Annotated in this window: 57 protein-coding genes, 1 rRNA gene and 1 other annotated feature (1 of these 59 running past the window's edge); of the genes, 14 read left to right on the top strand and 44 right to left on the bottom strand. The window is 35.2% G+C overall.

Features of this window, described 5'->3' with window-relative positions:
- From ald to H7K77_RS13465, 9 genes are all read right to left on the bottom strand, one after another.
- On the bottom strand, positions 1-547 hold the beginning of the coding sequence (ald, locus tag H7K77_RS13500; RefSeq protein WP_186578379.1) for an alanine dehydrogenase. 569 nt of this gene lie to the left of the window's left edge; the window shows 547 of its 1,116 coding nt (coding positions 1-547); the start codon lies at positions 545-547; its stop codon lies beyond the left edge, outside the window.
- Positions 548-602: 55 nt separating this feature from the next.
- Positions 603-1,409: an SDR family oxidoreductase gene (locus tag H7K77_RS13495; protein ID WP_407926437.1), complete on the bottom strand. Its 807-nt coding sequence runs from the start codon at positions 1,407-1,409 to the stop codon at positions 603-605.
- Between the two features lie 56 nt (positions 1,410-1,465).
- The gene (locus H7K77_RS21540; RefSeq protein WP_268911916.1) at positions 1,466-1,600 is read right to left on the bottom strand and encodes a hypothetical protein; all 135 of its coding nucleotides are present in this window, start codon (positions 1,598-1,600) and stop codon (positions 1,466-1,468) included.
- 308 nt (positions 1,601-1,908) lie between these two features.
- Positions 1,909-2,739 carry an EcsC family protein gene (locus H7K77_RS13490; protein WP_222599364.1) on the bottom strand — a complete coding sequence of 277 codons (831 nt, stop codon included), beginning with the start codon at positions 2,737-2,739 and terminating at the stop codon, positions 1,909-1,911.
- A gap of 343 nt (positions 2,740-3,082) precedes the next feature.
- The gene (locus H7K77_RS13485; RefSeq protein ID WP_186578377.1) at positions 3,083-3,388 is read right to left on the bottom strand and encodes a hypothetical protein; all 306 of its coding nucleotides are present in this window, start codon (positions 3,386-3,388) and stop codon (positions 3,083-3,085) included.
- Between the two features lie 288 nt (positions 3,389-3,676).
- Complete coding sequence (locus H7K77_RS13480) at positions 3,677-4,876, bottom strand: acetate kinase (protein WP_186578376.1); 1,200 nt, start codon at positions 4,874-4,876, stop codon at positions 3,677-3,679.
- A gap of 132 nt (positions 4,877-5,008) precedes the next feature.
- Positions 5,009-5,992, bottom strand: a complete 984-nt coding sequence (locus tag H7K77_RS13475) for a class I SAM-dependent methyltransferase (RefSeq protein WP_186578375.1) — start codon at positions 5,990-5,992, stop codon at positions 5,009-5,011.
- A gap of 218 nt (positions 5,993-6,210) precedes the next feature.
- Positions 6,211-6,690 (bottom strand): GerW family sporulation protein, encoded by a 480-nt coding sequence (gene ytfJ, locus H7K77_RS13470; RefSeq protein WP_186578374.1) that lies wholly within the window; start codon positions 6,688-6,690, stop codon positions 6,211-6,213.
- Positions 6,691-6,707: 17 nt separating this feature from the next.
- Positions 6,708-7,322, bottom strand: coding sequence for a DUF2953 domain-containing protein (locus H7K77_RS13465; protein ID WP_186578373.1), 615 nt, complete (start codon positions 7,320-7,322; stop codon positions 6,708-6,710).
- A gap of 346 nt (positions 7,323-7,668) precedes the next feature.
- Between H7K77_RS13465 and H7K77_RS13460 the strand changes: the two genes are divergently transcribed.
- Entirely contained in the window at positions 7,669-8,472 is an 804-nt protein-coding gene (locus H7K77_RS13460) for an NAD kinase (RefSeq protein WP_186578372.1), read from the top strand.
- Positions 8,473-8,844: 372 nt separating this feature from the next.
- On the opposite strand, the gene H7K77_RS13455 is transcribed toward H7K77_RS13460, so the two are convergent.
- The 7 genes from H7K77_RS13455 to refZ all read right to left on the bottom strand — a co-directional run bounded on the left by H7K77_RS13455 (position 8,845) and on the right by refZ (position 16,222).
- Positions 8,845-10,434, bottom strand: coding sequence for an amidohydrolase (locus H7K77_RS13455; RefSeq protein ID WP_186578371.1), 1,590 nt, complete (start codon positions 10,432-10,434; stop codon positions 8,845-8,847).
- Positions 10,435-10,540: 106 nt separating this feature from the next.
- A complete protein-coding gene (locus tag H7K77_RS13450) occupies positions 10,541-10,747 on the bottom strand; it encodes an alpha/beta-type small acid-soluble spore protein (protein WP_186578370.1) in 207 nt (68 codons plus the stop codon).
- A gap of 120 nt (positions 10,748-10,867) precedes the next feature.
- A complete protein-coding gene (gene thiI, locus H7K77_RS13445; RefSeq protein WP_186578369.1) occupies positions 10,868-12,067 on the bottom strand; it encodes a tRNA uracil 4-sulfurtransferase ThiI in 1,200 nt (399 codons plus the stop codon).
- A 7-nt stretch (positions 12,068-12,074) separates the two neighbouring features.
- Positions 12,075-13,214, bottom strand: a complete 1,140-nt coding sequence (locus H7K77_RS13440; protein WP_186578368.1) for a cysteine desulfurase family protein — start codon at positions 13,212-13,214, stop codon at positions 12,075-12,077.
- Positions 13,215-13,336: 122 nt separating this feature from the next.
- Positions 13,337-13,636 (bottom strand): hypothetical protein, encoded by a 300-nt coding sequence (locus tag H7K77_RS13435; RefSeq protein WP_186578367.1) that lies wholly within the window; start codon positions 13,634-13,636, stop codon positions 13,337-13,339.
- A gap of 18 nt (positions 13,637-13,654) precedes the next feature.
- Entirely contained in the window at positions 13,655-15,346 is a 1,692-nt protein-coding gene (ezrA, locus tag H7K77_RS13430) for a septation ring formation regulator EzrA (RefSeq protein WP_186578366.1), read from the bottom strand.
- Between the two features lie 249 nt (positions 15,347-15,595).
- Positions 15,596-16,222 carry a forespore capture DNA-binding protein RefZ gene (refZ, locus tag H7K77_RS13425; RefSeq protein ID WP_186578365.1) on the bottom strand — a complete coding sequence of 209 codons (627 nt, stop codon included), beginning with the start codon at positions 16,220-16,222 and terminating at the stop codon, positions 15,596-15,598.
- Between the two features lie 132 nt (positions 16,223-16,354).
- Between refZ and H7K77_RS13420 the strand changes: the two genes are divergently transcribed.
- A complete protein-coding gene (locus tag H7K77_RS13420) occupies positions 16,355-16,840 on the top strand; it encodes a GAF domain-containing protein (protein ID WP_186578364.1) in 486 nt (161 codons plus the stop codon).
- A 73-nt stretch (positions 16,841-16,913) separates the two neighbouring features.
- On the opposite strand, the gene H7K77_RS13415 is transcribed toward H7K77_RS13420, so the two are convergent.
- Entirely contained in the window at positions 16,914-18,800 is a 1,887-nt protein-coding gene (locus H7K77_RS13415) for a sensor domain-containing diguanylate cyclase (protein WP_186578363.1), read from the bottom strand.
- A 390-nt stretch (positions 18,801-19,190) separates the two neighbouring features.
- On the opposite strand from H7K77_RS13415, the gene rpsD reads away from it, so the two are divergent.
- Together rpsD and H7K77_RS13405 are read left to right on the top strand one after the other, a co-directional pair.
- Positions 19,191-19,793 carry a 30S ribosomal protein S4 gene (gene rpsD / locus H7K77_RS13410; protein WP_186578362.1) on the top strand — a complete coding sequence of 201 codons (603 nt, stop codon included), beginning with the start codon at positions 19,191-19,193 and terminating at the stop codon, positions 19,791-19,793.
- Positions 19,794-19,954: 161 nt separating this feature from the next.
- Positions 19,955-20,191 carry a hypothetical protein gene (locus tag H7K77_RS13405; RefSeq protein WP_186578361.1) on the top strand — a complete coding sequence of 79 codons (237 nt, stop codon included), beginning with the start codon at positions 19,955-19,957 and terminating at the stop codon, positions 20,189-20,191.
- A gap of 13 nt (positions 20,192-20,204) precedes the next feature.
- Here H7K77_RS13405 and H7K77_RS13400 read toward each other — a convergent pair whose 3' ends face one another.
- Entirely contained in the window at positions 20,205-20,669 is a 465-nt protein-coding gene (locus tag H7K77_RS13400; protein ID WP_186578360.1) for a GNAT family N-acetyltransferase, read from the bottom strand.
- Between the two features lie 89 nt (positions 20,670-20,758).
- Positions 20,759-22,030, bottom strand: a complete 1,272-nt coding sequence (gene tyrS, locus H7K77_RS13395; RefSeq protein ID WP_186578426.1) for a tyrosine--tRNA ligase — start codon at positions 22,028-22,030, stop codon at positions 20,759-20,761.
- Positions 22,031-22,089: 59 nt separating this feature from the next.
- Positions 22,090-22,295 (bottom strand) — a binding site (T-box leader).
- 122 nt (positions 22,296-22,417) lie between these two features.
- On the opposite strand from tyrS, the gene H7K77_RS13390 reads away from it, so the two are divergent.
- The 4 genes from H7K77_RS13390 (at position 22,418) to H7K77_RS13375 (ending at position 28,032) form a co-directional block, all read left to right on the top strand.
- Positions 22,418-25,366, top strand: a complete 2,949-nt coding sequence (locus tag H7K77_RS13390; protein WP_186578359.1) for a transglycosylase domain-containing protein — start codon at positions 22,418-22,420, stop codon at positions 25,364-25,366.
- A gap of 145 nt (positions 25,367-25,511) precedes the next feature.
- Positions 25,512-26,156, top strand: a complete 645-nt coding sequence (locus tag H7K77_RS13385) for a GNAT family N-acetyltransferase (protein ID WP_186578358.1) — start codon at positions 25,512-25,514, stop codon at positions 26,154-26,156.
- 66 nt (positions 26,157-26,222) lie between these two features.
- Positions 26,223-26,876 (top strand): acetoin utilization AcuB family protein, encoded by a 654-nt coding sequence (locus H7K77_RS13380; RefSeq protein ID WP_186578357.1) that lies wholly within the window; start codon positions 26,223-26,225, stop codon positions 26,874-26,876.
- On the top strand, positions 26,866-28,032 hold the full coding sequence (locus H7K77_RS13375; protein WP_186578356.1) for an acetoin utilization protein AcuC: 1,167 nt from the start codon (positions 26,866-26,868) through the stop codon (positions 28,030-28,032). The genes H7K77_RS13380 and H7K77_RS13375 overlap by 11 nt, the downstream gene beginning before the upstream one ends.
- 39 nt (positions 28,033-28,071) lie before the next feature.
- Here H7K77_RS13375 and motS read toward each other — a convergent pair whose 3' ends face one another.
- The 4 genes from motS to H7K77_RS13355 form a co-directional block, all read right to left on the bottom strand.
- Complete coding sequence (gene motS / locus H7K77_RS13370; RefSeq protein WP_186578355.1) at positions 28,072-28,875, bottom strand: flagellar motor protein MotS; 804 nt, start codon at positions 28,873-28,875, stop codon at positions 28,072-28,074.
- The gene (motP, locus tag H7K77_RS13365) at positions 28,865-29,692 is read right to left on the bottom strand and encodes a flagellar motor protein MotP (RefSeq protein WP_186578354.1); all 828 of its coding nucleotides are present in this window, start codon (positions 29,690-29,692) and stop codon (positions 28,865-28,867) included. Before motP ends, motS begins: the two co-directional genes overlap by 11 nt.
- Positions 29,693-29,780: 88 nt before the next feature.
- Complete coding sequence (ccpA, locus tag H7K77_RS13360; protein WP_186578353.1) at positions 29,781-30,785, bottom strand: catabolite control protein A; 1,005 nt, start codon at positions 30,783-30,785, stop codon at positions 29,781-29,783.
- Between the two features lie 369 nt (positions 30,786-31,154).
- Positions 31,155-32,219: a bifunctional 3-deoxy-7-phosphoheptulonate synthase/chorismate mutase gene (locus H7K77_RS13355; RefSeq protein WP_186578352.1), complete on the bottom strand. Its 1,065-nt coding sequence runs from the start codon at positions 32,217-32,219 to the stop codon at positions 31,155-31,157.
- A gap of 155 nt (positions 32,220-32,374) precedes the next feature.
- Between H7K77_RS13355 and pilM the strand changes: the two genes are divergently transcribed.
- Positions 32,375-34,522, top strand: a complete 2,148-nt coding sequence (gene pilM / locus H7K77_RS13350; protein ID WP_186578351.1) for a cell division protein FtsA — start codon at positions 32,375-32,377, stop codon at positions 34,520-34,522.
- 41 nt (positions 34,523-34,563) lie between these two features.
- Here the strand turns inward: pilM and ytxJ are convergent, their stop codons facing one another.
- The 11 genes from ytxJ to H7K77_RS13295 all read right to left on the bottom strand — a co-directional run bounded on the left by ytxJ (position 34,564) and on the right by H7K77_RS13295 (position 44,826).
- Positions 34,564-34,887: a bacillithiol system redox-active protein YtxJ gene (ytxJ, locus tag H7K77_RS13345; RefSeq protein WP_186578350.1), complete on the bottom strand. Its 324-nt coding sequence runs from the start codon at positions 34,885-34,887 to the stop codon at positions 34,564-34,566.
- Positions 34,888-34,990: 103 nt separating this feature from the next.
- Positions 34,991-35,410: a YtxH domain-containing protein gene (locus H7K77_RS13340; RefSeq protein WP_186578349.1), complete on the bottom strand. Its 420-nt coding sequence runs from the start codon at positions 35,408-35,410 to the stop codon at positions 34,991-34,993.
- A 29-nt stretch (positions 35,411-35,439) separates the two neighbouring features.
- Entirely contained in the window at positions 35,440-35,856 is a 417-nt protein-coding gene (locus tag H7K77_RS13335) for a DUF948 domain-containing protein (protein WP_186578348.1), read from the bottom strand.
- 254 nt (positions 35,857-36,110) lie between these two features.
- Positions 36,111-37,409 (bottom strand): UDP-N-acetylmuramate--L-alanine ligase, encoded by a 1,299-nt coding sequence (gene murC / locus H7K77_RS13330; RefSeq protein ID WP_186578347.1) that lies wholly within the window; start codon positions 37,407-37,409, stop codon positions 36,111-36,113.
- 130 nt (positions 37,410-37,539) lie between these two features.
- Positions 37,540-38,646, bottom strand: a complete 1,107-nt coding sequence (locus H7K77_RS13325) for a nicotinate phosphoribosyltransferase (protein ID WP_186578346.1) — start codon at positions 38,644-38,646, stop codon at positions 37,540-37,542.
- 177 nt (positions 38,647-38,823) lie between these two features.
- On the bottom strand, positions 38,824-41,046 hold the full coding sequence (locus H7K77_RS13320) for a DNA translocase FtsK (protein ID WP_328701121.1): 2,223 nt from the start codon (positions 41,044-41,046) through the stop codon (positions 38,824-38,826).
- 222 nt (positions 41,047-41,268) lie between these two features.
- Positions 41,269-41,874, bottom strand: coding sequence for a YtpR family tRNA-binding protein (gene ytpR, locus H7K77_RS13315; RefSeq protein ID WP_186578344.1), 606 nt, complete (start codon positions 41,872-41,874; stop codon positions 41,269-41,271).
- Between the two features lie 15 nt (positions 41,875-41,889).
- Entirely contained in the window at positions 41,890-42,702 is an 813-nt protein-coding gene (locus tag H7K77_RS13310) for a DUF1444 domain-containing protein (RefSeq protein ID WP_186578343.1), read from the bottom strand.
- A 181-nt stretch (positions 42,703-42,883) separates the two neighbouring features.
- The gene (locus tag H7K77_RS13305; protein ID WP_186578342.1) at positions 42,884-43,201 is read right to left on the bottom strand and encodes a thioredoxin family protein; all 318 of its coding nucleotides are present in this window, start codon (positions 43,199-43,201) and stop codon (positions 42,884-42,886) included.
- 22 nt (positions 43,202-43,223) lie between these two features.
- A complete protein-coding gene (locus tag H7K77_RS13300) occupies positions 43,224-44,264 on the bottom strand; it encodes a PTS transporter subunit IIC (protein ID WP_186578341.1) in 1,041 nt (346 codons plus the stop codon).
- 40 nt (positions 44,265-44,304) lie between these two features.
- Positions 44,305-44,826: a hypothetical protein gene (locus H7K77_RS13295; RefSeq protein ID WP_186578340.1), complete on the bottom strand. Its 522-nt coding sequence runs from the start codon at positions 44,824-44,826 to the stop codon at positions 44,305-44,307.
- Between the two features lie 346 nt (positions 44,827-45,172).
- Between H7K77_RS13295 and H7K77_RS13290 the strand changes: the two genes are divergently transcribed.
- Positions 45,173-45,613, top strand: coding sequence for a YtoQ family protein (locus H7K77_RS13290; RefSeq protein ID WP_186578339.1), 441 nt, complete (start codon positions 45,173-45,175; stop codon positions 45,611-45,613).
- A 126-nt stretch (positions 45,614-45,739) separates the two neighbouring features.
- Here H7K77_RS13290 and H7K77_RS13285 read toward each other — a convergent pair whose 3' ends face one another.
- Both H7K77_RS13285 and H7K77_RS13280 read right to left on the bottom strand, forming a co-directional pair.
- Positions 45,740-46,252: a DUF84 family protein gene (locus H7K77_RS13285; protein WP_186578338.1), complete on the bottom strand. Its 513-nt coding sequence runs from the start codon at positions 46,250-46,252 to the stop codon at positions 45,740-45,742.
- A gap of 108 nt (positions 46,253-46,360) precedes the next feature.
- The gene (locus H7K77_RS13280; protein WP_186578337.1) at positions 46,361-47,428 is read right to left on the bottom strand and encodes a M42 family metallopeptidase; all 1,068 of its coding nucleotides are present in this window, start codon (positions 47,426-47,428) and stop codon (positions 46,361-46,363) included.
- A gap of 240 nt (positions 47,429-47,668) precedes the next feature.
- On the opposite strand from H7K77_RS13280, the gene H7K77_RS13275 reads away from it, so the two are divergent.
- Entirely contained in the window at positions 47,669-47,983 is a 315-nt protein-coding gene (locus H7K77_RS13275; protein WP_186578336.1) for a PepSY domain-containing protein, read from the top strand.
- A gap of 55 nt (positions 47,984-48,038) precedes the next feature.
- Here H7K77_RS13275 and trmB read toward each other — a convergent pair whose 3' ends face one another.
- On the bottom strand, positions 48,039-48,674 hold the full coding sequence (gene trmB, locus H7K77_RS13270; RefSeq protein WP_186578335.1) for a tRNA (guanosine(46)-N7)-methyltransferase TrmB: 636 nt from the start codon (positions 48,672-48,674) through the stop codon (positions 48,039-48,041).
- 193 nt (positions 48,675-48,867) lie between these two features.
- Between trmB and H7K77_RS13265 the strand changes: the two genes are divergently transcribed.
- Entirely contained in the window at positions 48,868-49,146 is a 279-nt protein-coding gene (locus tag H7K77_RS13265) for a YtzH-like family protein (protein ID WP_186578334.1), read from the top strand.
- Here H7K77_RS13265 and H7K77_RS13260 read toward each other — a convergent pair.
- From H7K77_RS13260 to H7K77_RS13245, 4 genes are all read right to left on the bottom strand, one after another.
- A complete protein-coding gene (locus tag H7K77_RS13260) occupies positions 49,140-49,937 on the bottom strand; it encodes a phosphotransferase (RefSeq protein WP_407926436.1) in 798 nt (265 codons plus the stop codon). The two genes, H7K77_RS13265 and H7K77_RS13260, sit on opposite strands and share 7 nt — an antisense overlap.
- A 242-nt stretch (positions 49,938-50,179) precedes the next feature.
- Positions 50,180-51,112: a nuclease-related domain-containing protein gene (locus H7K77_RS13255; protein WP_186578332.1), complete on the bottom strand. Its 933-nt coding sequence runs from the start codon at positions 51,110-51,112 to the stop codon at positions 50,180-50,182.
- 9 nt (positions 51,113-51,121) lie between these two features.
- Positions 51,122-51,688 carry an RNA 2',3'-cyclic phosphodiesterase gene (thpR, locus tag H7K77_RS13250; RefSeq protein ID WP_186578331.1) on the bottom strand — a complete coding sequence of 189 codons (567 nt, stop codon included), beginning with the start codon at positions 51,686-51,688 and terminating at the stop codon, positions 51,122-51,124.
- A 59-nt stretch (positions 51,689-51,747) separates the two neighbouring features.
- Entirely contained in the window at positions 51,748-52,806 is a 1,059-nt protein-coding gene (locus tag H7K77_RS13245; RefSeq protein ID WP_328701125.1) for a potassium channel family protein, read from the bottom strand.
- Between the two features lie 115 nt (positions 52,807-52,921).
- Here H7K77_RS13245 and H7K77_RS13240 point away from each other — a divergent pair, with 115 nt between their 5' ends.
- A complete protein-coding gene (locus H7K77_RS13240) occupies positions 52,922-53,140 on the top strand; it encodes a DeoR family transcriptional regulator (protein WP_186578329.1) in 219 nt (72 codons plus the stop codon).
- Positions 53,141-53,204: 64 nt separating this feature from the next.
- Here the strand turns inward: H7K77_RS13240 and H7K77_RS13235 are convergent, their stop codons facing one another.
- Both H7K77_RS13235 and H7K77_RS13230 read right to left on the bottom strand, forming a co-directional pair.
- Entirely contained in the window at positions 53,205-53,927 is a 723-nt protein-coding gene (locus H7K77_RS13235) for a pseudouridine synthase (protein WP_186578328.1), read from the bottom strand.
- 15 nt (positions 53,928-53,942) lie between these two features.
- Positions 53,943-55,571, bottom strand: a complete 1,629-nt coding sequence (locus H7K77_RS13230; RefSeq protein WP_328701119.1) for a putative polysaccharide biosynthesis protein — start codon at positions 55,569-55,571, stop codon at positions 53,943-53,945.
- 292 nt (positions 55,572-55,863) lie between these two features.
- Here H7K77_RS13230 and H7K77_RS13225 point away from each other — a divergent pair, with 292 nt between their 5' ends.
- A complete protein-coding gene (locus H7K77_RS13225) occupies positions 55,864-57,120 on the top strand; it encodes a BaiN/RdsA family NAD(P)/FAD-dependent oxidoreductase (RefSeq protein WP_186578326.1) in 1,257 nt (418 codons plus the stop codon).
- Between the two features lie 435 nt (positions 57,121-57,555).
- On the opposite strand, the gene rrf is transcribed toward H7K77_RS13225, so the two are convergent.
- A 5S ribosomal RNA gene (gene rrf / locus H7K77_RS13220) occupies positions 57,556-57,671 on the bottom strand.

The raw sequence follows: 57,671 nt of genomic DNA, 5'->3' as shown, positions 1-57,671 counted from the left end.
CAGCATTCGTTCCCACTACTCCTCCACCGATAACGGTTACTTTTCCTCTTTTCACTCCCGGAATACCTGAAAGTAAAATTCCTCTACCGCCGTATGACTTTTCTAAAAACTGTGCGCCAATTTGTGCAGCCATACGTCCCGCAACTTCACTCATTGGTGTTAAAAGTGGTAAAGATCCGTTTGCTAATTGGACCGTCTCATAGGCTATGGCAATCACTTTCTTATCTATTAATGCTTTCGTAAGCTCTTGCTCTGGTGCTAAATGTAAGTAAGTAAAAAGGATGAGCCCATTATGGAAATAATTATACTCTTCAGGTAATGGCTCCTTCACTTTCATGACCATTTCTTGTTGCCAGGCTTCTAATGCAGAATCTACTAGAATCGCTCCTGCTTGCTCGTATTGCTTATTAGTAAAACCAGATCCGAGCCCTGCCATTGTTTCAACCACTACAGTATGACCAGCCTCTGTAAGCGTAACTACTCCTGCTGGTGTTAATGCAACCCTGTTTTCGTTGTTTTTTATTTCTTTTGGTACACCAATATTCAATTGTATGACCTCCCTATTTAATCTCCTTTTACTACTATGTATATCAATTTATTTATCAACGGTGACGATGAATCACATCTAAGCCTCCAGTTACATCAAATACAGCACCAGTAATCATGTCGGAGTCGCGATTACAAAGGAACAAAACTGTTCTAGCTATATCTTCTCCAGTACCTGATCTCCCAATAGGGGTATCCTGGTCTAAGATTTTACGGCTAGTCTCAATAGTCGCTTCTTTCATCTCTCCAACAATATTACCTGGACAGATCATATTAGACGTAATTCCATTTTCCGCCTCTTCATACGCTATCGTTTTAGTAAGGGATACTAAACCAACTTTTGCTGCTGCAAAGGCAGATCGATTCAGCCAACCCGCTGCTGAGTTGGCACCTTGAAAGCCATAGTTAATAATTCTTCCAAACTTTCGCTTTCTCATTGATGGAACTGTAAGCTTAAGTAAATGAAACACTGCATCTAAATTACCACGAACCATGGAGTCCCATTCTTTATCTGTGTAGTCCATCAGTTTTTTTCTTTCAAATACAAATGGGCCCGCATTGTTTATTAAATAGTCAATTCCACCGAATTTATTTTCGGCTTCTAGAACGAGATTTTCCAGGTCCTTTTTTTGTGTTACATCCGCTTGGACTAAATGTAGATTTGCATTAGGATACAATCGCTTTAATTCCTCTGCTTTTTCTTGATCACTTCGATACGATACTGTAACACGATGCCCCATTTCCAAAAAAGACTCTGTAACTTTTCTTCCTAATCCCTTTGTACCTGCTGTTATTAATGCATGACCCATGCCTTTTCCCCCCATTCTTTTCCTAAATGTATACTTATATCGTACATGATTCATTGTTTATTTTCTATTAAAAAGACTAGTCACGCCATTAGCTCGACTAGTCTTTTTAATTAATCCTGTTTTTTATTCAACACTTCCACATCATGATCTATAACCCCACTATGATAGCTTTCCATAAGTTGTTGTGCGACAAGCTCTTCGCCTTCTGTAACTGCCGTTGGATCCAAATAGTCTATTCGTTTCATGAATGTCACCTCCATAGATAGTATGTTCCAAATATTTTAACCTCACTATATAATTTCTTACCAAAATGTAGTATCTACTGCGTCATAATTATATTTGGACCTTTTATGGTTATTGTTTGAAGAATGGCTTGTCTTTTGTGGAGAAACTGGATTAAATACAGTCGAAAAGGTTTTCAATTAGAAGCGCCTCAAAAGTTTACCTAGATTTGTTTGTACTACCTATTAGCTGTTAGAAACTAATATTAAAGAAAAAAGTATATCATTTAGGTTTTACTTTCCTAAACGATATACTTAAGGATGGAGTGCCATTACTTGGGATTCATTTTTTGAAGATCGTTAAGGTATCTTAGTTGATAAAATCTAAGAGCAAAGTTGGCAACCTGTTGTGTTAATTGATAGTTAAAATATGCTCCCACTCCCATACTTAAGATAGGTATTCCTTGTACGATTTTTTTCCTTCCCATTATAATTAGCAAATTCTTAAAAGTTTGTTTAAGCGGTTGGTCCATCCAAGTGCGATTAGTTAATTTATCCTCTCCCTCGTAGAGAAAAGAACTCCCATCGTTTAATTCATCCTTTAATTCATTCCATGCCTGCTTCTGAAACCGCTTTGGTAGAGTAGCTGCATGGAATACCTTCAAAGATAGCATCATTTCATATGGATGATTAACTTCTTTTCCGAATGTCAGACCTATTAGTTGAACTACACGAAGATTCATCACAACCATAAGCGGAAAATCCAAACCTAATAAAAGAAAACCACCTGTACCAGTTAATCCACCCTGCACGACAGAGTAAAGTCTTCCTTTTGCAATGTATTGCCCCGCAATGTAAGTGAGCTGATCAATAGTTAATTTAGACAAGTCATAAATAGTATCAATCGACTCATCGAATATTCTAGCAGTCATTATGATTCTTTCTCTCGCTTCTTTTTGAGTTGCTGACCCTTGTAAGTATGCATGGGTATGGAATAAAAAATTATCCATATTAAGGCTAAATTTCGATCTTATTTTTGGATTAATACTGCTTATTGCCTGATTCATCCAGTTATCATATAACATACTAAAATCATTAAACTCATATTTGTTTAAGCTGATTTCCCAATTATTTATTTCCGTTTCAATACTTTTTTCCCCCAAGTTAATCCCCTCCGTTCTATATGTCGATATAAGGAATTATCTACTATCTAACTAAATATAATGTTTGAAGGAAAAAAATATTCTGCTCAAAGCAAAAAATGTTATAGTTTTCTCCTATAATTTTATTATTGTAGAACATTTATTGATTAGGCTAGCTGGGCGTTATGGGAATTTTTATGAGTATGTGAATAAAGTGCGAGTTTGTCGAGAAAGTGATACAAAGGGTTACTAGGTAATGTCGTTTTCAATGACCTTTTTCCAAGTAATTTCATTAAGTTAAATACGCCTGAATTGCATAATAAAAAACCTCGATCTGCTAAATGCCTTTCAAGGTTTTTCATTGTTAAAGTTCTCTTAATATTATTCTTAAATAACCCGTACATTCTTCAACATTATTACTCAATTCATTAAAATCATCACAAAATATTTTCTTAATTGGATTTTCCCAATCGTCGTCTTTTACAATAAATATTATAAACTTCTCTACACCAGAATACCAACCAATATCTAATATAAGGTTTTTAGGGTAGGTTACTTGAAACATATCTTCTTTTAGTCCATCGGCAATAAAATCAAGGGGCTTATTAAGATCAATAAAAAAATCATTATATGTAATTTGACCTGGTGTGAAATTTACATTTTCAAACATACTCTCACTCCTACTTTCATTTAGTTTAATTTAATTGGATGCAGTGAATTTTATAATCAGAGCTAATTAATTTTTTGTTCTTATATAGGAGTTACAGTAACCTTACTAGAAGGACTAACTGTACCGTAGGGCCGCCATATGACATGCCATAGTTGTAGGGCCTCAAAAAAGACAACCTTCTCCCATATTAGAAAATATAATATGAGAAAAAGTTGCCTTCTGAAAAGTTATTCTTGGTTATACAATTCAAGGTATCTTTACCTAACTAGAAAATGTTTTAAAGCCTTTTTATACGTGGCTTTTTTGACTTAAACGAACCGTATCTCTTGCAATCATTACTTCTTCATTAGTTGGTATTACGATAACTTTTACTGGGGAATGAGGATAATTTATAAACGTTTCTTTTCCTCTTATATTGTTAAGAGACGGATCCCAATAAACACCCATGAATTCTAAACCTTTTAATACTCTTTCACGGATTGCAATACTATTTTCACCTACACCAGCAGTAAAGATAATCGCGTCTACACCGTGCATTCTAGCTGCATAAGAACCAATATACTTGTGAATTCTTTCAGCAAACACTTCTAGTGCAAGCTCTGCTCTTTCATCACCATTATCAGCTTTTTCTTGGATATCTCTTAAATCACTTGAAAAACCAGATAATGCAAGCATACCACTTTCTTTATTTAGTACGTTCATGACTTCATTTGCAGTTTTACCTGTTTTGTCCATGATATATGGGATTAACGCAGGGTCGATGTTACCAGATCTCGTTCCCATTGTGACACCAGCTAGTGGTGTGAAGCCCATTGATGTGTCAATGGATTGTCCATTTTCAATGGCTGCAATACTTGCACCATTACCTAAGTGACAGGATAATAGTCTTAATTGATTTAAAGGTAATCCCATAAGTTCTGCCGCTCTTTCTGAAACATACTTATGTGAAGTACCATGGAAACCATATTTACGGATACCATACTTTTCATAATATTCGTAAGGCAAACTGTAAAGATAAGATTGCTCTGGCATAGTTTGATGAAATGCAGTATCAAATACAGCAACTGAAGGTACTTCTGGTAGAATATCTTTAAATGCACGAATACCTGTTAAATTAGCAGGATTATGAAGTGGTGCTAGCTCAGAAACTTCTTCAATTTCTTTAATTACTTCTTCTGTAATACGGACAGAATCACTAAAGCGCTCTCCACCATGCACAACGCGGTGACCTACTCCATCGATCTCATCAAAGGATTTAATAACTCCAGATCCTTTCAATTTATCTAAAAGCATTTTAACTGCTAATTCATGATCAGGAATGTCAGTTACACTTGTGTCTTTCTTGTCATCCACTTCAATTGTAAAAACGGAATCATTAATACCTATACGTTCAACTAAACCTTTTGCTAAAACTTTTTCTTCTGGCATCTCGATTAATTGGAATTTTAAAGAAGAGCTACCAGCATTAATTGCTAAAATATTGCTCAAAATATTCAACCCTTTCATTAATTAAGGTTTTGAGATTAGGTCCAACTCCATTTAACCACCGGTGCATTCAGTTTGCAATACGAAGCCATTAATGATAACGTTTCCTTCACAAATTTGTTAAATTCTCACTATTCAGTAACCTTCTTCTTTGAACCATTGATTAATATTAATTAAAATATTATCTACTGAAGCAACATCCTTAAAGGATGGCAATTGAGCCATTAGAACCTGTTTTGGAGCTTTCGTCTCTATTCCTTTTTTCTGAAGGATAAAGATGCTCTTTGCGTTACTTTCAGATTTAAACATACTCAATGGTAACTGTAGTATCCCAACGATATGGGCATGTTTATGCAAGAAGTTATTTAACTTTTCTGCTTGATCGCTATCGAATAGAAAGTTAGGAATAACATATAGTAAGTACCCACCTTCTTTAACATAATTAAGCCCTTGCTCGATAAATAAATGGTGTGAGTATGAATGGCCGCTATCGGCTTTCAACTCATAATTATTTGCTTGAACATCATCTGGATAATAACCTACTGGTAGATCTCCAATCACTGCATCAACAGGTTCCAATAAGAAAGGACGCAAGCTATCTTGATGGAAAAACTCCACTTCTATTTCTTGGAGGTTTGCACTCATTAAAGCTAATTGAATTAAAGAAGTATCAACTTCGCTCCCATAAGCTTCTACTTCTGTATTTAATTGATTCACTACAGCCGTTAATAAATTAGCTGAACCACACGCTGGATCAAATAACCGGACCTTATCTTGTTTACCTAACAATTTTTGTACTAGGTAAGCTACAAACATTGCGACTGTATCAGGTGTAATTAAATGTTGCTGCTGAGTTGCATTATGCATTCCCTTTAATATGCATAACTGAATCACCTTTCTAAGTTCTTCTTTTTCTAACCCAGGAATATTCAACTTCTCTGAACCTTTTTGTAGCTTTTGTTTTAAAAGATCGTGCATATCATCTGTTGGTTCATTTGTGAAAAGGTACTCAAGACCAACAGCCAAGCTTTCTATATATGGTAAATCCATCTGTTGTTGAATATTCTCAGCCATTTCATCTAACACTTGAAAAGAACTCTCTATTTTAGTTTGTTCCAACATTTCTCCTCCATTCGTACCGCTTCTGTCATTTCGCGCTATTAACTATTAGGGCGACTCTATTTTACCAAACTTTCTATGTATTAGGTAAACATACTGTTTGATCAATAGTCAAAAACAAAATCCTAAAAATCCCCTTCGTCCTCTTATTTAATTAATACAAATAAAAAACTGCTAGCATTATTGCAGCAGTTTATGATTTAAATAGAGTATAACTATTACTCGGACTCTTTTTTGTCTTTTTCACTAGTTTCATCTTTTTTCTTATCCTCTTTTTTTTCACCTTTTTCACTCTTACTATTCTTTAAAATTTCTTGTATCTTTTCGATTGCCTGAGGAGCAAGATCTAACATCTTCTCATATAAATGAGTGTTTTCATCTAAGTGTATCATCTGTACACCTTTATCATTTACAATAAGAAAGGCTGTTGGTGTAATCGATACTCCTCCACCACTACCTCCACCAAATGGCAGCGTTTGTGATTGCTGATCATCCTGTTTCCCACCACTTTGGCCACTATAAAATTCACTACCGCCAGCTGCAAATCCAAAACCCACCTTGGATACTGTTATAATAACACTACCATCTGGAGATTCAATTGGATCTCCAATAATAGTATTCACATCAACCATGTCTTTTAAGTTTTCCATCGCTGTTGTCATTAAGCCTTCAATTGGGTGTTGTTGTTCCTCACTCATTTAATTTTCCTCCTTATTCATGCCGGTCGTTTAGTTAATTTAGCTTTATCCCTTTGAAAATGTCTAACCAACTGAATGATTGCGTACATAGTTTGTCCTAACCTAACCGATACCATACACTCAAATTCTACGTTTATCGTTTTATGTTGAAAAACAGGAAAAACATTCACTATTGGCCTGTCCTTTACTCTCATATGATCTATCATTACTTTTAAAATACCCGATTTTAATCCCCATACCACTCCAGTTAGAATACCAGTTTTCCCTGCATCTCCTATCCCAAATTGTGTATTCCATTTAAACTTCTTAACCTTAACTTTAGTAAGGTATCTTGCTACTATTGTCTTGGAGTGAAAAACTGTTACTAGCGTTTCACGGAATTGCTTACAATTGTCGATAATTTTGTTTATTGTTAGTTCTTCCTTACTATCAGACTTATTTGATTTGTCGTCTATATCTAGCATGTCTACAGGAAATTCTTTTTTTATTACAATGATACCTAGTAGTCTAATTTTCATTTGAAGAGTGCTTTTATTGTGTATATGGGTATATAAGATATATGTATGAATATGAGTAAAAAGGCTTAGAATTAACAATAGCAACATAGCAACAACAATAATAATCCATACCATAAAAACACCTCCATACTTTCATTATTTTCAATTAATTTAAAATTAAACCCAATTTGGAATGAATAGTAAGAAGTATTGACATTTTACTTATAGGTAAATTTTCATCCATGTGATTGAAAAAAACTAGATTTATGCAAAGTATTATATAAATGATGGAAATTTTGGATAAACTATCTGGGACAAATAAGAAAATAATGATAACATAGAAGTGACTTCCTACAGACGGGTGTCGCAATTAATCAATCTTTACATCAAGTAGTTAACCTCAACTACTTCTAATTAAAAATTAGGTCATCAGTAGGTTGAGTGAGTCAACAAAGAGTTCTAATATTTAGGAGGATCATGTATGGATAATCGGCGAAACCTTTATTTTTACTATCCAAAAGATGAAGAATTAGAGCAACGACTAACACCATTGTTTAAACTAGCAAAAGATAATGGATTTACTATTGTTGAGAACTATAAGCAGGCTAATATAATCGTGAGTGTTGGCGGTGATGGAGCTTTCTTGCAAGCTGTTCGCCATACTGGCTTTCGTCAGGACTGTTTATATGTAGGAATTGCTCGCCACAATGAAGCAGGCCTTTATTGTGATTTCAATTTAGACCACTATGATCAAATGGTTGATTCAATGATGAATGAGGAATTGGAAGTACGACGATTCCCTTTGATTGATGTATTAATTAACGGTGAAGCAACATTTCACTGTCTAAATGAAGCTGCAGTAAGGTCAGCCATAATTAAAACAATAGTAATGGATGTGTATATTGACGAAAACCATTTCGAAAGATTTAGAGGCGACGGATTAATTGTAGCAACACCCACAGGTAGTACTGGCTACAACAAATCGACTCATGGAGCAGTAGTTGATCCTAAGACACCTTGTTTTCAGGTAACTGAGTTAGCTTCTCTTAACAATAATAGATATCGAACGTTAGGTTCATCTTTTATTTTGGACAAGGAAAGAACCTTGCGACTAGAAGTAATACAAGATGGAAATGATTACCCAATTATCGGCTTAGATAACGAGGCGTATTCCATCCGTAATATTAAAGATCTGACCGTTACGTTAAGTGATAAGGTAATTAAAACAGTTAAATTAAAAAACAATTCATATTGGGATAGAGTAAAAAGAACATTCCTAACATAACAATGATAAAGTTCAGCATCTCTAATAAGAGAACGCTGAACTTTTTTCAAGTAGTAATTCATAAATTGTATAAAAAGCGAAGTAAAGTCCTAAGACCTACATTCATTATATAAGATGAATGCTAAATCATCGCTGCGGAAAAACGCTCGCTTTCCGTGGGGAACGCTTCAGCCTCCTCGCTCGCAAAGACCGAGGAGGCTCAGCGCGAGCCCGCGGAAAGCGTAGTATATTTCCGGAACGGCTGTCCAACATTCACTTGAAAAATATAGAACTTAGTTACTGCAGATTTTATCTCAAATGTCTACCAAAATATTAGGAACATCTTATAATATATTAAATAGACCCCCTCGCAAATTAGCGTGGGGGGTCTATTTAACCTTCATACATTATCTTTTCATCTACTACGGTCATTTTCACCTTACTCTTTGTTATATTAATCGGTTCAATTTTAAATAAATCTTGATCTAATACCGTAAAATCAGCAGTATATCCTGGTGCTATCTGACCTCTATCCTCTTCGTGACAAATAATATAGGCACTACCTTTCGTATAAAGAGAAATAGCCTCATATACACTTAGTTGCTCTGCTTTATTATATATCAACCCATCTATACTTGATTTCCTCAATACCGCTGCTTCTATTCCCAACAGAGGATTGACATCTTCAATCGGCGCATCTGAGCCTGCAGCACAGGGAATACCTTTTTCTAGAAAGGTTTTCCAAGCATAAGATAAGGATACCCGTTTTTCACCAATTCTTTCTACAATCCACGGGAAATCCGACGCTACAAAAGTTGGTTGAATATCTAGCACCACATCTATTCTACTAAGTTGTTCCAGTAGGTCTTGATTTACAATTTGAGCGTGAATAATTCGGTCTCTTCTTCCATTAGTTAATGGATATTTTTCAATGAGATCCGCAATAGCTTTAATAGCTTTATCTCCAATAGCATGAACAGCTACTGGAAGGTCATAACTTCTAGCCTTAATAATAAGGTCTTCTAATCCTTGTGAACTATGAATCGGTATGCCATAGTTACCTTTATCATCTTCATATTGATCAGATAACCAAGCAGTCCTTCCTCCCAAGGCACCATCAGAAAATATCTTCATAGCACCCAACTCAATGTATTCGGTTCCATCTCCATAGCTTAAGCCTTCTTTATTCATATCATCTACTACCTCATGATGGACTAACAAATGCGCTCGGAACTTTCGCTCATTTCCATCAATTCCATGGAAAAAGGCTTTTAGTGTTTTATTAAATCCACCATAATAATTCAAATCTTCACTATGTCCACCTACTATGCCTAACCGCAATAGATCGTCAATAGACGTGCGAACTACTCTTGTTAAATATTCCTGAGTCACGCCCGGAATCACCTGTTTAATATACTCCTGAGCGGTGTCCAAGAAATAACCTGTAGCAACACCGTCTTCGTCTCTGACTATTCTACCACCCTGAGGATCAGGTGTTTGGTCCGTGATTTCCGCCAATTTCATTGCCACAGAATTTGCCAAAACTGCGTGTCTACAAACCCTTGTAAGCATCATTGGGTTGTTCGGACATATTTCATCTAATTGATTGGAATGAAGGATTGTGGGATCCTCCCATTGATTTTCATTCCACCCCTCCCCAATCAACCACTCACCTTCTTTCAAGTATTTTACTCGTTCTTTTAATGAAGTTAAAACTTGCTCCGGCGAAGTCATTTCAGATAGATCTAAATGTAGTAACTTTTCTCCATGACCAATTATATGTAAGTGGCTATCAACAAAACCAGGGTACATAACATTTCCTTTTAAGTTTTGGTATAATTGTATTTCTCCCTCATATTGTTTTTTTAGTTGGTCATAACTACCTATATCTTTTATCATTCCGTCTTCGGTGTATATAGCTTCAACAAGCTCACCTTCAGACCTCATTGTATATATTTTCCCACCATGCCATAAAACTCCCATAACCACCAAACTCCTTCTCCTATATAACAATTACATGTGCCTATAATATCAACATCCTATATAAAAGAAAAGAGTAGTGCATATAGCACTACTCTTTTAGCCATCATTATATTTGTTGTTGACCACTCATTTGTTGTTGAGCAGTTTGAACAAGACGTTTAGTGATTTCTCCACCAACAGAACCGTTAGCGCGAGAAGTTGTGTCAGCTCCAAGATTTACACCAAACTCTTGTGCAATTTCATATTTCATTTGATCTAGTGCTTGTTCAACACCAGGTACTAGTAATTGGTTTGAATTGTTGCTGCTTGCCATGTCTATTCACCTCCTCTTTGCTACATTACTAGAATGTGCAGGAAGAGATAAATTCATTCATTATCATTACTGGTAGTTGTTTCATGTACAGCCAACTTATTCATAATAGTAGGGTAGTCGTTAAAGTAGGTCCTCAAATTCATCTTTTCTACTAGATGGATCAACCTCGATAACTTCTATACCATCAATCGCTTCCTGTAAATCAGCAGCAAAGTCAACTTGGCTTTCGTAATACGCAACCTTATCCGCTTTAGGTTTTGTTTTAGGTGACTTAGGCACGAAAATCGTACAACAATCCTCATAAGGTCTGATTGAAATATCATATAGGTTTACTTTCTGAGATATTTCAATAATCTCATCTTTATCCATTGCAATCAAAGGACGTAATATTGGATAACTTGTTACAGCATTAATAGCATTCATGCTTTCCATCGTTTGACTTGCTACTTGCCCGAGACTTTCACCTGTAGTTAAAGAAAGAATTCCATTTTGTTTAGCAACTTGCTCACTGATTCTCATCATCATTCTTCGCATGACTGTCATTGAATACCCGTTAGGAATTTCTCTGTGAATTTTTTGTTGTAACTTAGTGAAAGGAACAACATGAATTTTAATTTTACTACCATAGTTCGTTAATCTTTCAGCAAGGTCAATTACTTTCTGTTTTGCTCGTTCACTTGTGTACGGCGGCGAATGAAAATGGATAGCCTCTAGTTGTACACCCCTTTTCATTGTCATAAATCCTGCTACTGGACTGTCAATTCCACCCGAAAGCAGCAATAACGTTTTTCCCGCACTACCAACTGGAAGTCCACCTGCAGCCCAAATACGCTTTGAAGTGAGATATGTTTCCTGTTGTCTAATATCAACATGTATCTCAATATCCGGGTTATGAACATCAACTGTATAACCCTCTGTATTGGATAAAAGATGCCCACCAAGAACATGATTAAATTCTTGAGACCCTATTGGAAACTCTTTATTAATTCGTTTTGTTGAAATTTTAAATGTTTTTGCATCGTCAGCATCCTTTAAGGCAAATAGTGCTGCTTCTTTTATTGATTCTGGATCATTATCTACCTGAATTGCTAAACTTAGGCTTTGAATCCCAAAAATTTCTGTACACTCCTGCATAATAGGTTCTGGATCATGACCATTCAAGAAAATATAAATGCGATCTCTAGTTGTTTTTACTTTTATGTCAGGATACTTTCTTAGCTTTTGGACAACATTTTCATGAAGTCTATTAGTAAATATCTTACGGTTTTTCCCTTTTAATCCAATTTCTCCATATCGTAATAAAATTTGATCATAATTCATGGTTTATCTACCTCATTATTCCGCTTAATTGTAATAATACATCTTGGAGTTCTGTACAAAACTGTTCTATTTCTTCTATAGTATTTTCGTAAGACAGACTAATTCTTAATCCAGAATTACGAATTTCTTTATCAAAGCCACATGCTACAAGTATAGCACTTTCATCTGGTTGTTTTGAGGAACATGCAGATTTTGTAGAAATAAATATATCTTTTTCAGCTAAGGCATGGATAATTACTTCCGGCTTATAACCTGGTATTGAAATATTCACTATATGATCCGCATGCTTTTCCGGTGTATTTATCATTATACCATTTATAGTTTTTAGCGATTTTTTCAATTTATTACTTAACGCTCTTAATTGGTCGGATTTAATTTGTTGTTGTTCTAAAATTAAACGAACAGCCTTGACCATTGATACAATCGACGCTAAATTCTCAGTCCCAGCACGGAACTTATTTTCTTGTTCTCCTCCATGAAACAATGGGGAAATTTTTGTTCCTTTTTTCACAAAGAGTATTCCTGTCCCTCTAAGTCCATGTATTTTGTGACCAGAAATTGTAACAAGGTCAATTAGACAGTCGTAGAAGTCTAATGAGATTTTACCAAACCCTTGGACATGGTCGACATGGAAGAAAACTTTGGGGTATTTGCTAACAATTTGTCCTACTTCTTGAATTGGTTGGATGGTTCCCAGTTCATTATTCACATGCATGATGCTTACAAGAATAGTTTCTTCCGTTATGGCCTTTTCTAAGTCTATAGGTGAAATAACACCATTATTATTTACTGGTAAATAGGTAACACGGAAACCCTGTTCTTCCAAAGATCGGCACGTCTCAAGGACTGATGGGTGCTCTATTTGTGAAGTTATAATATGTTTCCCCCTATTTTGGTGGGCAAATGCAATTCCTTTTATAGCCATGTTGTTCCCCTCTGTACCTCCAGAGGTAAACACAATTTCACTTTCATCTACATCTATTAAATGAGCAGCTTGCTTCCTTGCTTGGTTTAACAAACGCTCTGATCTTAGACCAAAAGAATGGATCGATGACGGATTGCCATAGAACTGTTGTGCAACTTGGCTAAAACTATCGATAACTTCTGGGTATGGTTTTGTAGTAGCACTATTATCTAAGTAAATCATCATATCCCCCCACATTCCGCTTTACACCTGAAATATATTAACACACATCCTAAAGAATTGAAATACAGTAAAAACCAAAAACCCCTACCATATTAGTAAGGGCTTCTGACCATTCTAAATATTTAATTAACAATTCCCAAAGCTGAAAGAACTGTATCAATCGATACTTGTTCCGTAACTCCTAAGCTTTTTAAACTATCTTCTTCGATACTTTGTTTTACATTAGTAATTTCTTTTGGTACAACTTCTTTTGGCTTTTCAGCTAACTCTACAATTGAAGTATAATCTTTCGTTGTTAGTATAGTGTTATTCAAGCTATGGATTTGGGCATAATTGGAAGGTTTATCCCCAAGGAAAACCCAAATTACAGCCAACCATATCAAAATTGAAACAACACTCAATGCAGATATTATCCATTTCATTTCTAAAACCACTTTTCCTCAACTTGGAACTTTACTGTACTCTTCCAGTCTTTTTAGCGCACCAGGTTCAATTTCTTCTAATGCTTTAACAGCCTCTTCTAATGCTTCTTCATATTGATAGTTTCTGAACATCGATTCTGCTTCATATAATTTCGCGGCAAGTATAGCATGCTTGCTTCGATAACGATTAGCATATTGAATGACTGTTTCTACTAGTCTTGCTTGATCTAGAATCAACTCTGTCTGTTCCATCATATTTTGTACAACTTTTTTTGCCTCAGATAATGCAAATTGAATTTCACCCATATCAAGTGGTTGTTTATCTAGCTTCTGAACCACTTCATCACATTTAACAGATGCTGATTCTAATAACTCCCAAATAAAACTTGGTACACCCGGGATATTACTTTTTTGCAGCTTTCTATTTACATCGTAAAGCTGCTTTCGCATTTCTAAAACTGTTTCTTTAGCTTCTAATTCATCTTTTCTAAGGGCTCGTATTTGTTCTTTAAAATCATTATGAGATTCTTGAAGCTCAACTAATTCTTTATACCCATTTTCCATTTTTTCTCTAATTTCAATATGATTAACTTTCTGCTCTTCTATTTCTATCTCAAGTTGCTCATATTGTTTTTGAAGTTGAGTGATCCACTTTTCTAAACTCAAATGAAGTTCAATATCTGTTTTCTCTAAATAATAGGTTTCTTGAAGTTTTGTAATCTCTTGTTTCGTATCATTAAAATCCTTCGTAACTTCTTCCATTAAGTTACGGTAACTTGGTACTTGTTTTTCCACATATGACTTAGCCATTGCTTCTTTCTCAAGAAGTTGATACATCTCAGCTAATCTTTCTTCAATTGGTTGGATAAGCTCAGTAATATCAGAAGTGCCACCTTTTTCCAACTGAACGATACTATCCATTAATATTTCTTGAAATTTAGTTAGCTCTTTTTCGAACCCAAAGTGGTCAACTCGATATCCATCAGCTTTCATGTTATTAATACCCATTAACAAGTCCTTGATTTGTTCTGGAATTTCTTGCTTACACTTTTTAAAAATCACAGGGAATTCAATTATTTCCGCTTCCAATTCCTGTAACTTGTTTTTTAAGCTATCCACCAATTGTTGTGCTTCAAAATAGTTACCTGATTCAGCCAGTTCATAATAATGATTAAGCTCTTGCTCTAACTCATCCACTTCTACCTCAAACCTTATTTCAGCTTTTCCGTATTGGTGGCGATTTTGAAGTAATTGTTTTCTTAGGGACTTAATAATAGGCAGAGTTTCTTCTACTTCTTTTCTACTTCTCTGCTCTGAATCTAATAAGCTTTCTAACTCATCAAACATTTGCACGATGTTTTTCTCAATATTTTGAAGGTTTTCTTCAACTGCGCGCAGATTTTTTTTGGACAAGCGCATTCTAAATCTATCAGCAGCTTCTTCAGCGTCTAGCAAGTATTCTTCCATATCCGGTAGTTCTCTAGTTAGAATTAAATCCCAACGTTCTTTCCAACCTTCGAATTTTTCTTGCGTTTCACCAGATAAGTTCAAACTCTTTACTCTCGCTAATTCCGTTGTAACATTTCTATTCATTATATCCATTTTCCAGCTCTCTAACCGATCTACCTCATCGTACACTCTTTTTCTTAAAATCAAACCAAGAATCAGAAGGGCAATAATGACGAGTATACCACCAATCGCATAGGCCATATAAATCCTCCTTACCGTTTAACAATTCTATGTAAATTAAAAATATCAAGGATTTTCATTAATAATTATTAATACTTATGATACCATGTCTTCCTTATTTTTTGCTAAATTTTTTCAAAATAATTTACGTTTTGACATTATTTTTGTTTTACCAATAGACATAAGGAAATAGAGCAGCTATATGAGGACAAAACTACAAGCCACTCTCTATTAGAAAAGAAGGTAGTAACTAGAAGTCATAAATTACTGTTATCTGCTATTATCCTGTTGTTGTTTTTCAATCACATAATCGAGCCAATCATTTATAGATTTACTGTATTTTTTTATGAAAAAGTCATGGGATTGGTCCCATAATATTTTATTCTTCCATTCATTTGGTGCCATATATGGAGTACTTAATAACCCTTTAAGCTGAAACAATAAAAACTCCTTATCAATGTGGGTATAGGGTGTTCCATCTAAAGCACTACTAAACACTTTGCTAATCATATAATTCTCTTTTGCTAGGTAAGTTACCATCATTTCCCTAACAAAAATAGAATCCATTGATAACTCACGCTGAATAAAACATGTAAATTGATGTTGGTTCTGTTTATACTGTATAATGGCTTCAATTAGTTTTTTTAGCTTTGAGGTAGGAGCTAGTGATGCAGTATCGTCCAGTACATTTTCTAATAGTTCTAAATACTTTTCATAGTAAGAAACAACAGCTGCCTCTAATAAACCTTGCTTACTAGAAAAGTAATAGTTTATTAAAGAAACATTAACTGCGGCTTTTTTCGCAATATCTCTAACAGATGTACCATGAAATCCTTTTGCGAAAAACAAACTACAAGCAGCATCCATAACTTTCTGCTTTGTTTCATTTTTTTTCATCAGTTTCATCTCCTTCATTACTGATTACGACATTAATGTTAGGAGTCCTTCCATTTTTTATCGTCAAATATCGTGTTAATCTTGTCGAATTATTCGATGTTTGTCAATTAACTTACTACTAGGGGGATATACATGTTTCATGCTCAACAATATGAAGGTACGAAAGAAAAAGATTACGGTCTAGTTATAAAGCAACTTGATGCTTTACTTGAAGGGGAAAATGATATTATTGCTAATCTTTCAAATGCCTCAGCACTCTTAAACCAATTCCTATCTGATGTTAACTGGGTTGGCTTTTACGTATGGAAGGAAGAGGAAGAAGAACTAGTTTTAGGACCTTTCCAAGGGCTACCAGCATGTAATAGAATTAAAAGTGGAAAAGGAGTTTGCGGCACCGCTTTTGCAACAAGACAAACACAAAGAGTTGCTGATGTAAACCAGTTCCCTGGACACATAGCCTGTGATGCAGCAAGTCAATCAGAAATTGTTGTACCTATTATAAAAGACGGGGAAGTGTATGGTGTCTTAGACATTGATAGTCCTAACAAAAACCGTTTTGATGAAGAAGATCAGCTTTATTTGGAAAAGTTTGTGAAGGTATTAGAAAAACATATCTAATCTAATATAATTGCTAACGATGCAAGAGGACAAGATTTTGTTTCATGTCCTCTCGCTTTTTTGATCGGTTTAGTTAGCCTTGAACAACGCAGTTTTTCCCTAATCTTTTTGCTTCATATAACGCACTGTCTGCAAAGTCAAAAATAGTCTTCGCTCGTTCCGAATCCTCTGTTTCATTATTCCAATAAGATACACCTACCGAGATCGTTACAGTTGGATTGGTGTTCTCCCTTACTCGATAAACTAATTGTTCCGCGGTTGTTAGACCATCCTCTAGGCTAGCCATCGGTAAATAGATAGCCAGTTCTTCCCCACCCCATCTTGCGGCAAAACCCTTATCAACTACACTATCTTTAATAATAGTTGCCACTTGTACAATAATATCATCCCCCACTTCATGTCCGTAGGTATCATTAAATTTCTTAAAATCATCGATATCAACTAACAAGAAAACTCCTTGATTATCTATGCTGATGTACTCCTGAAGTTTTTCATCTAAATATTTCCTAGAATATAACTGACTCAAGTAATCTGTTATTACCAAATGCTCTAGTTGTTCCCTAAGCATAGAGTTCACAAATGCTAAGGTGGAATGGTGGACTAACGATCTAATTAATTTAAATGATTCAAACGAAAAATAATTTGAGGTATGGTGTAATACCATAATCGCACCAATTACTTTTTCCGTTTGGATCATTGGAATAGCTAAAAAGGAATAAAAAGGAAATACCTTTCCGTTGTATGTATGTTGAAAATCACCGACGAACATAGATTCTTTCGTCTTTTTGAGAGACTCATTTATCTCTGAAGCAAATAAGGCTGATTGGTTTGTAAAGAAAAAAGAAGTACTTCCTTCTAACACTTGATCTTTTTCATCACTGAATAGAAAGAAACCAACTTCTTCTGCTTTAAAAGATTGTTTGATTTGTTTATTCATGTATTCTGTAATTTCTATTAATCTGAATTTAGAGTTAAGCGTATGTGAAGTTTCATTAATCAATTGGAGATCTGATATTAACTGTTTTGATTGCTGATATAGTTGGGCATTCTCTAATGCATTACCCGCTGTGTTAGCGAGTAGTGTAATAAATTCAATATCACTGTCCGGAAATTGAGATGTATTCGGTGCTGTTACTTGAAGTACACCATAGATTCCTTGTTTACCTTTTAATGGGGCATAAAAGTGTGACTTTGTATTGCACTTACTTTTTTCTAACTGAATTTTACCGGTTAAGAATGCTTGAACACTTCCACTATTAACAAACTTATCATTATAAATAAGTGACTTAATTGGTAGGTCACTATCATGCTGATAATCTTGGGAAAGAAATAAATTATATTCTAATTTTGGATAAACACTCGAAAGCGTATTTATTACTTCTGTTAAGACATCGTGTGTATTAATCGATGAATGGAACTTTTTAGTCACACGATATAATAGTTCGTATTTATTAGCTTTCTCCTTTGTTTGGGTGTAACTTCCTAATCCATTTAATAATTGAAACGTTTCATGGGCTATCCCTTCTAATTCAATTAAATTCTCTTCCGTGATTTGAAAGAGGTTTGGGAAGGAAATTAAAATAAATCCCAATGGTAACTCATCTTTGTTAAGAGGAATTAAGAATGTTCGATATAGAACCGTTTCTTTAAACAAATTATTCCCTTTAAATATATTGTAGCCTTGCTTTACAGTTTCATAGGTGAATTTATCTAATCCAGCATCCTCAATCAAATATTGCTTTAACATACTTTGTTCCTCTGGTAAATCAGTAGCAAGTGCAAAATCATCTTTCCAACTATCATATAAATAGATCGCTACACATTTTGCGTCAAGCAACCTTTTAATTTGTTCTGAGATTTCTGATACAATATCACCTGAGTAACCATTAATATTATAGATATACTTCTTCGAAAAAATAGTTTGTAATTGTTCGTGCCACAATCTGCTATTTAGTTCCATCTTATCTCACCTATCGCTAATATCTATTGATATTTTAATTATATCTGAATGGCTTCAACATTCCTATATATAAATGGAAATAATTTTCAATTATTTAGGAAATAGATCTTACTAACTATCAGTGATTAATTACTTTTTCATGCTATATATACTTATTACTGAAAACAATAAGGTTGACTTCCATCTCTAAAAATTTTATAATGAAGTTTGTGTAAAAAAGGTAGCCTCTGTGAGCCACCGACTTGTTCATTTTATTCCTCCTAAGTGAGGTGTATCGAGTAACTCTCTGCTGCTGGAGCGATGGTACATGAAAATAAAATGTCAAGCGACACTGGAACACACTGTCTTATTTTTATGCAAATTCATATATAATAAAGGAGAAGATGTACAATGTCTCGCTATACAGGATCTGTATGGAAAAAGTCACGTCGTCTTGGGATCTCTCTAACTGGAACTGGTAAAGAGTTAGAAAAACGCCCATATGCACCTGGACAACACGGTCCAAACCAACGTAAGAAAATGTCAGAATACGGTTTACAACTACAAGAAAAGCAAAAGCTACGTTTCATGTACGGAGTAAACGAACGTCAATTCCGTAACTTGTTTGATCAAGCAGGTAAAATGAAAGGTATCCATGGTGAAAACTTCATGATTCTTCTTGAATCTCGTTTAGATAACCTTGTTTACCGTCTTGGCCTTGCTCGTACTCGTAGACAAGCTCGTCAATTAGTTAACCACGGTCACATCACTGTAGATGGTTCACGTGTTGATATCCCATCTTACCGTGTAAGACCTGGTCAAGTAATCAGTGTTCGTGAAAAATCAGCTAACTTAGATATCATTAAAGAATCTATTGAAGCTAATAACTTCGTACCAGAATATCTTTCTTTTGATGAAGCGAACCTTTCTGGAACATTTACTCGTTTACCAGAACGTTCTGAACTTCCTGCTGAAATTAACGAACCACTTATCGTTGAGTTCTACTCTCGTTAATAGTTATTTTCATTCAACTTACGATAAAAGCACCGAGTTATCTCGGTGCTTTTTTATTTTGTTACTTTTTGGGTGCCTTGCACCACCCGATATTTGTCGGATTTTATTTTTGTGTATTTCTTATTTCTGATGTGGGAAACTATTGCTTGAGGTGATTGTAATTGAAGCATCAATATAAGTATAATCAGTGGACTATCCAATGGGAAGGTGACCATGAAGATTACGCAAAGGACAACAAATTTGTGTTAATCGATAAGGAGATTGGCCAAATAATTACTCAAATTACTTTCCATGAAGATGATATTGAATTTAAAGCAATGCTCCTTGAAAGTATAAAGATTAATCCTAAGGAATCGTTAATCTCCATTGTTAATCCCACTGATCTAGATTTAGATTAAAAAAGAACAACGCTTATTTCCTATACAATATAAGCGTTGCTCTTTCATTTATTTTCTTAGTAGGTCCTGTTTTGATAAATCCCATCTTCTCGTATAGATAGCAGTTCCGTTCTTCCTCAAATATTGTAAAAAGTTCCCATGATCTCGCTTCTGGATACATATCCTCCAGTTGATGTAACACTTTTTGCGCTATCCCATTCCCTTGATATGCTGGCAGAATATAGAGTGGACTAATACGAAATACATTATATTCTTTCCAATAGATAAAGACTCCTCCAACAGCTAAATTATTAAGTAGAATCTTATAGTATGTACCATCGATCCAATTTATTTTTTTCATCATCTTATCAATAGACTCAGCTGCTGGATTTGTGTCATAATCCCTGTGCTTCCTTAGTAAAGGTTTAAACGCCTTTACTTGCATAGCAAAAAGCAATTCAGCATCAGAATTTGTGGCCTTTATTAATTGTATATTCACCAATTCCCGCCCCCTAATAGCTATCTCTACTCAGTTGCAAATAATTAAAAGGAGAAGCCTTTACATAAAGACTTCTCCTTTTATAAAAATTACTGGAAGCGAATTAAGAAATATTTTTTCTTTCCACGACGTATGATAGTGAACTTATCATCAATTCGATCTGCTACATCTATAACATGAGCAAGATCCTGGTTTCTTGTTCCATTAATATAAATAGCTCCATTTTGGATATCCTCACGTGCTTGTCGCTTTGAAGAAGCAATCTTAGCTTCTACTAAAAGGTCAATAAGTCCAACTTCTTGCTTTTCTTTTGTAATAGAAGGCACGTCCTTAAAGCCTTGTTCAATTTCTTCCCCATTCAACTCTTGGATCTCCCCACTAAATAATGCTTCAGTAATCTTCAGCGCTTGTTGTAACGCCGCTTCGCTATGAACCATTTTAGTCATTTCCTCTGCCAGACGCTTGTGTGGAATACGCTTTTCTGGAGCAGTCTCCAATTCTTTTTCTAGCTCACTGATTTCATCTAAACCGACAAAAGTAAAGAATTTAAGAAAACGAATCACATCTCGATCATCCGTATTAATCCAGAATTGGTAGAACTCATAAGGAGATGTTTTAGCTGGATCAAGCCAAACAGCACCACCAGCTGTTTTACCAAACTTGGTTCCATCTGACTTCGTAATTAATGGCACAGTTAACCCATAAGCCTTTGCCTCTAGTTCTTCCCCACTCTTCTTACGACGAATTAACTCCATACCAGCAGTTATATTACCCCATTGATCACTACCACCAACTTGTAGCGTACAATTCTCTTTCTCATATAAATTTAAGAAATCAACGGATTGTAAAATCATGTAAGTGAACTCTGTAAAGGAAATACCGTTTTCTAACCTTGATTCAACGGAATCCTTTGCCAGCATGTAATTAATACCAAAATGCTTACCTGTATCTCTTAAAAAATCGATAATAGTCATCTTAGATAACCATTCAAAGTTGTTTCTAGCTACAGCTGCATTTTCACCTTCGTCAAAGTTAAGAATCTTAGCTAATTGTTCTTTAATACGGTCACTAAAATGTTGAACTGTTGCAAGGTCATTTAGCTGCCTCTCCGTTGACCTACCACTTGGATCCCCAATCATTCCAGTTCCACCACCAATTAAAGCGATAGGACGGTGCCCTGCTTGTTGGAATCGTTTCAACATTAATATCGGAACCAAGTGTCCAATGTGAAGGCTATCAGCAGTCGGATCAAACCCTGCATACAATGTCACAATGTTTTCATCAAGATGCTGCTTAATCCCTTCTTCATCAGTTGTTTGTTGAATAAGGCCACGTAGTTTTAAATCCTCTAGTATGTGCATATCATCAACTCTCCTTTTCTTTTGTAAAAAATCATAAAACACAAAAAAACTCCTCCCAAAAAAGGGACGAGATTGTCGCGGTACCACCCTTGTTGCAATAAACTAATTGCCAACTTAAGAAATTAACGATGAGGTCCACCGTCTTCTGTCACCAGAAGAAGCTCCAGAGCGTAATTCACAAAATGACTATATGCCAACTTCCAGCAACCGTTAGCTCTCTATATCAGGGAGTCATTTTACTACTTCAGTCTTTCAAAGCTTTATAATTTTTTATTGTGATAACATTAATATCATACTTTTTTTAAAAAGGCAATAGTACGATACAAATAGTAATCACTTTCATTTGACTGCTATGCTATAATATAGATTGATGTAAGGAGGTAGACAATGAATTTTAAAGAATTTATGCATAAATTTATATCTAATGTGAGCAGTTGGTGGAAAAAAGGATCCTTCCAAAAAACCATGCGCATCTCCTACGATGTAATATGGAATGTAATCCTATTTTTTATCGTGATTGGTGTTATTGGAATGTTTTTTGCTGGAGGTGTTGGTGCTGGCTATTTTGCCTCCCTAGTAAAGGATGAAGAAATAAGACCACGAACCGAAATGGAAAAAGACATTTACAACTACGAAGAAACATCAGAATTATATTTTGCGGATAATGTATTTCTAGGTGAGATACGTTCTGACCTATACCGTGACGAAGTAAAACTAGAAAACGTATCTGACAATATAAAACACGCCATTATCGCAACAGAAGATGAATACTTCGAAACACATAAAGGTGTCGTTCCAAAAGCGATCTTACGTGCAATATATCAGGAAGCTACTAATGCCTCCGTCAAGACTGGTGGTAGTACATTAACACAGCAATTAATTAAAAATCAAATTCTAACAAATGAAGTATCCTTTGAAAGAAAAGCGAAGGAAATCTTGCTTGCAATGCGTTTAGAGAGATTTTTTGATAAAGATGAAATTTTAGAAGCTTACTTGAACATTGTTCCATTTGGTAGAAATTCTTCTGGACAAAACATTGCAGGTGTACAAACTGCTGCCCAGGGGATATTTGGAGTAGATGCAAAGGATATTAATTTACCACAAGCTGCATTTATTGCAGGACTTCCACAGAGTCCTTCCTACTACACCCCATTCTTAAATGGTGGTGAGCTAAAAACAAAAGAAGGATTAGAGCCAGGGCTTACCCGTATGAAGTCTGTATTAAGTAGAATGCTAGAAGGCGGCTATATAACGAAGAATGAGTATAACGAAGCACTCAACTATGACATTGTTGCGGACTTCATCGAACCAAAGGAATCTACTTTGGACAAGTATCCATACCTAACAAATGAAATAAAGAAAAGAGCAGCAGAAATACTGCTAGAAGTATTGGCTAAGGAAGATGGATACACAACGGAAGATCTTGAAAACAGTGATACACTGCGAGAAGAATACTATATACTAGCGCAACGGGAATTAAGTAAGAGTGGATATAAGATTCATTCCACGATTGATAAAAAAATATACGATAAGTTTCAAGAAATCGCTGCAAACTATGACAATTACGGGAGAGATAAACCAGTAATTGATAGAAAAACCGGGGATATAGTAAAAGTAGAAAACCCTGAGACAGGTGAGATGGAAACACTGATTGAACCGGTACAAGTAGGTAGTATATTAATTGAAAATACAACAGGAAAAATATTAAGCTTTGTAGGTGGTAGAGACTTCAACTTGGAACAAATGAATCATGCCACTAATTCTAAGCGTCAAAATGGTAGTACCATGAAACCACTATTAGTTTATGCACCTGCAATGGAAGCAGGAGTTATTCAACCAGGTTCTGTTATTGCCGATATCCCTTCTTGGTATTCTAATGGGACAGAAATTCATAACTATACTGGTGGAAATTATGGTCTTGTGTCGGTTCGTGAAGCATTATATAAGTCACATAACGTACCAGCAGTAAAAACATATCAACAAATCTTGGCAAATAATCCAGCTAAAAATTATTTAGAAAAAATGGGCTTCACCTCGCTCTTCAAGAGTGATTATGAAGTTGAATCGATTGCAATTGGTGGTATGACAAAAGGGGTAACTGTCGAAGAAAACACTAACGCTTATGCAACATTTGGGAATGGTGGCCAATTTGTTGATGCATACTTGATCGAAAAAATTGAAACAGTTGATGGAGAGGTTATTTATCAACATGAACAACCAAAGCCTGTACATGTTTTTTCACCAGAGACGAATTATTTAATGTTGGATATGATGCGTGACGTATTAACAAGAGGAACAGCTACCGTTGCAAGAGCAAATATTAGTCATACAAATGTTGATTGGGCAGGTAAAACCGGTACAACAAACGAATTTCGTGATACTTGGTTTGTTGCCACAAATCCGAACGTAACGATAGGTAGTTGGATGGGCTATGATAGCAATATGCCTCTTGACCAAGGTAGAGGCTACACAAGTTATAGTAGCAGAAACGTTATATTCTGGTCTAAACTAGTAAATGCGGCAACCGAAATAAAACCTGATCTTATGGCTCCAAGTCAACGATTTGAACGTCCAGATGGCATCGTCTCCCGTTCTTATTGTGCAACATCAGGACTGGCTCCATCTGATATATGTAGTGAACTAGGTCTAGTAAGATCAGATATTTACAATGCCAAATATGTTCCGAACAAAACAGATGACAGTTTAATTAAGGACAGCTATGTAATGATTAACGGAAAAGCAGTTGTTGCAGGTGAGAACACACCTGAAGAGTTTACAAAAGGTGATGGTGTAGCCTTTAATCCTGACTGGTTAAAACGGAATAATTATGACAGGTTAAGTAACATTAAAGTACTCATACCGAATCAAACCGGTGTATGGGCTAATATACAAGTTCCAAGTACAAATGAGATTAAAAACGATGGCAAAAATCCGGCTACACCAAACAATGTGAAGAAAGCTGGAAATGCGCTTACTTGGAGTAAATCTGGTAGTAACGACGTTGTTGGATATCGAATATATCGTGCAGCTAATCCTGACTCAACACAGTATAGCTTAGTTGGAAGTACAACAGATCTTAAATTTAATATCTCCAATAGCAAAGCTGTTTATCAAGTAAAAGCGGTTGATTATTTCGGACAAGAATCTGCTGCATCAGTTAAAGTAGAAGTAGGAGATTTTACTCCAGAGCCTGAACCGGAACCGGAAGAGCCGGCTAAACCTAAGAAGGATAAACCAACTAAACCTGAAAAGCCTGATAGTAATTCTGATAATCAAGATGGGGAGTCAACTCCAGGTAATACTGACAACACAGAAAATGACAATTCAGCTGAATAATAAATTAGAAAAAGAATGATAAAAACAACAACTAATACACAATCCCTCTGTTGAAAAGTAACAACAGAGGGATTTTTTTCTAACAAACTCATCTATCTTCTTGTATAATAAATAATAGGAGTTCTTTTACTAGGTGGTGAAGCACTTGATACATGAAAAAAACTATCACACTAGCACGATGCAAACAGATCTTTGGGAAATAAAAATAGAAGGTCCCATACCTCATTCCCAACTTAAGGAGTTAAAATTTCATGATGACCTTCAGGCTTTCAGACCTGCATCAAAACAATTTCAAGCACTTAAGGAAATTGCTGATCTAGAAGAAGGAAGGATCATTGTAGGCGTAGTAAATAACACCATTGTAGGATACGTTACTTTTCTTCATCCAGACCCACTCGAGCGGTGGTCTTATTTCAAGATGGATGACTTATTAGAGTTAGGTGCAATCGAAATCGCACCTCCTTATCGTGGGATCAAACTAGGGTCAGAGCTTATTAGAGTGGCAATGATGGATAAAGCAATGGAAAACTATATTATCATTTCTACGGAGTATTACTGGCATTGGGATCTTAAAAACACTCAACTAAGTGTATGGAATTACCGAAAGATAATGGAAAAGATGATGAGCGTTGGAGGTCTAAAACCAGCCCCAACTGATGATCCAGAAATCATCTCACACCCCGCCAATTGTCTTATGGTTCGAATTGGTGAACATGTCGCTAATTCTAGCGTAGAAAAGTTTGACCGTTTACGTTTTCTAGATAGGGAAAGATACCGAACAAATAAGTAGTGAATGTAGTGTTTATTAGCAAACTAACTTTTGTAAGCGCATCCTTTTTAGAAAGGGGTTTTTAGGATGTTAGTAAAAGAGGTTATGAAAACCAATGTTATTACTTTACCACCAGAGGCAGAGATCTCTGAAGCTTTAAAACTTTTACAAAAGCATCATATTCGCCATATCCCGATTATTGATCAAAATAATAGCGTAATTGGCATCGTATCTGATAGAGATGTTCGGGATGCAGCACCTTCCATTTTTCACAATGAAGAAAATAAAATGGAGTTAAGTAATCCTATTAAATCGATTATGAGCCAACCTGTAGTTACCATTCACCCATTAGATTTCGTGGAGGAGGTTGCCTCTATTTTCTATGAACAAGAGTTTGCCTGTCTTCCTGTTGTTCGGGAAGAGCGCTTAGTTGGAATCGTCACTGAAAAGGATATGCTTTACACACTAATTCAGTTAACAGGTACCCATGTGCAAAGTTCTCAAATTGAAATAAAAGTACCAGATCGTATAGGTATCTTGGCAGAGGTAACTGCTATTTTTGGGAAAAGAAGGGTTAAAATAACTTCTGTCTTAGTATATCCCTGTAAAAGTGATTCAAATTATAAGATTCTTGTATTCCGAATACAAACAATGAATCCAGTCTCTATTATTGAAAGTCTACACCAGGCTAATTTTGAAGTACTTTGGCCAAATTATATGGAGAAAAATTATGACTTGTAGTTCAGTTTTTATTTATTCGGATCAATTTAAAAATTATAAATTTAATGATGACCACCCTTTTAACCAGTTAAGAGTCACCCTGACTAAGCAGTTATTAGAAGATAGTGGAAAATTAAGTTGTAGAGATATCATTTCGCCACGTAAAGCTACCGAGGAGGAATTATTACTTATACATGATCATTCCTATATTGAGGCGGTAAAACGAGCTAGTAAGGGCTTATTAAGTGAGGAACAAGCATTACAATTTGGACTTGGAACAGAAGACACTCCCATTTTTCCTGGAATGCACGATGCATCTTCCTTATTAGTCGGAGGTACACTTACTGCTGTTGATCAAGTAATATCCGACCGCGTTATCCATTCCATGAATTTAGGTGGTGGACTTCATCATGGATTTCCTCAAAAGGCTTCAGGTTTTTGTATATATAATGATGGAGCAATTGCCATCAAGTATATAAGGGAAAAACACAACCTTAAGGTTCTCTATGTCGATACTGACGCCCACCACGGTGATGGCGTTCAATGGGCTTTTTATGATGATCCTAACGTCTGTACACTATCCATCCACGAAACAGGAAGATATTTATATCCTGGTACTGGAAATGTTAATGAACGAGGACTTAAGGAAGGATATGGCTATTCCTTCAATGTTCCTATTGACGCATTTACCGAGGATGAATCCTTCTTAGAAGTTTATATAACAGCATTTAAAGAAGTGGCCGAGTATTTTCAACCAGACATTATTATTACCCAAAACGGTGCTGATGCACACTTCTTGGATCCACTTACTCATTTAAGTACGACGATGAAAGTATATGAGGTTATACCAGAGATTGCACATGAAATGGCACACAGGTATTGTAATGGAAGGTGGATTGCCCTTGGCGGTGGCGGTTATGACATTTGGAGAGTAGTTCCAAGAGCATGGGGCCAAATATGGAATGTCATGCATCACAGTCAATCCATGTCTGGACTTCTTCCCATTAAATGGTTAAAAAAGTGGCAAAGTCAGGCACCTGTCCATTTACCGTCTACTTGGAATGATAAACAAAATTCCTATAAAACGATACCAAGAAAAGTAGAAATAACCGAGAAAAACCAGCTAACTCTTGGCAAAGCACTACAATTTACAAGAAACAAAAAGTTATTTAATTAAACAAAAGCAAACTCCCTGATCTAGAGAGTTTGCTTTTGTTTAATTGCTATTTTCGTTGATTTCTAGAATAACAACCTCAACTCTCCGGTTTTTACTCCAGTTTGCCTCTGAATCATTTTCAACGATAGGACGAGTATCTCCATAACCTACCGATATGAAACGAGTTTCATCAATTTTATTTGTTTTGATCACATAGCGAATGACACTACTAGCTCTAGCACCAGACAGTTCCCAGTTTGATGGGTAACGATAGTTCGATATAGGCCTATCATCCGTATGTCCCTCGACCCTTACTAGATTAGGAATATTTTGCAGTAGCTTTCCCATCTTTTCAAGAAAAGGTTTACCCGATTCTATAATATCTGCTTCACCAGACTCAAACAATACTTTTTCTTGTAAGACTAAAACTACTCCAGCCTCTGTTCTGTTAGCTGTAATAACATTGTTTAATTGATTATCATTCAAGAACTTTCGAACTTCAGCTAACAACTTGTCTAACGACTCATCATGCTGAATAACTTCCGTGTTAGTGTTTTGTTGCGCTTCGTTTGTCTGACTTTCTGTTTTATTCTCTGACAGATTGTTTTTCAAATCAGCAGAACCCTCGTTATTCTTCTGCATTTCTGCATTCTCTGTTGGATATTCTGCCGGTATCGGTGATGGATAACTATCAAAAATCATTCGGTTCCGAAACGACTCCGCAACAGCCTGAAATTTAACTAAGTCTATCTGTGACATTGAAAATAGCAAGATAAAGAATACTAAAATTAACGTTATTAAATCGGAATACGTAACCATCCATTTAGGTGCACCTTTGTCAACACGTTTTGGTTTACGCTTCATTGACCGATTCCCCCGGTATTTCCTCGGTTAGGTTTTCCTCATTTTCTTTATTCTTGACCTTATCAGATAAGAATGCACTCAACTTTTCTTTTAAAATTCTCGGATTTTGTCCTGATTGTACTCCAATAACCCCTTCTATAACAATTTGTTTCATAAAGACTTCTTCATCTGACTTTGTCTCTAATTTAGCAGCCATTGGAATAAATACTAGGTTAGCCAATACGGAACCATAGAAAGTGGTAAGTAGAGCAACAGCCATATTAGGACCTAGTGTGGATGGGTCTGATAGATTTTTAAGCATGAGCACAAGACCTATCAACGTACCAATCATCCCCCATGCAGGTGCATATTCCCCCGCCTTTTCCAGAATCATTCTACCTTTGGAATGACGATCCTCCATAGCAGTAATTTCTGCACTCATGATGTCATTAATAACTTCTGGCTCGATACCATCAATTGCTAACAACACACCTTTTTTTATAAAAGGATCATCTACCGTATCTAGTTCATTTTCAAGCGCTAGTAATCCTTCTCGCCTAGCTCTCTCTGATAATCTCTCAAATAGACTAATTAGTTCTGACAGGTTTTGATCATTTTTATTAAAGGCCTCTTTTAACACCAAATGAGTAAGTTTGATTTGGTCCAAGTTAAAGTTGATAAGTAATGCTGCGAACAATCCACCTATTACAATAAGAATGGAAGCAATATCAAGAAAGGCAGCTGTACCACTTACTCCACCACTCGTAAGAATTCCCAACATGATCATCATAAACCCTAAAGTAATCCCGATAGGAGTCAAAATATCCGTTTTTTTCATATGCTCTCTCCCTAACAATGCACAAACTTGGTTGAATTAATAGGCTTCACCAAGAAATGTATTTTAAGATATATTTTATATATCGGCATTATCTAGGTTTTGTTGAGTTTCTTTCAATAATTCTATGAGGTAAAATTACATTCTGATCCGTAACTTCCTCTTTATTCATATATTTTGTTAACAAGCGCATAGCAACTGCACCAATATCGTACATAGGTTGTACAATTGTTGATAATGTTGGACGAACCATCGTGGCTAGTCTTGTATTATCAAAGCCAAATACTTCAATATCTTCTGGTACTTTTAAGCCCTTATCCTGAATACCATGGATTACTCCAAGTGCCATTTCATCAGAAGCAACGAAAATACCTGTAGGTGTTTTCTCCATATCCACAAGTTGCTCTGCCGCTTTAATTCCGGATTCATAAGTATAATGTTCCGTTTTAACTACATAGTCTTCATTTAACTCTGTATTACTTTCTTGTAAAGCCTTTTTATACCCAGCAAATTTTTTGCTACTGATATCTGACTCTTCCTCAGTAGTAATAAACGCTGGGTGTACTGAACCATTACTGATCAATAGGTTTGTCGCTTCATAAGCTGCTTCCTCATAATCAATATTTACTGATGGTATAGTCATAGTAGGATCGATGGTAGCAGCTAATGCAACAGGCACTGGTGACGTTTTTAACTGCTGTACGTGTTCCTCGCTAATTGTTGCTCCCATATACACAATTCCATCTACCTGCTTTTCTAGCATTGTATTTATTAATCTTAACTCTTTCTCTTTATTTTGATCAGAGTTACTTAAGATAATATTATACTTGTACATCGTTGCTATATCATCAATGCCACGCGCTAGCTCAGAAAAGAAAATGCTAGATATATCAGGGATAATAACACCTACTGTGGTTGTTTTTTTACTTGCTAGTCCACGGGCTACAGCATTTGGACGGTACCCTAAACGTTCAATTGTACTCAACACTTTCTTTCTTGTTGCAGGCTTTACATTTGGATTTCCATTAACTACCCTTGATACAGTTGCCATAGATACATTTGCTTCTCTAGCTACATCATATATTGTGACGTTCATAACATAATAACCTCCATCATTCCAATTAAAATTCGTTCTTCTTTTTACATATCATACGATACTATAACTTGTTCCGCAATGGTTCGACAATTTTCTTTTGAAAATTTTTTCATTTTACTATGTACCATATATTATTATACCAAATACTTGAAATTTTACTAACCAGATCGTCCCATTCTAGTTTTGCTTAAAATCTGTTTTCTTTTAGAATAATAATATAGAGGAAAGTGCGTTTATTTCTACAGGTGTTTTAAAGCGCAACGTTGCAGTTAGATTAGCCCATTTCTAACGGCGTGAAACTGTGTAATTAATCCAATAAACAGGAAAATACCCTTGCCATTTCTGGCAAGGGTTTGTATCGATCGTTCTTTATTTAGCTAATAATTCCTTCATGAAATTATGGAATGTTGGAATATCCATTTGCTGTGCTGAATCAGACAGCGCAACTGCAGGATCAGGGTGTACCTCGGCCATAACGCCATCCGCACCAATTGCTAAGGCAGCCTTTGCTGCAGGCAATAATAAATCTCTTCTACCTGTGGAATGCGTTACGTCTACCATGACTGGTAAGTGCGTTTCTTGCTTTAAAATAGGTACAGCTGTAATGTCTAATGTATTACGTGTTGCTTTCTCATAAGTACGAATTCCACGTTCACATAAAATGATGTTTCCATTTCCTCTTGAGTTAACATACTCAGCAGCATTAATGAAGTCCGAGATGGTTGCTGACATACCACGCTTTAATAAAACTGGTTTGTTTGTTTCTCCTGCAGCCTTTAACAATTCAAAGTTCTGCATGTTACGTGCACCGATTTGAATTACATCAATATATTCAATTGCTTTTTCAATATGAGCCGGGTTTACAATTTCACTTACAACAGCTAAGTCATATTCATCAGCAATTCGCTTTAAAATTTCTAGCCCCTCAAATCCAAGACCCTGGAAATCATAAGGGGATGTTCTAGGTTTAAAAGCACCACCGCGGATTAATTTTAACCCTTGTGATTTAATTGCTTCTGCAACTTGAGCAACTTGCTCATAGCTTTCAACTGCACATGGTCCAAAGATGAAGTGTTGGTTTCCGTCGCCGTATTTCTCACCATTTATTTCAATAACAGTGTCCTCAGGTTTTTTCTTTCTAGATACCAATAATGCTTTACTATGATCGTCTTCTTGTAGCTCAAGACCTGCTTTAAAGATTTCCTTAAACAAGTGAACTATGGTAGAATTTTCGAATGGACCATTGTTATTCTTTGTTATAAGATTTAACATATCACGCTCTCGAACGGGATCAAAACTACGATTAGCACCTTGCTTTTCCTTTACCTGACCAGTTTGTTGAACAAGCTCTGCACGCTTATTAATTAAATCCAAGATTTCTAGATTTACTTGGTCAAGTTGTGCCCGTAACTGATCCAATTGTTCATTACTCATGTAAATCCCCCTATTTCTATTTAAAGTTATTGAAAAATATGATAATTTTTTAATAATTAGGGATAATTATAGCTAAATTTTTTTCAATTGTCACCATTAAGTTATAATATTTTGTATATTCTTTAAATTAATTCATTATGAAGGGAAAAACAAAAATGGCTGAACGAATTTTTGCACTAGACATCGGTACTAGATCTGTTGTTGGTCTTCTAATTGAAAAGGTTAACAATAAATATCACCTTATTGACTATTATAGTGTAGAACATCAAGAGAGATCGATGTTAGATGGGCAGATTCATGATGTTGTTTCTGTTGCAACTGTAATAAATGAAGTAAAAGAAAGATTAGAAGAAAAACACAATATCGTACTATCTCGTGTATGTGTTGCAGCAGCTGGGCGAGCATTAAAAACTAAACGAAAAGAAATCACAAAAAATATCTCACAGCAACCATTGATGGAAAGAGAAGATATTCTGTACTTAGAACTAAGTGCAGTACAAGAGGCTCAATATGAGCTGGCAAATGAAGAAATAAATACATCAAGCGCTCATTATTATTGTGTCGGATACTCTGTTCTCCAATACCAACTTGATGGAGAAGAAATCGGATCTTTAATTGACCAACAAGGTGATACAGCACAAGTAGAAATCATTGCTACCTTTCTTCCAAAAGTTGTGGTGGAATCGTTAATCTCTGCATTAACACGTGCTGAACTAGAAATGGAAGCACTAACTCTTGAACCTATTGCAGCAATAAATGTTTTAATTCCTCAATCGATGAGACGCCTTAATGTGGCGCTTGTTGACATTGGTGCTGGAACAAGTGACATTGCACTGACAGCTGACGGTACCATTACAGCATACGGTATGGTTCCTATGGCTGGCGATGAGATCACAGAAGCCATTAGTGACCAATACTTGTTAGACTTTAATCAAGCTGAAGATGTTAAACGACAAATTACCGAAACAAGACAAGCTACTTTTTCTGATATTTTAGGATTTGAACAAACAATTGAATATGAGGAACTTGTTGAGGCAATTTCCGATTCCATTAATAGTTTAGTGGATTCCATCGCAAAAGAAATATTCTTATTAAACAATATTGCGCCCAAAGCTGTCATGTTAGTTGGAGGTGGTAGTTTGACTCCAGAACTAAGCTCACGTTTAGCAGAAAAGCTTCATTTGCCAGCAAATCGGGTTGCAATAAGAAGTGTAGATGCTATTCCATCCATTGAGAAAGCAGATCACTTACCAACTGGCCCTGAGTATATAACGCCAATTGGGATTGCAATAGCAGCAAAACAAAATCCAGTTCACTATATAAGTGTTACCGTTAATAATCGATCCGTACGATTATTTGATATGAAACAACTAACTGTTGGTGATTGTTTACTCGCTTCCGGAATTAATATAGAGAGACTTTATGGCAGACCTGGGATGGCTTACATGGTGAGTTGGAATGGTAAAGATATTACATTACCAGGTAGTTATGGAACTGCCCCAACCGTAAAACTTAATGGACAAGAGGTTACAGTAGATATATCCATTAAACACGGAGATATTCTAGAAGTTGAGAAAGGGATAAACGGAGAAGAACCACAAATAACCTTAAAAGAGCTCATTGGAGATGCTACTTCTTATCAAGTATGGTTTAATGGTGAACAACATGAATTAAAACCAACTATTTTCGTCAATAATCAGGTAAGCTATCCTGACTATGTCGTCCAAGATCATGATTCTATCAGGATGGTTAGTTCTCATAGTTTAAAAAACTTTTTAAACTTGACCAAAAACGACCAATTACTAGAAAACTTCGGTACGTTTCAAATCTGGATAAATGGTGAACAAAAAGTATTCTCTGATTACAGTATAACTATTTTAATTAACAATAAAAATGCAAACTTAGAAACTCAACTAAAGCATAACGATAGAATTACTGTTAAAACACCTGAGTATCCAACGTTACAACTACTGTTAGATAAATTAGGATTACAAGCAGATTACTCGATGCCTATTAATTATAACGGGAAACTAATTGAGTTAAAAAAACCGCTTGTTTCTGTCTATAAAGATGGATTATTACTGAATGTAGATGACTCCATTCATCCATTCGATAAACTACAATTAAAGAAATTAGACAGAACTCCTTTTATTTTCCAAGACCTATTTCGTTTTATATCATTGGATCTATCTAAAATTAAAGGAAAAGTTGAAATAAGTAGGAACGGTGAAGATACAACATTTTTTGAAGAATTAAATCCAAATGATCAGATACGAATTGAGTGGGAAGATAAGTCCAAATAAGTAAGGAGGTACAAACATTAAATGTTTGTACCTCCTTTTCACTATTTGTGATTAGCTAATAGTGCTTGTTCCGTAATCCTGTGATGAGAATCATGCCATTGCACCTTATTATCCTTAAAGTGTAAAACCTGGGGTGATTCATGCTTTATATTATATTTGTCAGCAATAGCATTAGACAGCTCCCTAGACTCTTGAACATGTAAAATATATAAAGGACTATCTACTTGATCACTGAATTTATCATACTCCTCTTTTGCTGCAGCGCTAATAGGACAAGTTAAGCTATGTTTTAATAAAGTAAGCTCTTCCTGCTCATGAACAAGCCGTTCAAATTCATCCATACTTTCAATAAGTTTAATACCCAATATAGTTCCTCCTCCTGAAAAGCAATGGTAACCTAACCCAATATGAACCATAATATAAAAAACCACTGAACACTTATAGCATTCAGCAGTTTTAAAAATATATTTATATTTTGTTCTGGTTTTCAAATTCCTCAGCTGCTTTTTCAATAGCTTGCGCAACCTCTTCAGCAGCTTTTTCCGGATCAGAGTTTTCACTAGTTACTTTATCTTGGAAGTTTTTGGTTGCATCCTTAACTCTACTTCCAATATCCTGTGATTTTTCAGAAAAAGTCTGTCCTAATTGTGTAGAGGTTTCCATTGCATAATCCTTCCACTCAGAACCTTTCTCGTAAGCAACATCTTTCCATTCACTAGCTCGATCTCTAACATAAGAAGCTCCTTGGTTTAGATCTCCTCGTAGCTCTTTACCTGATTTAGGTGCAAATAATAATGCCATAGATGCTCCCACAATACCGCCTATTAATGAACCAATTAAAAAGTCCTTACTATTAATGTTCTGTGATTGATCATCTCTGTTACTCATTATAAATTCCTCCCAATTAGTGATTATATTTATCTGTTGGATTCCTGCTTTCTTTTCTTCCAGAACTCCAATAGTATAGTACCCCATTTTACTGCCTGAGCTGTTGTATCTTTATTTTGTTCGGTAACTGATGTTATATTATTGGTAATACCTCTCAGAGATTGATTGAACTCCTGAACTGTCTCACCTATCCCCTTTATACCATCAACCAATGTATTCATACGTTGTGATTTCTCACTTACGTCTTCGGCAAGTTTATTTGTCTTATTTAATAATGCAGTCGTTTCAATCGTTATACCTTCCATTTGTCTTTCAAGTCCCTCTAACGTATCAGCCACATTTGCCATTGTCCTTCTCGTTTCTTTAAGTACTTTGGCTATGTATATAACAAGAACGGCAAATGCAATAGCAACTATTAATGCTGCGATGTAAAGTAATATTATCATTCTACTTTGGTCACTCCTTCTTTGATAACCGTGCTTTGACTGATATCTAATTTTTACCCTATTATGACATTTTTAAACCTCATGACTATGTTAATCTCTGCGTCTAAATAGAACTTTATTCAGAAAACACGCGTTTTTCTTAGTCAATATTAAAAAAAGTCTATAGAAAAAGGGAAGGTTTTCCCTTCCCTAAAACTATTCTATATAAATTAATGAAAATCCTTCCAAGATCTATCACTAATTTCTTCAACTTGCTAATTCTTAAGTTTTTCCTCATATGCATTTTGGAATTTTTGTATATCTCCAGCTCCCATAAAAATGAGTACACTATCTGTATATTCCCTTAAAACATTCGTTTCATCCAATTGTAAAAGATTACAGTTATCGATTAATACTTGTAAATCATTAATCGTTAACTTTCCATTATCTTCACGAGCTGAACCAAAAATATCACAAAGGTACACGTGATCAGCTTTGCTAAGACTTGAGGCAAATTCCTTGAGAAACGTTTTGGTCCTAGTATACGTATGAGGTTGAAAAATGGCAACAATTGATTTTCCTGGATATTTCTTCTGGGCAGATTCTATTGTTGCTTCAATTTCTCTTGGATGATGGGCATAATCATCAATTAAAATTTGATCCCCAATAGTTTTTTCAGTAAATCTTCGTTTCACTCCCTGGAAGGAGCTAATTTTTTTAATATTTACTGCTTCCATTCCTTCATAATGACATAAAGCAATTACAGCCAATGCATTTAGAACATGATGGTTCCCATAGTTAGGAATAGTAAAGGAATCATAATAATTATTACGAACAAATACATCAAATGTTGTTCCATTATGACTTTCTGCAACGTTCTTAGCTTGAAAATCATTCGTATCAGCAAATCCATAATATAATACTGGGACCTTTGCCTGGATGCGTTGTAAATGTTCATCATCACCACACGCAATAATTCCCTTCCTTACATTTTCTGCCATTTGTTGAAAGGAATTGAAAACGTCGTCAATACTTGAAAAGTAATCAGGGTGATCAAAATCAATGTTGGTCATAATTGCATAGTCTGGTTTATAAGCAAGAAAATGTCTTCTATATTCGCACGCTTCGAATACAAAGTATTCACTATTTTCATGACCTTGACCAGATCCATCTCCAATCAAATAGGAAATAGGATAGGTTTGATTTAATACATGAGCCAATAAGCCTGTTGTAGATGTTTTACCATGAGCACCAGTCACCGCTACACTAGTGTATTTTTCTAACCATTCCCCTAGAAATTCGTGATAACGGTAAAAGGGTAACCCTTGTCGTTTCGCTTCTTGAATTTCTTCATGCTCATCATTAAATGCATTACCTGCAATAATGGTTAATCCTTCTTTGATGTTATTCTTTGAAAAAGGAAAAATAGGAATGTTCTTTTCTTCAAGTGTTGCTTGTGTAAAGAATACTTTTTCTATATCAGACCCTTGTACGGTTTCACCTGAATCTTTTAAGATCTGTGCTAGTGCACTCATTCCTGTTCCTTTTATACCAATAAAATGGTAAGTTGTCATAAACCCGAACCTCCAAAATGAGTGATTTTTCTGTCTCTTTTTATATCACTCTAGGTTAACTATTTAATTATTATAGCAAATCTAAACAAATTGGTGAATATAATCCTTTGTATATTCAATCATTATTTTTTCAACCAATATACTCTACTTTCTTTAGGCGGGGATTAGGACGAAATTGTCTTCCATCTTTTGCCTCTGCCCTTCCATTTAATAATACATTATCTCCTGTAAAACCGATACTTATATCAAGTAAATTTCTTCCAACACCATAAATGTCGACCGGAACTTTTTGTTCTTCATATTCTCTTATTCGTTTTTCGGTAAACCCTCCACTTACGATAATTTTAACATGCGTAAATCCTTCTTCATCTAAGGATCTTCTTAATGCGAAAACTAACTCTGGATTTACCCCTCTAGGATCAAACGTCCCCATTATATGTTGATTCCTTAAAAAGTATTTATCTACCATGTTTTTTGAAGTATCAATTCTTACCCCTTTTAATTTACTTCCAAACTCCCTAGCTACCTTTAAAGAATCCGTGATAACATCGTTGTTATAATCCACAAGTACGGTTAATTCGTCGTTCGGAAATACCTCATGGTAGGCCTTAGCTGCTGCAACAACATCACCTTTAAACATTTGAATCATAGCATGAGGCATTGTTCCCATTCCATGCTTCCCCCACCATTCGTTCATGGCATGTGTAGCTTGAGCAGTTGAACCTCCAATAAACGCCGCATAACCATCACCAGCCTGCTGCGTATAATGGTCGTCACGGTCCCCCATAAAGATAACAGGTTTTTGCTTCCCAGACACTCTCGCGGCTTTAACTACATTATATACATTCGTTGCAACAGATGTTCTTCTAGCTAAAATCCCATCAATAATACCTTCAAGAAAACCGAATGATTGATAAGATCCAGTTATAGTCAAAACCGTTTCAAATGGGCTAATTTTTTCTCCATCCTTTAGTGAATGAATCTCTAAATCTTCTGGTTTCTCTGCAAAGGTATGTAACAATGCGATAACTTCGTCTGTTCCACAGAGAACAGCATTATCCTTCTGAAAGAACTGCATCGTGATTCGGTTATCAGGAACAAGCTTTTCGGCTATCTCTTTTGTTTTAAGAAAATAAACTGCAGAAAACCATCCTTCTTTAACCCTTTCATCAAATTTAAACGTCTCATTAGTTAAACGCTCTATTTCGCCATTTAATTTTTTAGTTATTTCTTTCATTTTGTTTACTCCTTAAGTCCTAGTAGTTCAATCACCTTTGTCTATCATATAAGAACGACCATGGTTCGACAAGTATTTACATACAAACTACTATACTATAATTATGATAAAGTAAAAAAGCCTTGCCATCTTTCATGGCAAGGACAATGCACTGTATCAGTTAAATCCACTATTTTTTTAGTTATTATCGTAGTAAGATTCCAGGTCTGCGCTTGTGATTAACACATCTCTTGGCTTACTCCCCTTTTGTTCAGAGATAATATTTTTGGCTTCCATCGAATCTATTAATCTAGCTGCTCGATTATAGCCAATTTTAAAGCGTCGTTGTAAGAGTGAAGCACTTGCCCCATTATGAGAAACTACAAAGTCAACCGCTTCTTCATATAAATCATCTTCCTCTTCTTCCACATGAATTTGCTTTAATAACTGTTCTTGTTCAAATAAATATTGTGGTGGTGCTGTTCTTTTGACATAATTCGTGATTCTTTCAATTTCGTCATCAGATACAAAGGCGCCCTGTATTCGTAAAGATTGCCCTGCACCATTCTCTACAAATAACATATCCCCTTTGCCTAATAATTTCTCCGCTCCACTGGAATCAATAATCGTTCTTGAATCGACCTGAGAGGATACGCTAAAAGCAATTCTAGTTGGAATATTGGCCTTGATTAATCCTGTAATAACATCAACCGATGGCCGTTGCGTCGCAAGCAGGAGGTGAATCCCACATGCTCTTGCCTTTTGAGCAATCCTACAAATAGCATCCTCGACATCTTGAGGAGAAACCATCATTAAATCTGCTAATTCATCAATGACGATAACTAAATAAGGTAATTTTTCTTCTTTACGATGTTGCGCAAGCATCTTCTGATTGTACCGTTCAATGTCACGTGCCCCTTCTGCAACAAATTTTTCATATCGTTCTTCCATTTCAGCTACAGCCCACTTAAGAGCAGAAGTTGCTGCTTTAACATCAGTTATTACTGGTGCAACTAAGTGTGGTAGGTCATTGTATGGAGCTAACTCAACCATTTTAGGATCAATTAATAAGAAGCGGACGTCTTCATGGCTTGCCTTGTACAGTAAACTTACTAGGATCGTATTGATACAGACGCTTTTACCTGATCCAGTTGCTCCTGCTATTAGTCCATGTGGCATCTTCTTTAAATCTGTGATGATAGGATTTCCTGCAATGTCTAACCCAAGTGCAACACTTAGAGGTGATCTATCGTCACGGAATGAATCCGTATCAAATATCTCTTGTAATACAACTGGTTGTGCTTTCAAATTAGGAACCTCTATGCCAATCGTGTTCTTTCCTGGTATTGGTGCTTCCATTCTAATGTCTCTTGCTGCCATATTCAGCTTAATATCATCACTTAAATTTTTGATTTTACTTACCTTAACCCCTGGCTCTGGCTGAATTTCAAACCTAGTTACAGATGGTCCCTGCATAGCATTTACCACTTTAGCTCCTACATGGAAGTGCTTCAAGGTCGTTTGCAGCAATTCTATCTGTTGACTTACCCAATTTGTGTCTTCCACTGATTTTTCTGTTCGATCATTTAATAAATGAATGGGAGGTTTAAAGGCTTGCGAAGTATATGTAATTCGAGTATTACTTGAATCTGAGTTATCTTTACTTCGTATCTGATTTTTTTTGTCACGTGGAGTCATAAAGACATTAAAAGGTACTGCTTTTCTACTACCTTCTATACTAGTTTTGTCTATTTCGGATTGAAAAGAATTATTGTTATTTTCTCTCTCAACTGGATGGACATCAATGTTAGGCGGTTTTTCTTCATCCCCTAAATGTTCCAATTCGGTATTTTCAACGAGTTCAGTCTCCACGGGTTGATGTGTTTTTTCAATCTGTGTCACCTGTTGTATCACTTCTCTATTATCTTGTATCTTAGAATCAACTACCTGATTAGTTGTTTCCGTGATATCATCTATTCGTGCAAATTGTTCCTCCTTTTGCTTTAAAGGAGAAGCAAATTCTTCTCTTACTGTATCCTTTCTTAAGAAGGCAGGTACCTCTATTGATTTCTCCATTGATGGCCTACTATGAAATCCATATACAGGGGACGGGACATCAGTAGCTTTAAAAGGCTTACGCTCTTGTGGTTGATCATAGTTCTTTTCTTTCCTTTTATCTTCTACATCCAAGTTTTGTTCTCGTAGCTGTCTAGCATTCGAACGACGGCGTTCCATTCTTTGATTATTAGATTCCCTCTTAACAGGAGCTTCAGCACGATAGGGGTAGTTTATTTTCCGATCGCTTGGATATTGATAGGAAATCCTAGTCTCAATCCCTTTATTTTGATCTAATGCGATTGATTGTTCAACATCCTGCTTTTTAGGTATTTCTTCTACATGGTCCGTTTCAAATATCCGCACTAGTCTTTGCTTAATATGCTCCCACATGTTTGTTCACTCTCTCTATTTCTTAAGATATTCTTATTCTATCAGTTTTCTAGTTGATGTGAATACTTAAATATTGTACTCTCTTACAAAATAAAGGTATAAGAGAATTCGTAATCTCCTGATGAGTTTTATAATACCCTTATATTTTAGTATCAAAAAACCCTTGTCTTCGAATCACGACAAAGGCTTTTATGATTAAAAACGGAATTCTTGTCCAACCTCATATTGGTCTTCTAATACGTATATCCCTTTTTCTTCTGGAGCGTTTGGTAATCCGAGTTCTTTTTGGGAACAAATCATACCACTAGAATCAATTCCTCTCAGCTTAGTCGGTTTAATTTCCATTCCACTAGGCATGATTGCTCCTATTTTAGCCACCACTACTTTTTGCCCTTGATCGATGTTTGGTGCCCCACATACGATTTGTAGGGTTTCTTCACCAACATCTACCTGACAAACACTAAGCTTATCCGCATTCTCGTGGGGCGCTTTTTCTTTTACAAACCCTACTACAAACTTAGGAGTCAAATCGATGTTTAATTCATCCTCCAACCCATTCTTTCTGAAGGACTCTTTCAATTGACTTAATAATGCATCGTCTAAAGTAATTTTTCCAGTATCATTTAATGAAAAATAATGAGAAGCATTAAAGACGTTATATCCTAATAAGTCATTGTTACCAGAATCTACAATTTTAACTACATCGCCAAATGCTTGGTGAGAAATAGAATAACGATCTCCTTGCTTAATAGGAAAAATCAGCACATCTCCAACACCTTGCTTATTGTAAAATACATCCACAATCATTCATCCCTTCTACTTCTTATCATTTGTAGGTTTGTTTTTCGCTAATATAAATACAGGCTCGAGTTTCTTATCATCATAAATAAATGGCAAAGAAGTTATTGGTACTCTGCCTTCAGCAAAAAACTTCATGGTCATTTGTGCCAATATATCATAACCTGTATTATTCTGAATATCTGCAAAAATAAGTACATCTTGGTGCGGAACAGCAACTGCTAGCTCTCCTGTGCTATTAGCTTTCATTTCCTCAAGCAGAGACTCATTTAATATTCTACTTGCATCATATCCATCCTGACTTGCCATGAAATAAAAGTCATTTCCAGCTACAGTATCTTTCTTGGGTTCTGATTTAAGGGACCGTACATTAAAAATAGATATTTCCCTTATTCTCTCCAAAGTCCAACCTTCTTTAGTTAGCATTGCTTGATCAATTAATTGATACGTATTTCCCAAATCGAGGGCATAGTATATTCGAGTTTCTGCAGTATGGTCAGAATAAATCAGCCATTCTCCTGCTTTGGATTTTTTAGGGAAAGAAGTAGAACGGATAACAGGAAATATATTTTTTTCTTTTCCGGTTAAATCATGAACTTCATTCATTATCTTTAATGCTTCTCTTACATGATATTCCAAATCTGAAAGTGCTGCATCTCCCATTTGCTCATACTTTGCAATTACATTCGGTATCGTTATAGAAATTCCTTTACGTGTTTCTTTCCATTCCACACGAAAAATATCTTTATCACGATTAAAAGAAATATTCCACTCAGTGTGTTGTAATCTTTCTTCTAGAATCTTCTTCATTTTTATACTAGTCATTTTCATCTAAATTCCTCCTTTTAGGAAGAAGATAACTACTTTTGCTATTTTAGCATTTATTTGGAGTAAAGAAAACTTAGGCAAACTTTTAGAACGATTTTTGTCTAAGTTTGAAGGTACATAGAGCTATCAAAATATATTTTCTAATTAAAAATGCCTTGCAATAGTCGCAAGACATTCTCAAAAGTTACGCTGAAAGATCACCAATAAATTTCTCGATTTCCTCTTGCGTTTTTCTTTCTTTACTAACGAAGCGACCAATTTCCTTTCCATCGTTAAAAGCTAAAAAACTTGGAATACCAAATATATCATGTTTTACGCATACATCGATAAATTTATCTCGATCTATATGTACAAAAGTAAATTCATTAAATTTTTCTTCCACGTCTGGTAAGAACGGTTCAATAAACCGACAATCTCCACACCATTCAGCTGAAAATACTAAGATAGTTTTCCCATTGCTAATTAGGGATTCCAGTTGCTCTTCTGTTTCCAAAAGTTTCATTCTATAACCACCAATCTATTTTTTACTCATAATCAATTTTCATATCTCCTGGCTTGATCCATCCTTTTTTCCGTAGGAATTCTGAAATACCTAAGCTAATCAGTGCGGGTCCAACAATATGCAAAATTAATACCGCCCAAAATACTTCCATAGTGAATCCCATAGATTTAAAAGTCATAATTTGTCCTACAAAACCAGCTGTTCCCATTCCTGCCCCGGAAAAATTGTTAGTCATCTCTAGCCAAACCGTAGCAAAAGGCGCAAGCAGGGCTCCTGCTATAGTTGGAGGAAGGATAATTAACGGTTTTTTTATAATATTTGCAACTTGTAGCATCGATGTACCAATTCCCTGAGCAAGAAAACCACCCATTCCATTGTCCCGATAACTAGACACTGCAAACCCAATCATTTGGGCTGCACAGCCAACTGTTGCAGCTCCTGCCGCTAAACCATCCAATGATAACATGATGGCAATAGCTGCACTTGAGATTGGCGCTGTTAATGCCCAGCCCATTAAAATTGCTATGATAATTCCCATAATGAGCGGTTGTTGTTCGGTAGACCAATTAATAATACTACCTAAACCAGTCATCAGTGTATTAATTGGAGGTCCAACTATTTTTCCAATAGTGAAACCAACAACAATCGTGACCAACGGAGTTAAGATAATATCAAGACGCGTCTGTTTATAAATCACCTTACCAAATTCAGTAGCAAATACTGCTGTCACATAACTTCCAGCTGGACCACCTAGATCGTAGCCATATGCACCAGCAAATAGAACAGAGAATGCTACTAAAGGTGGTGCCTTTAATCCATATGCAATAGCAACCCCTATTGCACCCCCGACAACCTTCTTGTCCATTGCAAAGGCGCCCATTTCCTCAATCCATGTAAATAAAGACTTTTCCCCGAAGATAACGGGGAGTTGTTGTCCAATAGTTTGAACAATCAAACCAATAATTAAGGAAGAAAAAAGTCCAAGCGCCATAAAACTTAAAGCAGTAATAAAGTATTCTTTAGGGGAAAGGGTCACACCTTTTCTAGTTAAAAATGTCTTCATTCATACTTCTCCTTATTCGAAACAGTGATAGTTCGTTATCTTATGACTCATATGCAATCGAATTTGCCATTTTCATCATTAATTCAGCATCCTCAACTAAATGAACCTTAGAGGTTATTGTAGTAATTTTCACACCACCAACACCTATTTGTAATTCAAAGGCGTCCTTTTTAGCAGTTTTTACCATTATATATCCAAAACGCTGATCATCTGTAAATGATTCTAACAGTACGTAGTTCCCTGCTGCTTGTGCAGATTGAAAATTTAATTCACTTTTTGAGGACTCGAGTGGGTTATAAAATAACAGATAGATCTGTTCTTCTTTAGATAACACCAAATTACTATTCTCCTCTTGGTCCACTGTTAGTTCTTCTGGCAGATATAAAGAAAAATTATCAACTGTTCGAGTTGACTTAATATTGTCTTTATGAAAAGTTACTTCAGCAATTTCTTTAGCTTGATCAATCACTTCTCCTTCAGGTTCATAACTAAAGATAGTTAGTACAATAATTCCTACTAGCAATAACCCTATTACCAAAAGGCCAGTTTTATTCATTTTCATATTATTCCTCCTGAAATTACATACTCAGTATAAGAACAAATTCGAAGAGAAAATGTCTTCAGTAACCGAATTGTATTAACCTAATTTAAAGGTAGTTACATCATCCTAAAAGCATAGGTACTTACCCTAATTAACCAAAAAATTTAGGTTATTAAAAAATACTTCAAATCATTACTAGAAACTATAAAAGGTCAATAGTTCTAATTACCCCATTCTCTATAATACTACTATTATTTAATTTGACAAGAACTGTTTTATCCTATACTTCTTTTGCTTATGTTACCCGATCAACTTATAATGGAACACATGGAAATAATAAGGAAACATAATATTGGAGGAGAATTCGATGGAATTAGTTGTTTATTTAGCAGGACAAATACATGATAACTGGAGAGAACAAGTAAAATTAAAAGCGCAAGCTAAGAGTTTACCACTGACATTCGTAGGGCCACAAGAGGACCATGAATTATCAGATTCCATTGGCGAAACAATATTAGGAAAACAGCAAAATTACCTGTATCGAGATGACACTGCTTCCGCTATAAATAATTTACGAACCAAGGTGTTACTACAAAAAGCTGATGTAGTCGTTGCTTTATTTGGAGAAAAATATAAGCAATGGAATACTGCAATGGATGCTTCAACTGCAATAGCTATGAACAAACCAACGATAATCATTCGACCAGAGTCTTTGATCCATCCACTTAAAGAATTATCAAACAAAGCAAACGTAACAGTCGAGACAATAGATCAAGCCATCGATGTATTAGAGTATATTTATAAATAAAATGCTTTGGACTTTTACAGCCTCCAAAAGTTAGAGTGAAAATCTAACTTTTAGGGGGCACCTCAACCTAAGCGCTTTTTTATTTAAGTATTCCTAATATTTAATATTTGAACAAAATCTATTCATTTACGACTCTGAATGTAAGTAAAAATCATATTGTCCTTTTAGCAATTTAACAACATGTGTAAACATTTCCTCACGACTTACTATATTATTAGTGAAAATACCTATTGCTCCTTCATGTTTACGGATATCTGTTTTCTTGGTATAATCATCCATCACATCACCTAATTCAATGCCTTTTTCAAGTTGTTTCGATATTTCTTTCGGCAATGGAATTCGTGCACCACTAGCTACAAATACTTCACCTGTTTCGTTTATCAATGCTCCCCAGTTACATAGAAATAATTCAGAACCTACTTCCATTACACCACCTTCTAGACCAATACCTAATAGGTTTTTACTCATTTGTGCACACTGTCTAGCTCTATTAATCGCACCTTCTAATGTTTCATCATCTGAATAGGGCTGTAAGGATACTTTAGATTCCACATTAACAGATTCTATCTCCCAATCTTTAAAAACGTTGGATACAGCTTTTATTTTGGTGGGATTTTTAGATCCTATATGTATTTTCATTAAACTTCATCCTTTATATCATGTTTTAATGGCCTTATAATAACACCTAATGAAAGGGACTATGCTTGTAGTAATTTTACTAGAAGCTAGCCCCTATAATTGTTAACGTTAACCGTTCATTCTTATTTGTTCAACTGTATTAGCATCCGTTGTTTTTACAAGTTTTATAATTAATTCTTTTGCTGCAGCATAATCATCAACATGAATGATCGAGGCATGTGTGTGGATATACCGAGAACATATTCCAACAACAGCTGATGGTACACCTTCATTTGTTAGATGAACTCTTCCTGCGTCCGTTCCACCTTGTGAAATAAAGTATTGATAAGGAATCTTGTTCGATTCAGCAGTATCCAATATAAAGTCTCTAATACCTCTATGTGTAATCATAGAGCGATCAAAGATACGTAGTAAAGCACCCTTTCCTATTTGCCCGAATTCCTTACTATCCCCAGCCATGTCGTTAGCTGGCGATGCATCTAATGCATAAAATATATCCGGCTTAATCATGTTTGCAGCAACTTGTGCACCTCTTAACCCTACTTCTTCTTGTACAGTTGCACCAGAATATAGTTGGTTAGGAAGCTGCGTTCCTTGTAGTTCTTTCAATAGTTCTATAGCTAAGCCACAACCATACCGGTTATCCCATGCTTTTGCTAAAATTTTCTTGTCATTTGCCATTGGAGTAAAAGGAGAAACAGGGACAATTTGTTGTCCGGGCTTAATACCCATTTGTTTTACATCTTCATCATCATCTGCACCAACGTCAATTAACATATTTTTTTGGTCCATTGGTTTCTTTCTTTGCTCTGGCGTTAAATTGTGAGGGGGTATAGACCCAATAATTCCTATTACCGGTCCCTTGTCTGTCATGATTTGTACACGTTGGGCTAAAAGCACTTGTGACCACCACCCACCAAGTGTCTGAAAACGAATCATTCCATTTTTCGTAATTTGTGTAACCATAAAACCAACTTCGTCCATATGGCCGGCAACCATTACTCTTGGTCCTTCTCCATGTTTTACACCAAAGACACCACCAAGCTTGTCTTGAACAACTTCATCTGAATATTTTTCTATTTCACTTTTCATGAAATTCCGGACAAGGTATTCATTACCTGATGCACCTTGTAGTTCTGTTAACGTTTTGAATAAGTCTAATGTCTCTTTGTTCAACTATATTGACCTCCCTAATTTTCTTCTTTCCTAATTGTAACCTAATATAAGTAACACTTCCATTAGCAAGTTCACAGTTCAAGTATCCACATGAATGCCATTCTGTTTCCAGGATAAACTAATAAATAGTTAAACTTTGTACATTTATCAATTGTTTCCATTTTTTTGTTTTACTTTGTTTTCTATTTTGTGAAAAATCAGGTATACTAAACTAAAATTCTAATCCATGAGGTGAGCCATATGAACTGGAAGAAAGTTGCATTCGCAGCGGGCCTAGGAGCCTTGGCTGGATACTTTATTAATGAACAGATCTCAAATCAACAACAAGTTACTCCTGAAAAGGCATTAAAGCAAGCGAAAGAGGCATTTAGACAACAAGGACCTGTCAGCGGTTCTTGGATATATATGAAATCTGAGGAATTTGTAAAGAACGGATTAACTTACAATGTATATCGCGGAGGTATCACAAGAACTAAAGATGGGGAAAATACACAATATGAATTCTTTGTAGATGCAGACACAGGAACAATAATTGATGTTGCAGAATCCGCTTAAGTAGAAAACTGGGAAGCCTAAAAAAGGCTTCCCAGTTCAAAATAATAAAAATAATTTAAAATTTGGCAATACAGCGATAGATAGGTTGTCCTTTTGCCGAAAATTTCTCTTCATATTCTGTCATCACATTAGTTGGATCCGCATGTTCATGTAAATCTAGTAGAACCTCTTTTAAAACCATTCCATACTCAGAAAAGCTAACTAACGAGTATTCAAATAGTCCTTTGTTATCGGTTTTTAGAACTATTTCCCCATCTTCTTTTAAAATATGCTTATATTGATCTAAAAAAGAGCGAAATGTTAACCGTCTTTTTTCATGACGATTCTTTGGCCAAGGGTCTGAAAAATTCAAATAAATTTTATCAATTTCATTTTCACCAAATAACTCTCGTAAATCTTCAGCATTTTCATTAATTAGTCTAATGTTTTTTGAATTAGCATCTTTCACCTTCTGGATAGCACTAACAATGATGCTTTTAGCAATTTCAATTCCTATAAAATTGTTATCCGAATTTTGTTCAGCCATTCCGACAATAAACTGACCCTTACCAGTTCCTACTTCTATATGAATTGGATTATCATTATGAAATACTTCATTCCATTTTCCCTTTTTTTCAAAGGGTGTTAATTCGATAATATCATGGTTCTCTTTTATAAAATCATCAGCCCATGGTTTGTTACGTGCGCGCATCTCTTTTGCTCTCCTTCAGTTTTATTATACCGTTTAAACAGTACCATGATTGTTTGCAATAGTGCAAGTCCATTAGTAAAGCGAAGATAATCTAAAATTATTTAAAAAAGGGACGAGTAAATAATTACTCATCCCTTTTTGTATAATTCGAAGTAAAAAGTAAAAAATAGCATTAAAGGTGGGTGTTTTTTTCATGTCATTAGATGTCAACAACCAATTAAGTCTTCTGTCTGATTTATTGAGTGAGCAATCAGAAGATTGCTGTGGAAGTGTTTCAGAATGTCAACAGATTAAGCGACTTGTACAATCCATGATGGCTAATAATTCCATTGAAAGCCAGGAATTATTGCAACTACTTCCTGAAATTTATAATTACGGAAGACAAGGTGAGATTGCACAGAATCTTAATGAACATATAAACACAAACCAGAGCAATTTACAAAATTGGGTTAATGCTATTGAATATCAATAAGCTGTAACCCGATTTAGAAGCCGTTTCAATTGTTGAAGTCGTTGAGCGGCTTCTTTTACTTCTAACCTTTTTTGGTGCCACATATAATAATTGATTTCATTTATTAATAAATACCAAATCATTCTTAACATCAAGTTGTCATCTCTAACAATTCCATAACTTTCCAGCCAATTATCCCATTCTTCTTCTGGAATATACGAATGTAGGACCATGCCAATATCTACTGCTGGATCCCCTACTTTAGCACTGTCCCAGTCAATAAGATATAATTGTCCAGTTTGGGAAAGTAGCCAGTTATTATGGTTCATATCACAATGACAGACAACTTGCTTTTCCACATAAACATACGGCAGCATTCTCTCCAAATATCTAATCGCTTGAAGTACTTCTATCTGCGCAGCTGTTCCTTCATTGAACCTAACCTTATTTTTAACCTTAAAAAGAACTTCATCAGGTCTTAGCGGTTTTTTTCCTATTCGCAACAGCATATCTAATAATTCTGAGGAATGATGTATCTTACTTAAAAGTTTCGCAACTTTAGGATGCTGCATTTCTTCTGGATTTAATTCTTTGCCGTCTAGCCATTGTTGCGCTGTTACGACATCACCGTTTTCAAGTCTCTTAGTCCAAACCAATTTTGGGACAATTCCTTGGGCAGATAAAACAGCCAAAAACGGTGAAGAATTTCTTTTTAAGAATAAACGTTTAGTATCACTTTGTGCGTAAAATGCAGCTCCAGTAGAGCCACCAGCTGGTGTAATCGTCCATTCTTTTCCTAGAACATGTTCCAATGCTATCATCCTCCATTCCTCAAAATCTTATAAATCATAAAATTCCGAGTCTATCATACATAGATACTCGGTTACCGTTATCTAGTGAAATCTGTACATTTATAGTATCTAAAGATCACTAGTCATTTTTTAGAAGAATAATAATAGATTAACTTATTTTAGGTACAAATATCAAGAGAAAAATTAAATAAATTATATATAAAAGAAAATCTATTTAAATTGTAACGGATATAAAAACTATTTTATTCAAGCATATCTTCATCTTCGGCGTCCGTTTCTTCTTCCCATTCTGGGCGTTTATAAGCATTTGTGTAACAGTGATTCAAAAGTAATTCAGCAACTTTTAATTGACGATGTTTTAATGGCGATACCAAGTTCCTTTTTTGCGTCAACCACTGCTCATGTTGCTCCTTGCCAACATAATTAGTTCTATATGGTACAAGGTTATACTCAATGGTATTCGTGCGAGATAATACTACTTTTTCAATAGGAAATTCTATATCGTATTTGCTTAAAATGCTTTTAATTACTTTTTCGGTTCTCTTTAAAGATAATAGAGGGCTAAGCAATCTAGTTTGTACCTGATTCTCTTCCGAATACCAGGTCCGATCATCACCAGCTATAATTGTTTTCCTAGAGTCCATTTCCACAAACTTTATGATTTCGATCCCAACAGGGCTAATTAAAATAATATCCCCTTCGAGTGGACCATTTTTCAATTTCAAGATAGGATAATACATTAATAAATAGGTGTCAGGAAACCTTTGTAGAAAGTATTTTAAAGAAAAATCTTGATGGTAATATTGATCAATAAAGGACATTTCACTTATTGTTGTTGATGCCCATTTTAGTTGAAATGGCAATAAGGTGTCTAAAAAGTATTGCTTTAAATCATCTTTAGATTCTGGAAGGAACTCCATGTTTTGTTCATCTTGGTCTGTTTCTTCACGATCCATTTCGTCTTTACGCTTAAAAAACTTTGACCAACCTTTGAAGTGGTTTACTTCTTCCTCGGGTTTCTGATCAAATTGTGCACTCTCTTCCATTTGTTCTTCCCAAGTTTGCACTAACTTTTTCCAGTTTTGTCCCTTTAAGCGTGTGAATTGACCTGGATAATGAAAAGTATCCTTTTCATACCGTGAAATATAGTCTTGAAGCTTAATTAATTGCGCCATACGTTTACCTCATTTTAAATCTATTTTCTTGATTACTTCATATTTCGGCGATCGCTGTGGATGAATTTGATATAACACAAAATGATTAATTGTTATCGTTCTTTCATCTGAGAATGAAGAGATTAATTTATCATAATCTACTTCAGTAATTTGTGCACCACTCCATTTTTTAGCAATGGTTATATGTGGGCGGTACGGCCTATTTTCTTTAGGAAAACCAACAGCTTTACCAAGGGTTTCGATTGAATTATACAACTGTTGCAAGACATCAGTTTTCTCTACACCAGCCCATAATACACGTGGTTGATTCACTTTTCCAAAAGTCCCTAGCTTTCCAATGGTTATCTTGAAAGAATTTGGAACACTAAGTTTTTCCAGCTCTTTCATTAAGATTTCTATTTTATCAGCAGAAACAGCCCCGAAAAACTTTAATGTAATATGAAGATCGTCTGGATGTGTCCAACTTTTATAGGTAATATGATTACTTTGCTTTATCTTTTGTTGTGCATCCTTTAACCAGTCATTTACAGTAGGATTCATTGGTATAGCAATAAAGTAATGTGGATTTTGTCCCATTCTAAAAAACCTCCTAGAACGTATATGTCCACTTATTTTGTACATTTTAACACAATATATTACTTATTGACTAAAAGTAAACGATCATACGTTTCCTTGTCACAAATAACATATAATTCAGCTTCTTTAGACAATGTATTATCTAGCATTCTATTTATACTAAGATTGTCTCGATCGCTAACTAAGGTAGCCCCGTGTTCTAATAGATATTCAAATGCATCCCTGTATGTTTTCCAACTTGGAGATAAAGGTATATGGTATAAATCATCACCATGAGATCTGCGAAGTAATTGAGAATAAACACTAGAAATACCTTTCCTGAAAGCAGAACGAACAAACAAGGAAGAAATAGTTTCATGAGAAATAATAAATTCATCCACTTTCATATATTCAAAGTTTTTAATATGGCTTTCTTCCATTACTTCTACAATAGTATGTACATTTGGGGCGACTGACTCAATTGCAGATGCGATGAGTAGCGTTTTTCCGTCGGCTAATTGATCATCCAAAATCTTTTCATCTGCAAAAACTAGTACTGCTTTTGCATTGGTTATATTTGCCTTTTGTAAGGTGTCTCGATCAGATGCATTTCCTCTAATATAGTAAATATTTTCCTCAAGCATTGGTGCCTTATCCAAGTCATCAATAATCACAATTTCTATTGATTGATCCGTATCCAACATTTCTTTAATTGAGAATTTGGCTTTATGAGACCACCCGATAATAATATAATGTTTTTCCCCTTTAAACATAATATCACCTTCCTCCCTTTTTATACGATAACTTGCTAATCCGTCAACCACTTTTCCAATCACTACACCAATGAGGCCAATCCCAAAGATATAAAGGAATAATGCGATTATCCTACCCGCAACTGTTACAGGATAATAATCACCGTACCCTACCGTAGTAACCGTGGTCATTACCCACCAGAAACCATCAAAAAAACTAGGAAATGATTCTTTTTCAACCTGAAATATTAAAAAGGAAGCAAATAATACAAGAAATAAACTCGAAACGAAAAGTAAATAGTTTTGAATTTTTATAGCTTTTTTGATTAATACCCTAATTACATACATAGTTGTCCCTCCTCTATAATAAATATAAATTAAATGAATTATCTGTAAAGTTATTTGTAGACCTAGCCTAATTAAACAAAAAGGTGTAAAATTAAATTAACTGCTAGGTTTACGATCACCACATGTCTAATGAATAACATTAAGGAGTGGTTTTTTGAATCAATCTACAACCCGTATGCTGAATCGAGTAAAGGCTGTCTATCTATTTATTAGAGATAATGGTCCTGTCTCGACAAGTCAAATCGCTGAAGAATTTGGGATAACCGATCGAACGGTTCAAAGAGATCTTAATGTCTTAGAGCATAATGGACTAGTCGTAAGTCCAAACCGGGGAAGATGGAGAATCACTGAAAAGAAAGTCAAGATATCGTAAACAAACAATAAATGAATTTTATCGAAAAAGGCTGGCCATTTGGTCAGCCTTTTTATTTTATTAATTAGGGTTGATTGGTAATAGATATCAGATACTGATACTCTTCATCTGTTAATTCACGGTATTGGCCCAATTCCAGATCCTCATCCAACACCAGTGTCCCCATAGACAGCCTTTTCAAATAAATCACCTTTTTGTCAACTGCTTCAAACATGCGCTTAACTTGATGAAATTTACCTTCCGTAATTGTTAACTCAATTTCCGAGATTTCCCCTCGATTTAGAATACATAAATCACCCGGTTTAGTTTCATAACCATCATCCAATGTAACGCCCAGTTTAAACTTTTCAACATCTTCTTCCGTTACTCTACCTTCTATTTTAGCGTAATAAGTTTTCCCTACATTTTTCTTAGGAGAGAGCAATTGATGTGCTAACTTTCCATCATTTGTTATAAGTAACAAGCCCTCAGTATCTTTATCCAATCTCCCAACAGGAAATGGCTCCATCACAACATCTTCAGGTTCAAGAAGGTCAATAACTGTTTCATCTCTATTGTCTTCCGTTGCAGAAACAACCCCAGGAGGCTTATTCATCATAAGGTAGATATGCTCCCTATATTCAAGGACCTCATCCATTACCTTTATAATCTCATTAGCCGGATCAACATGGGTACTACTATTCTTTATAACTTCTTCATTACGCTTTACTACACCCTTTTTTAAAAGGCTTTTTACTTCTTTTCGACTACCAAACCCCATGTTGGCTAGCAATTTATCGATGCGCATTTTTGAAATAACTCCTTATTTTTTTCTTCTAAACACTTTGTCAATGATTCTTACACGATTCCCTAATACCCTTTCTAGAAGAGTTGATTCATAGCTTAACCAAAGGTAAACAGATGCTCCTACAATAATGCTAACAGTCATGACAAATAGCATTTGCAAGCGATTGTCTGTATAGTTTATAAAAGTCCCTAATAACCACTTAGTAAGCAGAACTGTTATAGCCATAATTACTGTAAAGATAGCAATTAACATTGACCTTTTAATAAATTGCTTGAACGGGAAATTAATCGCTCTTCTAATCTTGAATAAGTTTAATATTACTGCTGTAGCAACAGCGATCATTGTGCCTAAAACCGCTCCTATTCCTCCAAACAAATGGATGAGCGGGACATTTAAAAGCACTTTTAATAATAAACCTGCTGTTAAACTTACCAAAGCATATCGTTGCTCGTTTATTCCTTGCAAAATGGATGAGCTAACAGTAAATAGTCCAAATAATAATGCTACAGGTGCATACCAGCTAAGCAATTTTCCATTTAAAGGTAAATTATCGTTAATCCCATAAAAGGTTCCATATACTTCAAATCCTAACAAGGACATACCTACTACTGCTGGTAAAATTAATAACATAACAATTTGCAAAGATTGATTAATTTGATGAAATATTAATTCTCTATTTCGGTCTGTGAAAGCTTTTGTCAGAGACGGTATTATGGCTAGAGCTAACCCTGTGGCGACAGTTACTGGAATAATAACTAATTTATGACCATACATCGTAATATTAGATTGAACTGTATTTACATTCTCACCTAATCCAACTGCATTCATGGCTCTCTCTATAGTCAATACATCAATTTCCTGATATAGAGGCGTTGCAATTCCTACCAATACAAATGGACCTGCGTACCGAAATAACTCCTTATATAAATCAATTAAAGGTATATCAAATGTTTCTTTTTGCATGGCAAGTTGTTTATCAAGATACGGCTTTCTTTTTCTCCAAAAAATACCAAGTGAAATAAAAGATACGATACCTCCTATAAAAGCAGCAAAGGTAGCAAATCCTACCGCTTGTGGAACTGTGCCATTAAAAACGTGTATTGTTACATATGCCCCCACAAGCAAGAATAATATCCTAGCAATCTGTTCAATAACTTGGGAAACTGCTGTTGGCCCCATCGATCCATACCCTTGAAAGAAGCCTCTTACAATACTCATTGAAGGAATGATGATTAATGCAAAACTCACCATTCGAATTACCATCGCAATATCTTCTACATTATTACCATGCTTATCTGAAACTGACGCTATATTTGCTAAAAAATCAGCTCCTATATATAGAATTGCAAAAGCCAGTATTCCAGTGACAATCATTAAACTCATTCCAGCTTTAAACATTCTCCGTCCAGTATAATAGTCCCCTAAGGCATTATACTTAGACACAAATTTCGAAACTGCAAGTGGTACACCGACAGTAGATATACTAATTAATATATTATAAGGAGTATATGCGTGTACATACAGTGCCCCACCATCTTCCTTAACTAGTTCATAAAACGGAATGGTATAAATCATACCTAAAAACTTTGATATGAACGTTGCTGCTGTTAAGAGCAATGTTCCACGTAATATATTTGATGCCATCATTTCACCTTAATCCATTAAAATAATCGAACATATCTATTTTATCATAATTGAATGACTAAGGTTAAATTTGTATAATAAAATTGTCATTTTATGTGATTTATTGGAATTTATTGAAAATAAAACGTTCATTCTATTTAAACCTTTCCCTCTATTGACACCATTTTTTAAAAATTAATTATCATTACATTGCTAATATGCTAAGATTAAACAGTTAACAAGGAATTCACTAGATTATTATAGGTAATAATATTCATAAAAGGTTATCCTCTTTAAGGAAAGGATGAAACAATTGACATATCAAGTTACTGTACTAGGGGGTGGCCCGTCCGGTTTAATGGCAGCAATAGCAGCAGCAGAAAATGGTGCCAAGACCCTTTTAATAGACAAAGGCAATAAACTCGGAAAAAAGCTTGCTATATCTGGAGGTGGTCGTTGTAATGTAACAAATAGATTACCTCAGGATGAAGTCATTAAGCATATCCCAGGTAATGGAAGGTTTTTATATAGTGCATTTTCTATCTTTAATAATTACGATATTATTGATTTCTTTGAAGGACTAGGCGTTGCTTTAAAGGAAGAGGATCATGGTAGAATGTTTCCTGTTAGTAACTCGGCTAAAAGCGTTGTAAATGCGTTATTAAATAAATTAGATGAACTAGGTGTAACAATTATGACTGATACACCTGTAGAGGCTATTGATTATGGAACAGAATCTCACTTTATTATTTTAAAATCTAAGAAGAAGATTGAGACAAAAACAGTTATTTTAGCAGTAGGAGGAAAGGCTGTTCCTTACACAGGTAGTACTGGTGACGGATATGCATGGGCAAAGAAAGCTGGGCATATAATAACTGATTTGTATCCAACAGAAGTACCTTTGTTATCCAATGAGAGTTTTATAAAAACTAAAAGTCTACAAGGGTTAGCGCTTAGAGATGTTGCACTATCTGTTTTAAATAATAAAAATAAGGTGATCGTCACTCATAAAATGGACATGCTTTTTACCCATTTCGGGGTTTCCGGTCCTGCAGTACTCCGGTGTTCACAATTCGTTGTGAAGGAATTAATGAAAGGTAATAAACAAGTTACAATGGAAATTGACAGCCTCCCATCAGAAAATGATCAAGAACTATATAATAAGTACATAAAAATAATGGATGAAAATCCAAAGAAAAATGTCAAAAATATTTTCAAAGGAATAGTTCCTGAAAGATATTTAGATTTTCTTTTAACAAAAAACGACATAGATGATGAAAAGACTGCAAATATTTCCCGGGAAAAGATTCGGAATCTTGTTCATGATTTTAAACACTTTAAATTTCTTGTAAATGGGAGTCAACCTATAGAGAAAGCTTTTGTAACAGGTGGAGGTGTGTCGACTAAAGAGGTAATCCCTAATACTATGCAATCAAAATTTATGAATGGGCTGTACTTTTGTGGCGAAATATTAGATATTCACGGTTATACTGGTGGGTATAATATTACTTCTGCAATGGTTACAGGGAGAGTAGCAGGCATGAATGCTGCATGGGAATCCTTAGCTTAAATCGATTTATCGATTTAATAATGTGGTAATATGATTGGACACTTACCCCAATTACATTTAAACTTCTAAAAAAGCATCGAACTTGCATTGCAGCATGATGCTTTTTTAGATATACAGGGCTTGTTCCATTTAAACTATATCCTTAAACACAAAACTTTGTTAAGCCATAATTTCAGGATACAAAAACTCTATATGAATAATTAAGGATCTTAAATGATTATATACACATAAAGTTAAGTCAAATACAATCTGATTTTCATTAATTTAATGTTGTCTCCTTACTCTTTAAAGAATACACAAATTAATGATTTAGAACAAAGTCACTAAATTATACTTTTTCGGTATCAAATTTGTCCTGACTATTTTTCACACATTTTTTATTCTTTTAAAACAAAAATACCCAAGAAGCATTGATGCTTCTTGGGTATTTTAATTGCCTAGCGGCGTCCTACTCTTGCAGGGGCAAAGCCCCAACTACCATGGGCGCTGAAGAGCTTAACTACTGTGTTCGGCATGGGAACAGGTGTGACCTCTTCGCTATTGCTACTAGA

The organism is Aquibacillus kalidii (genome assembly GCF_014280935.1).
Taxonomy (GTDB): domain Bacteria; phylum Bacillota; class Bacilli; order Bacillales; family Amphibacillaceae; genus Aquibacillus_D; species Aquibacillus_D kalidii.
Note: the sequence above shows the minus strand (reverse complement) of the source record. Positions and strands in the feature narration are given on the sequence as shown.

Bases quoted from the DNA above. Each gene is read 5' to 3' on its own strand.
- H7K77_RS13495 (WP_407926437.1), bottom strand. From the start codon at position 1,409: ATGAATCATGTACGATATAAGTATACATTTAGGAAAAGAATGGGGGGA.
- H7K77_RS21540 (WP_268911916.1), bottom strand. From the start codon at position 1,600: ATGAAACGAATAGACTATTTGGATCCAACGGCAGTTACAGAAGGCGAA.
- H7K77_RS13485 (WP_186578377.1), bottom strand. From the start codon at position 3,388: ATGTTTGAAAATGTAAATTTCACACCAGGTCAAATTACATATAATGAT.
- ytfJ (WP_186578374.1), bottom strand. From the start codon at position 6,690: ATGAGTGAGGAACAACAACACCCAATTGAAGGCTTAATGACAACAGCG.
- H7K77_RS13465 (WP_186578373.1), bottom strand. From the start codon at position 7,322: ATGGTATGGATTATTATTGTTGTTGCTATGTTGCTATTGTTAATTCTA.
- H7K77_RS13460 (WP_186578372.1), top strand. From the start codon at position 7,669: ATGGATAATCGGCGAAACCTTTATTTTTACTATCCAAAAGATGAAGAA.
- H7K77_RS13455 (WP_186578371.1), bottom strand. From the start codon at position 10,434: ATGGGAGTTTTATGGCATGGTGGGAAAATATATACAATGAGGTCTGAA.
- H7K77_RS13450 (WP_186578370.1), bottom strand. From the start codon at position 10,747: ATGGCAAGCAGCAACAATTCAAACCAATTACTAGTACCTGGTGTTGAA.
- thiI (WP_186578369.1), bottom strand. From the start codon at position 12,067: ATGAATTATGATCAAATTTTATTACGATATGGAGAAATTGGATTAAAA.
- H7K77_RS13440 (WP_186578368.1), bottom strand. From the start codon at position 13,214: ATGATTTACTTAGATAATAGTGCTACTACAAAACCATACCCAGAAGTT.
- H7K77_RS13435 (WP_186578367.1), bottom strand. From the start codon at position 13,636: ATGAAATGGATAATATCTGCATTGAGTGTTGTTTCAATTTTGATATGG.
- ezrA (WP_186578366.1), bottom strand. From the start codon at position 15,346: ATGGCCTATGCGATTGGTGGTATACTCGTCATTATTGCCCTTCTGATT.
- refZ (WP_186578365.1), bottom strand. From the start codon at position 16,222: ATGAAAAAAAATGAAACAAAGCAGAAAGTTATGGATGCTGCTTGTAGT.
- H7K77_RS13420 (WP_186578364.1), top strand. From the start codon at position 16,355: ATGTTTCATGCTCAACAATATGAAGGTACGAAAGAAAAAGATTACGGT.
- H7K77_RS13415 (WP_186578363.1), bottom strand. From the start codon at position 18,800: ATGGAACTAAATAGCAGATTGTGGCACGAACAATTACAAACTATTTTT.
- rpsD (WP_186578362.1), top strand. From the start codon at position 19,191: ATGTCTCGCTATACAGGATCTGTATGGAAAAAGTCACGTCGTCTTGGG.
- tyrS (WP_186578426.1), bottom strand. From the start codon at position 22,030: ATGCACATACTAGAGGATTTAAAACTACGTGGCCTTATTCAACAAACA.
- H7K77_RS13390 (WP_186578359.1), top strand. From the start codon at position 22,418: ATGAATTTTAAAGAATTTATGCATAAATTTATATCTAATGTGAGCAGT.
- H7K77_RS13380 (WP_186578357.1), top strand. From the start codon at position 26,223: ATGTTAGTAAAAGAGGTTATGAAAACCAATGTTATTACTTTACCACCA.
- H7K77_RS13375 (WP_186578356.1), top strand. From the start codon at position 26,866: ATGACTTGTAGTTCAGTTTTTATTTATTCGGATCAATTTAAAAATTAT.
- motS (WP_186578355.1), bottom strand. From the start codon at position 28,875: ATGAAGCGTAAACCAAAACGTGTTGACAAAGGTGCACCTAAATGGATG.
- motP (WP_186578354.1), bottom strand. From the start codon at position 29,692: ATGAAAAAAACGGATATTTTGACTCCTATCGGGATTACTTTAGGGTTT.
- ccpA (WP_186578353.1), bottom strand. From the start codon at position 30,785: ATGAACGTCACAATATATGATGTAGCTAGAGAAGCAAATGTATCTATG.
- H7K77_RS13355 (WP_186578352.1), bottom strand. From the start codon at position 32,219: ATGAGTAATGAACAATTGGATCAGTTACGGGCACAACTTGACCAAGTA.
- pilM (WP_186578351.1), top strand. From the start codon at position 32,375: ATGGCTGAACGAATTTTTGCACTAGACATCGGTACTAGATCTGTTGTT.
- H7K77_RS13340 (WP_186578349.1), bottom strand. From the start codon at position 35,410: ATGAGTAACAGAGATGATCAATCACAGAACATTAATAGTAAGGACTTT.
- H7K77_RS13335 (WP_186578348.1), bottom strand. From the start codon at position 35,856: ATGATAATATTACTTTACATCGCAGCATTAATAGTTGCTATTGCATTT.
- murC (WP_186578347.1), bottom strand. From the start codon at position 37,409: ATGACAACTTACCATTTTATTGGTATAAAAGGAACAGGAATGAGTGCA.
- H7K77_RS13325 (WP_186578346.1), bottom strand. From the start codon at position 38,646: ATGAAAGAAATAACTAAAAAATTAAATGGCGAAATAGAGCGTTTAACT.
- H7K77_RS13310 (WP_186578343.1), bottom strand. From the start codon at position 42,702: ATGAAAATGACTAGTATAAAAATGAAGAAGATTCTAGAAGAAAGATTA.
- H7K77_RS13305 (WP_186578342.1), bottom strand. From the start codon at position 43,201: ATGAAACTTTTGGAAACAGAAGAGCAACTGGAATCCCTAATTAGCAAT.
- H7K77_RS13300 (WP_186578341.1), bottom strand. From the start codon at position 44,264: ATGAAGACATTTTTAACTAGAAAAGGTGTGACCCTTTCCCCTAAAGAA.
- H7K77_RS13295 (WP_186578340.1), bottom strand. From the start codon at position 44,826: ATGAAAATGAATAAAACTGGCCTTTTGGTAATAGGGTTATTGCTAGTA.
- H7K77_RS13290 (WP_186578339.1), top strand. From the start codon at position 45,173: ATGGAATTAGTTGTTTATTTAGCAGGACAAATACATGATAACTGGAGA.
- H7K77_RS13285 (WP_186578338.1), bottom strand. From the start codon at position 46,252: ATGAAAATACATATAGGATCTAAAAATCCCACCAAAATAAAAGCTGTA.
- H7K77_RS13275 (WP_186578336.1), top strand. From the start codon at position 47,669: ATGAACTGGAAGAAAGTTGCATTCGCAGCGGGCCTAGGAGCCTTGGCT.
- trmB (WP_186578335.1), bottom strand. From the start codon at position 48,674: ATGCGCGCACGTAACAAACCATGGGCTGATGATTTTATAAAAGAGAAC.
- H7K77_RS13265 (WP_186578334.1), top strand. From the start codon at position 48,868: ATGTCATTAGATGTCAACAACCAATTAAGTCTTCTGTCTGATTTATTG.
- H7K77_RS13255 (WP_186578332.1), bottom strand. From the start codon at position 51,112: ATGGCGCAATTAATTAAGCTTCAAGACTATATTTCACGGTATGAAAAG.
- thpR (WP_186578331.1), bottom strand. From the start codon at position 51,688: ATGGGACAAAATCCACATTACTTTATTGCTATACCAATGAATCCTACT.
- H7K77_RS13235 (WP_186578328.1), bottom strand. From the start codon at position 53,927: ATGCGCATCGATAAATTGCTAGCCAACATGGGGTTTGGTAGTCGAAAA.
- H7K77_RS13230 (WP_328701119.1), bottom strand. From the start codon at position 55,571: ATGGCATCAAATATATTACGTGGAACATTGCTCTTAACAGCAGCAACG.